This window comes from Priestia sp. JSM ZJ58 (genome assembly GCF_044383985.1).
In the GTDB taxonomy this organism is placed as follows: domain Bacteria; phylum Bacillota; class Bacilli; order Bacillales; family Bacillaceae_H; genus Priestia; species Priestia zanthoxyli.
Genome location: NZ_JBISEM010000001.1, coordinates 3,847,465 through 3,905,135, shown reverse-complemented (window position 1 = coordinate 3,905,135; position 57,671 = coordinate 3,847,465). Strand labels below are relative to the sequence as shown.

General features: G+C 38.9%; 56 protein-coding genes and 1 riboswitch (2 of these 57 only partly in view). Of the genes, 38 read left to right on the top strand and 18 right to left on the bottom strand.

The annotated features are described in order from the left end of the window. Positions 1–247, top strand: partial view of a class I SAM-dependent methyltransferase gene (locus ACH6EI_RS20155; RefSeq protein WP_028412130.1) — the end only. Its footprint begins 527 nt before the window's first position; the window shows 247 of its 774 coding nt (coding positions 528–774); its start codon lies off the left edge, out of view; its stop codon occupies positions 245–247. A gap of 38 nt (positions 248–285) precedes the next feature. Here the strand turns inward: ACH6EI_RS20155 and ACH6EI_RS20150 are convergent, their stop codons facing one another. Genes ACH6EI_RS20150 through ACH6EI_RS20140 form a run of 3 tightly spaced genes read right to left on the bottom strand, consistent with a single transcriptional unit; the run spans position 286 to position 3,228 of the window. Then, positions 286–1,131 carry an ABC transporter permease gene (locus ACH6EI_RS20150; RefSeq protein ID WP_013081885.1) on the bottom strand — a complete coding sequence of 282 codons (846 nt, stop codon included), beginning with the start codon at positions 1,129–1,131 and terminating at the stop codon, positions 286–288. Beyond that, the gene (locus ACH6EI_RS20145) at positions 1,124–2,329 is read right to left on the bottom strand and encodes a quaternary amine ABC transporter ATP-binding protein (protein ID WP_013081886.1); all 1,206 of its coding nucleotides are present in this window, start codon (positions 2,327–2,329) and stop codon (positions 1,124–1,126) included. The genes ACH6EI_RS20150 and ACH6EI_RS20145 overlap by 8 nt, the downstream gene beginning before the upstream one ends. A 35-nt stretch (positions 2,330–2,364) precedes the next feature. Then, the gene (locus tag ACH6EI_RS20140) at positions 2,365–3,228 is read right to left on the bottom strand and encodes a glycine betaine ABC transporter substrate-binding protein (RefSeq protein WP_028412131.1); all 864 of its coding nucleotides are present in this window, start codon (positions 3,226–3,228) and stop codon (positions 2,365–2,367) included. A 595-nt stretch (positions 3,229–3,823) separates the two neighbouring features. Here ACH6EI_RS20140 and ACH6EI_RS20135 point away from each other — a divergent pair. The 13 genes from ACH6EI_RS20135 to ACH6EI_RS20075 all read left to right on the top strand — a co-directional run bounded on the left by ACH6EI_RS20135 (position 3,824) and on the right by ACH6EI_RS20075 (position 19,663). Continuing rightward, on the top strand, positions 3,824–4,408 hold the full coding sequence (locus tag ACH6EI_RS20135) for a TetR/AcrR family transcriptional regulator (protein WP_098113710.1): 585 nt from the start codon (positions 3,824–3,826) through the stop codon (positions 4,406–4,408). 135 nt (positions 4,409–4,543) lie between these two features. Then, positions 4,544–6,031 (top strand): aldehyde dehydrogenase family protein, encoded by a 1,488-nt coding sequence (locus tag ACH6EI_RS20130; RefSeq protein WP_098113711.1) that lies wholly within the window; start codon positions 4,544–4,546, stop codon positions 6,029–6,031. A 25-nt stretch (positions 6,032–6,056) separates the two neighbouring features. Further along, positions 6,057–7,433 (top strand): putrescine aminotransferase, encoded by a 1,377-nt coding sequence (locus ACH6EI_RS20125; RefSeq protein WP_028412134.1) that lies wholly within the window; start codon positions 6,057–6,059, stop codon positions 7,431–7,433. A gap of 122 nt (positions 7,434–7,555) precedes the next feature. After that, positions 7,556–8,512 (top strand): agmatinase, encoded by a 957-nt coding sequence (speB, locus tag ACH6EI_RS20120; protein WP_028412135.1) that lies wholly within the window; start codon positions 7,556–7,558, stop codon positions 8,510–8,512. 301 nt (positions 8,513–8,813) lie between these two features. Beyond that, the gene (locus ACH6EI_RS20115) at positions 8,814–10,193 is read left to right on the top strand and encodes an APC family permease (RefSeq protein ID WP_014461429.1); all 1,380 of its coding nucleotides are present in this window, start codon (positions 8,814–8,816) and stop codon (positions 10,191–10,193) included. 116 nt (positions 10,194–10,309) lie between these two features. Further along, entirely contained in the window at positions 10,310–10,966 is a 657-nt protein-coding gene (locus tag ACH6EI_RS20110; protein WP_028412137.1) for an HAD family hydrolase, read from the top strand. Between the two features lie 306 nt (positions 10,967–11,272). Then, positions 11,273–12,658 (top strand): LLM class flavin-dependent oxidoreductase, encoded by a 1,386-nt coding sequence (locus tag ACH6EI_RS20105; protein ID WP_099330630.1) that lies wholly within the window; start codon positions 11,273–11,275, stop codon positions 12,656–12,658. Further along, a complete protein-coding gene (locus tag ACH6EI_RS20100) occupies positions 12,655–13,836 on the top strand; it encodes an acyl-CoA dehydrogenase family protein (protein WP_099330631.1) in 1,182 nt (393 codons plus the stop codon). The genes ACH6EI_RS20105 and ACH6EI_RS20100 overlap by 4 nt, the downstream gene beginning before the upstream one ends. Positions 13,837–13,942: 106 nt before the next feature. Then, positions 13,943–15,076, top strand: coding sequence for an FMNH2-dependent alkanesulfonate monooxygenase (gene ssuD / locus ACH6EI_RS20095; protein ID WP_099330632.1), 1,134 nt, complete (start codon positions 13,943–13,945; stop codon positions 15,074–15,076). A 15-nt stretch (positions 15,077–15,091) separates the two neighbouring features. Next, the gene (locus ACH6EI_RS20090; protein ID WP_099330633.1) at positions 15,092–16,279 is read left to right on the top strand and encodes an acyl-CoA dehydrogenase family protein; all 1,188 of its coding nucleotides are present in this window, start codon (positions 15,092–15,094) and stop codon (positions 16,277–16,279) included. A 302-nt stretch (positions 16,280–16,581) separates the two neighbouring features. Further along, positions 16,582–17,526, top strand: a complete 945-nt coding sequence (locus ACH6EI_RS20085) for an ABC transporter substrate-binding protein (protein WP_028412138.1) — start codon at positions 16,582–16,584, stop codon at positions 17,524–17,526. A gap of 79 nt (positions 17,527–17,605) precedes the next feature. Next, positions 17,606–18,640 (top strand): FecCD family ABC transporter permease, encoded by a 1,035-nt coding sequence (locus ACH6EI_RS20080; protein ID WP_098999790.1) that lies wholly within the window; start codon positions 17,606–17,608, stop codon positions 18,638–18,640. Between the two features lie 6 nt (positions 18,641–18,646). Continuing rightward, positions 18,647–19,663, top strand: coding sequence for a FecCD family ABC transporter permease (locus tag ACH6EI_RS20075; protein ID WP_028412140.1), 1,017 nt, complete (start codon positions 18,647–18,649; stop codon positions 19,661–19,663). Positions 19,664–19,689: 26 nt separating this feature from the next. On the opposite strand, the gene ACH6EI_RS20070 is transcribed toward ACH6EI_RS20075, so the two are convergent. Then, positions 19,690–20,691: a DUF3231 family protein gene (locus ACH6EI_RS20070; protein ID WP_099330634.1), complete on the bottom strand. Its 1,002-nt coding sequence runs from the start codon at positions 20,689–20,691 to the stop codon at positions 19,690–19,692. 247 nt (positions 20,692–20,938) lie between these two features. Here ACH6EI_RS20070 and nei point away from each other — a divergent pair, with 247 nt between their 5' ends. The 13 genes from nei (at position 20,939) to ACH6EI_RS20005 (ending at position 33,455) form a co-directional block, all read left to right on the top strand. Beyond that, positions 20,939–21,757, top strand: a complete 819-nt coding sequence (nei, locus tag ACH6EI_RS20065; protein WP_028412142.1) for an endonuclease VIII — start codon at positions 20,939–20,941, stop codon at positions 21,755–21,757. A gap of 104 nt (positions 21,758–21,861) precedes the next feature. Next, positions 21,862–22,239, top strand: a complete 378-nt coding sequence (locus ACH6EI_RS20060) for an FAS1-like dehydratase domain-containing protein (protein WP_013055587.1) — start codon at positions 21,862–21,864, stop codon at positions 22,237–22,239. 215 nt (positions 22,240–22,454) lie between these two features. Next, positions 22,455–23,834, top strand: a complete 1,380-nt coding sequence (locus tag ACH6EI_RS20055) for a DUF6612 family protein (protein WP_098999789.1) — start codon at positions 22,455–22,457, stop codon at positions 23,832–23,834. Positions 23,835–23,990: 156 nt separating this feature from the next. Then, entirely contained in the window at positions 23,991–24,896 is a 906-nt protein-coding gene (murQ, locus tag ACH6EI_RS20050) for an N-acetylmuramic acid 6-phosphate etherase (RefSeq protein WP_098999788.1), read from the top strand. A gap of 12 nt (positions 24,897–24,908) precedes the next feature. After that, positions 24,909–25,763, top strand: coding sequence for a MurR/RpiR family transcriptional regulator (locus ACH6EI_RS20045; protein WP_033578150.1), 855 nt, complete (start codon positions 24,909–24,911; stop codon positions 25,761–25,763). A gap of 91 nt (positions 25,764–25,854) precedes the next feature. After that, positions 25,855–27,216, top strand: coding sequence for a PTS transporter subunit EIIC (locus tag ACH6EI_RS20040; RefSeq protein WP_098999787.1), 1,362 nt, complete (start codon positions 25,855–25,857; stop codon positions 27,214–27,216). Continuing rightward, the gene (locus tag ACH6EI_RS20035) at positions 27,213–28,223 is read left to right on the top strand and encodes a MupG family TIM beta-alpha barrel fold protein (RefSeq protein WP_098999786.1); all 1,011 of its coding nucleotides are present in this window, start codon (positions 27,213–27,215) and stop codon (positions 28,221–28,223) included. The genes ACH6EI_RS20040 and ACH6EI_RS20035 overlap by 4 nt, the downstream gene beginning before the upstream one ends. A gap of 223 nt (positions 28,224–28,446) precedes the next feature. Beyond that, positions 28,447–28,549: riboswitch (TPP riboswitch) on the top strand. Positions 28,550–28,664: 115 nt separating this feature from the next. Then, the gene (locus ACH6EI_RS20030; protein ID WP_028412152.1) at positions 28,665–29,942 is read left to right on the top strand and encodes an acetylornithine deacetylase; all 1,278 of its coding nucleotides are present in this window, start codon (positions 28,665–28,667) and stop codon (positions 29,940–29,942) included. 5 nt (positions 29,943–29,947) lie between these two features. Next, positions 29,948–30,619 (top strand): thiaminase II, encoded by a 672-nt coding sequence (tenA, locus tag ACH6EI_RS20025; protein WP_028412153.1) that lies wholly within the window; start codon positions 29,948–29,950, stop codon positions 30,617–30,619. Beyond that, positions 30,612–31,376, top strand: a complete 765-nt coding sequence (locus ACH6EI_RS20020; protein WP_028412154.1) for an ABC transporter ATP-binding protein — start codon at positions 30,612–30,614, stop codon at positions 31,374–31,376. The genes tenA and ACH6EI_RS20020 overlap by 8 nt, the downstream gene beginning before the upstream one ends. After that, positions 31,373–32,116 carry an ABC transporter permease gene (locus ACH6EI_RS20015; protein ID WP_028412155.1) on the top strand — a complete coding sequence of 248 codons (744 nt, stop codon included), beginning with the start codon at positions 31,373–31,375 and terminating at the stop codon, positions 32,114–32,116. The genes ACH6EI_RS20020 and ACH6EI_RS20015 overlap by 4 nt, the downstream gene beginning before the upstream one ends. Next, complete coding sequence (locus ACH6EI_RS20010; RefSeq protein ID WP_397377877.1) at positions 32,113–33,123, top strand: ABC transporter substrate-binding protein; 1,011 nt, start codon at positions 32,113–32,115, stop codon at positions 33,121–33,123. The genes ACH6EI_RS20015 and ACH6EI_RS20010 overlap by 4 nt, the downstream gene beginning before the upstream one ends. A gap of 86 nt (positions 33,124–33,209) precedes the next feature. Next, positions 33,210–33,455: a ferredoxin gene (locus tag ACH6EI_RS20005; protein ID WP_108674397.1), complete on the top strand. Its 246-nt coding sequence runs from the start codon at positions 33,210–33,212 to the stop codon at positions 33,453–33,455. 113 nt (positions 33,456–33,568) lie between these two features. Here the strand turns inward: ACH6EI_RS20005 and hxlB are convergent, their stop codons facing one another. From hxlB to hxlR, 3 genes are all read right to left on the bottom strand, one after another. Beyond that, entirely contained in the window at positions 33,569–34,126 is a 558-nt protein-coding gene (hxlB, locus tag ACH6EI_RS20000; RefSeq protein WP_013055598.1) for a 6-phospho-3-hexuloisomerase, read from the bottom strand. Positions 34,127–34,136: 10 nt separating this feature from the next. Continuing rightward, a complete protein-coding gene (gene hxlA / locus ACH6EI_RS19995; protein WP_013055599.1) occupies positions 34,137–34,766 on the bottom strand; it encodes a 3-hexulose-6-phosphate synthase in 630 nt (209 codons plus the stop codon). Positions 34,767–35,034: 268 nt separating this feature from the next. After that, entirely contained in the window at positions 35,035–35,400 is a 366-nt protein-coding gene (gene hxlR / locus ACH6EI_RS19990) for a transcriptional activator HxlR (RefSeq protein ID WP_028412158.1), read from the bottom strand. Between the two features lie 261 nt (positions 35,401–35,661). Between hxlR and ACH6EI_RS19985 the strand changes: the two genes are divergently transcribed. Both ACH6EI_RS19985 and ACH6EI_RS19980 read left to right on the top strand, forming a co-directional pair. Then, a complete protein-coding gene (locus ACH6EI_RS19985) occupies positions 35,662–36,246 on the top strand; it encodes a hypothetical protein (RefSeq protein WP_108674398.1) in 585 nt (194 codons plus the stop codon). Positions 36,247–36,262: 16 nt separating this feature from the next. Next, positions 36,263–36,586 (top strand): DUF3243 domain-containing protein, encoded by a 324-nt coding sequence (locus ACH6EI_RS19980; protein ID WP_013081917.1) that lies wholly within the window; start codon positions 36,263–36,265, stop codon positions 36,584–36,586. Between the two features lie 43 nt (positions 36,587–36,629). On the opposite strand, the gene ACH6EI_RS19975 is transcribed toward ACH6EI_RS19980, so the two are convergent. Genes ACH6EI_RS19975 through ACH6EI_RS19965 form a run of 3 tightly spaced genes read right to left on the bottom strand, consistent with a single transcriptional unit; the run spans position 36,630 to position 39,025 of the window. Beyond that, positions 36,630–36,815 (bottom strand): FeoB-associated Cys-rich membrane protein, encoded by a 186-nt coding sequence (locus ACH6EI_RS19975; RefSeq protein WP_013081918.1) that lies wholly within the window; start codon positions 36,813–36,815, stop codon positions 36,630–36,632. Positions 36,816–36,830: 15 nt separating this feature from the next. After that, positions 36,831–38,801, bottom strand: coding sequence for a ferrous iron transport protein B (feoB, locus tag ACH6EI_RS19970; protein WP_098113719.1), 1,971 nt, complete (start codon positions 38,799–38,801; stop codon positions 36,831–36,833). Further along, on the bottom strand, positions 38,798–39,025 hold the full coding sequence (locus ACH6EI_RS19965) for a FeoA family protein (protein WP_025749730.1): 228 nt from the start codon (positions 39,023–39,025) through the stop codon (positions 38,798–38,800). The genes feoB and ACH6EI_RS19965 overlap by 4 nt, the downstream gene beginning before the upstream one ends. 178 nt (positions 39,026–39,203) lie before the next feature. Here ACH6EI_RS19965 and ACH6EI_RS19960 point away from each other — a divergent pair, with 178 nt between their 5' ends. From ACH6EI_RS19960 to ACH6EI_RS19950, 3 genes are all read left to right on the top strand, one after another. Further along, the gene (locus ACH6EI_RS19960; RefSeq protein WP_013081920.1) at positions 39,204–39,689 is read left to right on the top strand and encodes a GNAT family N-acetyltransferase; all 486 of its coding nucleotides are present in this window, start codon (positions 39,204–39,206) and stop codon (positions 39,687–39,689) included. 191 nt (positions 39,690–39,880) lie between these two features. Further along, entirely contained in the window at positions 39,881–42,214 is a 2,334-nt protein-coding gene (locus tag ACH6EI_RS19955) for a YhgE/Pip domain-containing protein (RefSeq protein ID WP_108674399.1), read from the top strand. Between the two features lie 97 nt (positions 42,215–42,311). After that, positions 42,312–43,163 (top strand): class I SAM-dependent methyltransferase, encoded by an 852-nt coding sequence (locus ACH6EI_RS19950; RefSeq protein WP_108674400.1) that lies wholly within the window; start codon positions 42,312–42,314, stop codon positions 43,161–43,163. 58 nt (positions 43,164–43,221) lie between these two features. Here the strand turns inward: ACH6EI_RS19950 and rpoN are convergent, their stop codons facing one another. Together rpoN and ACH6EI_RS19940 are read right to left on the bottom strand one after the other, a co-directional pair. Continuing rightward, positions 43,222–44,556: an RNA polymerase factor sigma-54 gene (rpoN, locus tag ACH6EI_RS19945; protein ID WP_108674401.1), complete on the bottom strand. Its 1,335-nt coding sequence runs from the start codon at positions 44,554–44,556 to the stop codon at positions 43,222–43,224. A gap of 213 nt (positions 44,557–44,769) precedes the next feature. After that, complete coding sequence (locus ACH6EI_RS19940; protein WP_014461394.1) at positions 44,770–45,117, bottom strand: winged helix-turn-helix transcriptional regulator; 348 nt, start codon at positions 45,115–45,117, stop codon at positions 44,770–44,772. Positions 45,118–45,280: 163 nt separating this feature from the next. Between ACH6EI_RS19940 and ACH6EI_RS19935 the strand changes: the two genes are divergently transcribed. Next, positions 45,281–46,264 (top strand): zinc-binding dehydrogenase, encoded by a 984-nt coding sequence (locus tag ACH6EI_RS19935; RefSeq protein ID WP_108674402.1) that lies wholly within the window; start codon positions 45,281–45,283, stop codon positions 46,262–46,264. Positions 46,265–46,383: 119 nt separating this feature from the next. Here ACH6EI_RS19935 and ACH6EI_RS19930 read toward each other — a convergent pair whose 3' ends face one another. Both ACH6EI_RS19930 and ACH6EI_RS19925 read right to left on the bottom strand, forming a co-directional pair. Continuing rightward, positions 46,384–48,168: an ABC transporter ATP-binding protein gene (locus tag ACH6EI_RS19930; protein WP_028412166.1), complete on the bottom strand. Its 1,785-nt coding sequence runs from the start codon at positions 48,166–48,168 to the stop codon at positions 46,384–46,386. 16 nt (positions 48,169–48,184) lie between these two features. Beyond that, positions 48,185–49,927: an ABC transporter ATP-binding protein gene (locus ACH6EI_RS19925; RefSeq protein ID WP_098999783.1), complete on the bottom strand. Its 1,743-nt coding sequence runs from the start codon at positions 49,925–49,927 to the stop codon at positions 48,185–48,187. 126 nt (positions 49,928–50,053) lie between these two features. On the opposite strand from ACH6EI_RS19925, the gene ACH6EI_RS19920 reads away from it, so the two are divergent. Then, complete coding sequence (locus ACH6EI_RS19920; protein ID WP_028412168.1) at positions 50,054–50,539, top strand: DUF6985 domain-containing protein; 486 nt, start codon at positions 50,054–50,056, stop codon at positions 50,537–50,539. Positions 50,540–50,579: 40 nt separating this feature from the next. On the opposite strand, the gene ACH6EI_RS19915 is transcribed toward ACH6EI_RS19920, so the two are convergent. Both ACH6EI_RS19915 and ACH6EI_RS19910 read right to left on the bottom strand, forming a co-directional pair. Beyond that, positions 50,580–52,130, bottom strand: a complete 1,551-nt coding sequence (locus tag ACH6EI_RS19915; protein WP_028412169.1) for a solute symporter family protein — start codon at positions 52,128–52,130, stop codon at positions 50,580–50,582. 16 nt (positions 52,131–52,146) lie between these two features. Then, positions 52,147–52,482 (bottom strand): DUF485 domain-containing protein, encoded by a 336-nt coding sequence (locus ACH6EI_RS19910; RefSeq protein WP_033579473.1) that lies wholly within the window; start codon positions 52,480–52,482, stop codon positions 52,147–52,149. A gap of 497 nt (positions 52,483–52,979) precedes the next feature. Here ACH6EI_RS19910 and ACH6EI_RS19905 point away from each other — a divergent pair, with 497 nt between their 5' ends. The 4 genes from ACH6EI_RS19905 (at position 52,980) to ACH6EI_RS19890 (ending at position 56,018) form a co-directional block, all read left to right on the top strand. After that, positions 52,980–53,288, top strand: a complete 309-nt coding sequence (locus tag ACH6EI_RS19905) for a hypothetical protein (protein WP_034269656.1) — start codon at positions 52,980–52,982, stop codon at positions 53,286–53,288. Positions 53,289–53,505: 217 nt separating this feature from the next. Continuing rightward, positions 53,506–54,261 (top strand): IclR family transcriptional regulator, encoded by a 756-nt coding sequence (locus ACH6EI_RS19900; RefSeq protein ID WP_028412172.1) that lies wholly within the window; start codon positions 53,506–53,508, stop codon positions 54,259–54,261. A gap of 31 nt (positions 54,262–54,292) precedes the next feature. Beyond that, positions 54,293–55,120 carry an aldo/keto reductase gene (locus ACH6EI_RS19895; protein ID WP_028412173.1) on the top strand — a complete coding sequence of 276 codons (828 nt, stop codon included), beginning with the start codon at positions 54,293–54,295 and terminating at the stop codon, positions 55,118–55,120. Between the two features lie 121 nt (positions 55,121–55,241). Next, positions 55,242–56,018, top strand: coding sequence for an SDR family oxidoreductase (locus ACH6EI_RS19890; protein WP_108674403.1), 777 nt, complete (start codon positions 55,242–55,244; stop codon positions 56,016–56,018). A 13-nt stretch (positions 56,019–56,031) separates the two neighbouring features. Here ACH6EI_RS19890 and manA read toward each other — a convergent pair whose 3' ends face one another. Beyond that, entirely contained in the window at positions 56,032–56,979 is a 948-nt protein-coding gene (gene manA / locus ACH6EI_RS19885; RefSeq protein WP_189643488.1) for a mannose-6-phosphate isomerase, class I, read from the bottom strand. Positions 56,980–57,041: 62 nt separating this feature from the next. Further along, positions 57,042–57,671 carry the final stretch of a mannosylglycerate hydrolase gene (gene mngB / locus ACH6EI_RS19880; protein WP_394530547.1) on the bottom strand. The gene runs 1,971 nt beyond the window's last position, so 630 of the gene's 2,601 nt are visible here — the last part of the coding sequence; the start codon falls outside the window, past its right edge; it ends in the stop codon at positions 57,042–57,044.

Here is a 57,671-nt window from a genome sequence, read left to right as displayed (position 1 = left end):
GTGGCTTTCTATGCTTGAAATGCAAGGATTCCGTACAGAAGTGCTGACAACTTTTCCAAAGCGCTTTTTATTTGATGACTGGTGTGCGATGATGAATGTTCCCCAAGAGACAAAGCGTGAGCTTACTCAATATATGCTGAATGTACCAAGCGGATTTAAACAGTTTTTCGAAATCAAAACGAATCAACAGGGAATTGAATCGTTTCAAGGAGAAGCAATCTTTGTAGCGTGCTACAAACATAAATAAAAAGAAGCCAACTCCGGTGAGTTGGCTTCTTTTTTTACTTATGCTCGTTGGTTTGAACGATTTCCAAAATATTGCGTAATACGGTCTAAAATAATTGCTAAAATAACGATTGAAATTCCAGCTTCAAAGCCCGTGCCGACTTCAAGTCGAGAAACTGCACGATATACTTCTGCACCAAGTCCCGGAGCACCTACAAGAGAGGCAATAACGACCATTGAAAGAGATAGCATGATGCTTTGGTTAATTCCTGCCATAATTGTTTTTGTAGCTAATGGAAGCTGTACTTTAAATAATTTTTGTTTTGTTGTTGAACCGTAGGCATTTGCTGCTTCTACTAAGTCAGCGGGTACTTCACGAATACCTAGGTTCGTTAAGCGAATCGTTGGAGGCATTGCAAAGATAACAGATGAGATAACACCTGGCACCACACCAATTCCAAAGAAGAAAAGTGCTGGAATCAAATACACAAATGCCGGCATCGTTTGCATAAAGTCTAAGATTGGCGTAATAATCCGAGCTGTCTTTTCGCTTTGAGATGCCCAAATGCCTAGCGGGATTCCTACTATAATTGAAATTAATACGCTTGTTAAAACGAGGGCTAGTGTGTCCATTGTTTCTTGCCAGTAGCCAAGATTAAGAATAAATAATAGACCAATCATCGATAAAATAGTAAATGACCATTTTTTACTTGAAAACCAAGCAATGATTCCGACAATTAAGATTAAAATTAATGCTGGTGGAAAGGTTAGCACTAGTACAATAAAACTTACAATACCATCGACAATAGCTGAAATAACATCAAAAAACCCTTTGATATTATCATTTAAAAACGTGACAAAATGGTCAATCCAATTGCCAACGGGAATTTTAGGAATACTATTCATTTACGTTCACCTCATTACTATCAGTACCGGCAAGTGCTTCAATCACTCGCTCTTTTTTAATGATGCCGCGCAGACGATGGTTTTCATCTACAACCGGTAGCGGGAAACGGCTGATAACCATTTTGTCGTACAAGTTTTCTAGTAGCGTATCTGTCGTAACAGTCGGAATATCCGTATCTAATACGTCTGCTGTCAGTTTATCTTGTTTAATGGCGCGGCTGATATCATCTGCCGTTACAACTCCTAGAAGAGTTTTTTTCTTGTCTACGACGTAGATGCTTGAATAACCAGCTTCTTGCATAATTTTAAGAGCCACGCGCGGACCACGGTCTACGGTAATGGATTCGGCACGATTCATCACGCTTTCAGCTGTGTATACTTTAGCTACATTAACGTCTTCGACAAAGCGCTCTACATAATCATTGGCAGGGTTTGTCATAATTTCTTCAGGTGTTCCTACTTGAACAACACTGCCGTCTTTCATTAAAACGATGCGATCTCCGATTCGAAGAGCTTCATCAAGATCATGGGTAATAAAAATGATTGTTCGCTCCATTTTTTCTTGAAGCTCCAGCAAAAAATCTTGCATGTCTTTACGAATAAGCGGATCTAGTGCACTGAATGCCTCATCCATTAATAAAATGTCAGGGTCATTGGCAAGTGCTCGAGCTAGTCCGACGCGCTGCTGCATACCGCCGCTCAGTTCACCGGGATATTGATTTTCGTATCCTTTTAAACCTACTAATTCAAGCGCTTCTTTTGCTTTCTTTTCGCGTTCGGCTTTTGGTGTACCTTGAACTTCTAATCCGTATTCTGTGTTATCAAGAACCGTACGGTGAGGGAATAAAGCAAAGTTTTGGAAAACCATGCTCATTTTTTTTCGGCGCATGTCGCGAAGTTCCTCTTTGTTCATTTTTACTACATCGTCACCGTCTAAAATAAGAGATCCAGATGTTGGTTCAACAAGGCGGTTAAACATGCGAACTAAAGTGGATTTACCGCTTCCAGACAGGCCCATAATGACGAAGATTTCACCGGATTTGATTTCGAAGTTTGCTTGATTAACTCCAATTGTCATTCCTGTTTCTTCTAGAATTTCTTTTTTTGTTTTTCCTTTTTGAAGTAAATCAATCGCTTTTGACGGATTCTTACCAAACACTTTGGTTATATTTTGTACTTTTAATTTTACGTGTTCCATATGTCCACCTCAATTGTTGTTTTCTTTTACGTTCATTACTTTTTCGTCCAACTATCGATTAACTTTTTATGTTTTTTTACCCATTTCTGTGCTGCTTCTTCAGGGTTTGAAGATTTTTCAACTTGTGACAGAAGAGGACTGATTAATTTATCGTTCATCTGTGCATTATTCATCCATTTTATGACTTGAGGATTTGTCTTTTTAAATTCCTTGCTTGTCATTGTGTAAATGTTGTCAGGGTCTCCAAACGAGTTTTTAGGATCTTCTAAATATTTGATGTCAAAGTCTGCAAAAGCCCAGTGAGGATTCCACATAGTAACAACAATTGGTTTTTTTGCCTCATAGGCTTTGCGCAGTTCACTTAGCATAGCTGCCTCAGACGATTTTACAAGCGTATAGCTTTTAAGGTTATAATCTTTTAACGCTTGTTCGGCTAATCCGTTAATGCTGGAGCCTGGGTCAATTCCAATAACTTTGTTATCGACATCAGAAGCAACCTTAGCAAGGTCTTCTGTTGTGTTCACGTCTTTCATATAGGCGGGAACCGCAAATCCTAAGCGCGCATTTTTAAGCCAAGGGTCTTCAATGTTTACTTGATCTTTATACTTTTTGTAAAAAGGCGCATCTGTTGTAGGAAGCCATGGTGCAAACGAAATATCAATGTCGTTATTAGCTGTTCCTACCCAAACACCGGCTTTCTCTAAGAAAACAGTTCTAACCTTATAACCTCGATCTTCTAAAATCTGTTTCCATACGTACGTGTAGGCAATGTTTTCAGTATAGTTATTCATGCCGATGGTAATGGTTTTTTTATCTTTAAAGGCGCCATTACCGTTGCCGCAAGCTGAAGTAATAACTAGAAGAAAACAAATCATGCTGATTAAAAATAGTTTCTTCATGCAATGTAACTCCTTTATAAAGTTTTAAATCAATATGACTGATATGTAGAACGGATGCTAAACACAACGAAGTGTATACCCGGTTTTTTTAGGTGGTAAACATAAAAAATATAAAATGTGAAATAGAGTGGGTGATTTTTCGGCGTTATAAAGTTATTTTTAGCTAAAAATGTACATCGTAGTTAAGAGAAAATATGGGAAATAAATGGATAAAATAAGTGACTGTAGAATCAGTCTTACATGTTATCACTCTTTTTTTTACTCCGTCAACTTCAAGTCAAGAGTAATTCGGCAATTGAGCCGTATAAACCGATACGAAAAAATATCTTTTTAATAAAGTTATTTTTTAGGAAGAATAGGTGATTAAAGAGCTTTGCATCAGCTTTTACCTTGAATTGTAAAAGGAAGAAAGATAACAGTGAGACATATAAGAAACGTGAGAGGAAATTGATAAAATAAAAAAATATTTTTGAAGCCAGCATACGGATAAATTTTTGATTGAATTTAAAGATTCAGAAAATTTTATCTTGCATAATTTCAACTTCTTATAGTAAAATGAATGAAAGTCATTCATTTTATAGGTGGAGGGAAAAAGTTGGTTACAAGCACAAGTGAAAAATACGATAAGATTTTACAGGCAGCGATTGAAGTTATATCTGAAAAAGGACTTGATAAAACATCAATTTCAGACATTGTAAAGCGTGCAGGCGTAGCTCAAGGAACTTTTTATCTTTATTTCAGATCCAAAAATGCCCTTGTTCCTGCTATTGCAGAAAACTTACTTTCTTTGTCGCTTGAAAAAATTAAAGAAAGAGCTAAAACAGCAACAAATTTTTTAAGTACATTAGAGGTGATGATTGACGAAACGTATAAAACAACGGATGAATATAGAGATGTTCTTGTTTTATGCTATTCGGGGCTCGCTTTTGACTATTCATTAGAAACATGGGAAGCTATTTATTTACCTTATTACAACTGGTTTGAAGAGGTATTAAATGAGGCAGTGAAAAAAGAAGAAGTCATCAAGCATCTTAACGTTAAATGGACAGCTAAAACGATGATCAATTTGATTGAAAACGCTGCTGAACTTTTTTATATCGGGCGAGAGCAAGATGTCACACTTGAACAATCGAAGGAAGAACTTTTTCAATTCTTAAAGCGTTCTCTTGTGCCATTGTAATATTAGCGATGCTAATATTACATCCATTAAAATGACTGACATTCATTCAAAATATACAATTAGTTATCAGAATTATAAGTTTTTAAAGGTTTAAAATGACTGACAATCAGTCGTTATTCGACAAGGAGGTATTGTATGGATCGTACAGCCGTTAAAACTTTAGCTTTGAATATGTACATAAACGGAGAGTGGAGAAAAGCAGAGAAGCAGCGTCCAACTGTTAACCCAGCGACAGGTGAAGTAATTGGATATGCTGCAGAAGGCAGCGCAGAAGATATGAAAGCAGCAATTGAAGCTGCACGGGAAGCCTTTGACAGCGGAATTTGGTCTGAGACTTCTGCATCTGAAAGAGCAGCTATCTTATTTAAAATTGCCGATAAGCTTGAAGAAGCGAAAGAGGAATTAGCAGCGCTAGAAACAATAGATAATGGAAAGCCCTATCGCGAAGCTGAGGCTGATGTGGAAGATGCAGCTGCTTGTTTTAGATATTACGCTGGATTAATTACAAAGCCAGACGGTCAAACGTACAGTGTTCCTGCACCTATGCAAGCAATGGTTATAAAAGAACCAATGGGGGTGTGCGGACTGATTGTACCTTGGAATTATCCGCTCTTGATGAGCGTGTGGAAAATTGCACCTGCTTTAGCTGCAGGAAATACGATTGTATTTAAACCTTCTGAAGTGACACCAGTTACTCCTACAAAACTTTTTGAGATTTTAGAAAGCGTAGGATTGCCAAAAGGAGTAGCAAACCTTGTTATGGGAGCCGGAGATACTGTGGGAAATACGCTTATTCAAGATAAGCGTGTTGATAAGATTTCTTTTACAGGCGGAACGGTAACTGGAAAACACATTATGCGTCAAGCAGCAGAAAATGTAACGAAAGTCTCTTTAGAACTTGGAGGAAAGTCACCGAACATTATATTTGCTGACGCTGATTTTGAAACAGCTGTAGATTATGCCTTGTTTGGAATTTTTGCAGGGAGCGGCCAAATTTGCGCTGCAGGTTCTCGTATTTTAGTAGAAGAAAGCATTGCTGAGCGATTTATCGAACGTTTTGCAGAGCGTGCTCAAAAAATTAAAGTAGGAAATGGAATGGATCAAGAGATTGAAATGGGCCCTCTTGTAAGTGAAGAACATATGAAAAAAGTATTAAAGTACATCGAAATTGGAAAGCAAGAAGGCGCTCGCCTTGTATGCGGAGGCAATCGAATCACCAGCAGTGGGTTGGAAAAAGGTTTTTTTGTAGAACCTACGGTTTTTAGTAACGTTACGTCAAATATGAAAATTGTGCAAGATGAAATCTTTGGGCCTGTTGTCGTTATTCAAACGTTTAAAGATGAAAAAGAAGCTATTAAGCTTGCAAATGATACGGAATATGGTTTAGCAGGCAGCGTGTTTACAAACGACGGTGCAAAAGCTCTTCGAGTGATTAAAAAGCTGCGTGCGGGTATCACTTGGGTAAACACGTATCATTTTACGTTTAATGAAGCGCCTTGGGGCGGATATAAGCAGAGCGGAATTGGCCGAGGGCTAGGAACGTTTGGTTTGGAAGAATTTCAAGAAGTAAAACAAATTAATATTAATTTACAAGTAGAGCCAATCGGCTGGTTTAAAAATTAAAAAGTAGAGAAGGAGCGATATTAAAATGAATACAGTGACGAAAAATCAAGAGGTAAACAAAGCATACGGTGAAGTAAACGAATATATCAACAAAGTGCTGGGACTTATTGAAAAAAGTGAAGTATCAGCTGAAGAAGCACAGTGGATTACGAAAGAAACAGTAGACGGATTTCGCGAGCATGTCAACCCAGGCTTTTTAGAATATCGTAAAACGGTAACGGTGGATACGCAGTTTGCAGCTGTTGAATGGTCAGATGAAGGTTCTTGTTTTACTGATGTAAACGGTAAAAAATACATTGATTGTTTGGGCGGATTTGGAATTTATAACGTGGGGCACCGTCATCCTAAAGTAGTCAAAGCTGTTCAAGATCAGCTTCAGCGTCAAGCGCTCCATAGCCAAGACTTATTAGATCCACTTCGTGCGATGCTTGCGAAAATTTTAGCAGATATTACACCGGGGGATTTGAAGTATTCCTTTTTCACAAACAGCGGAACAGAAAGCGTAGAAGCCGCTTTAAAACTAGCGAAAATGTATAGTGATCGAACAACGTTTATTTCCACAACACGTTCTTTTCATGGAAAAAGTCTAGGTTCTTTATCAGGTACGGCAAAAGGAATGTTCCGTAAACCATTTCTGCCGTTAATTCCAGGTTTCCGTCACGTGCCGTTTGGTGATATTGACATGATGCGCAAAACATTTGAAACGTGCGCGCTTGTAGGGGAAGATGTGGCAGCTGTTTTATTAGAACCAATTCAAGGAGAGGGCGGCATTATTCTTCCTCCTGAAAATTATTTAAAAGAAGTGCGTGCACTGTGTGATGAGTACGACGCTATCTTAATTTTTGATGAAGTTCAAACAGGTATGGGACGTACCGGTGAAATGTTTGCATCAGAACTATATGATGTTGTACCCGATATTTTATGTCTTGCTAAAGCGTTTGGAGGAGGAGTTATGCCTGCTGGGGCAGTCGTAGCAAAAGAAAAAGTGTTTTCAAGCTTCTTTGATAATCCGTTTATGCACACAACAACGTTTGGAGGCAACCCGCTTGCCTGCGCAGCGGCTATTGCAACTATTAACGTGTTGATTGAAGAACAGCTGCCAAACCGCGCGAAAGAGCTAGGGGAATACTTCCTTGCTGGTTTAAAGAAAGCTGCTGAAAAACATGGAGATAAAGTACTTGAAATCAGAGGGCAAGGTTTAATGATTGGAATTGAATTTCACCAAGATGAAATTGGCTACGCGCTTTCTAAAGGTATGTTTGATGAAGGAATTCTAGTAGCTGGGACGCTTGTAAACTCTAAAACAATTCGTATTGAGCCACCGTTGACTATTTCAGCGGAAGAAGTAGATCAAGTCATTTCTACATTTGAAAAAGTATTAAATGAGCTAAGTAACCAATAAATGTAACAAGGAGCAATGAATATGAATCGTCAAACGTTTCTTATTCCCGTATTGCTTTCGATGATTTTAGTAGTACAAATGCCTAGCGACTAACTGAAATTATCGAAACGGAGGAGTAAATCATGAAATATCCATTGTCCCCAGATGTCAAACCAGAATTTTGTACAACAGGCTCATTTATGAGGCTTCCAGCGGAAAGAGGAAATGCAAAAGTAGGGCTAGTAGGGATGCCGTTTGATACGGCGGCATCTTTCAGAGTAGGTGCGCGTTTTGCACCTCAAGCCATTCGGCAAGCTTCCATGACGCTGTTTCCTTATCACCCGGTACACGACGTATACCCATTTGATGATACAAATGCCATTGATATTGGTGATGTGCCGGTTATTCCGCACAATATTCACAGAAGCTATGAATTGATGGAAGAAGCGGTAGGAGCTCTTATGGATAGAGGAATCGTTCCTATTGGAATCGGAGGAGATCATTCCGTTACTTTAGCAAGCCTTCGTGCTGCTGCTAAAAGATATGGCCCAGTGGCTATGATTCATTTTGATTCTCATACAGATACGTGGGATACGTATTATGATGAAAAATATTGGCACGGATCTCCTTTTATACGCGCATATGAAGAAGGGCTAGTAGATCCGAACAAAGTTTTTCAAATTGGTATTCGCGGAACATTAAATCATCCGGGAGATGTTCAAGAAAGCAAAGATCTCGGTTACCATGTAGTAACGGCAGGAGAGCTTGAACATCAAGGGTTTTCATTGATTTTGGAGCAAATGAAGACAGCGATTGGAGATACCCCGTGCTTTTTAACATTTGATATTGATTTTGTTGACCCTTCGTGTGCACCGGGAACGGGAACGCTTGAAGTAGGCGGATTCAGCAGCAGAGAAACGCTGCAAATGATCCGTTCTCTAACCGGATTTAACTATGTTGGATTCGACTTGGTAGAAGTGCTGCCTTCTTATGATCCAACGCAGATAACCTCTTTGCTTGCAGCTACAATCATTCATGATTTTGCTAGTTTAGTTGCAGTGAAAACGAAAAGAAAGTCATTGGATACGACGATTGAATAATGGCTTGTAAGCAGAAATCCCTCTCATTCAGAGGGTATTTCTGCGTTGATATAGCAGGAGATTAGGAACATATAGCTATTTAAAATAAAGCGCTTTCATAATATGATAAAAGAAAAAGATAGTTTGTTAGCAACCCTTACCAACTTAAAGAAATAAATCATATATTTGCTTATAGTAAATGTAACAACTCTTTATATAAAAATGAATGAAAGTCATTCATTTTTATATAAAGAAATTAAACCATATGCATTTATGGATTAAATTGTCAGAATGTTCTTAATAAAGTGAAGGGGGAAGATAAATGAAACATGAAACAGTAACATTAAAAAGGTCGTTGAAATTATGGCAGATTGTATTAATGGGGATCGGATATATGACTCCGATGGTAGTGTTTGATACGTTTGGGATTGCGTCTGATATGACGAATGGACACGTTCCCACATCTTATATCATAGCCCTTGTCGGGATGCTTCTCACGGCAGTAAGCTACAAAAAGATGATTCAAGTGTTTCCAAATGCAGGCTCAGCCTATACATATACGCAAAAGACAATCAATCCACATTTAGGGTTCCTAGTTGGCTGGTCTGCACTAATGGATTATCTCTTTTTACCGATGGTTAACGCACTTATTTTTCAAATTTATTTATCATCTATTTTTCCTTCGGTACCATCGTGGATTTGGGTTGTCAGTTTCGTCATTATCGTTACGCTGCTAAATTTACGAAGCGTTAATTTCACCGCCAATTTCAATACGTTTCTTGTTGTATTTCAAATGACGATTTTAGTATTGTTTGTTGCTGTTTCAATCAAAGCCTTGCTAGGCGGAATGGGGGAAGGAACACTTTTTTCTATGAAGCCCTTCTTTAATCAGAACATGACGTCATCAGGGCTAATAGCAGGAGCTACACTTATGTGTTTTTCCTATTTAGGGTTTGATGCAGTGGCTATGTTATCAGAAGAAACGCCCAATCCTAAAAAAACGATTCCGCGAGCTATTTTTTTAGTTGCGTTAATCGGAGGAGTCATGTTTACCGTGACATCTTATTTTATTCAAGCGGTTTTTCCGACGTTAGAAGGATTCAAGCATCCAGACGCTGCGGCTCCTGAAATTGCTATGTATGTGAGCGGTACGCTGTTTCAAATTGTCTTTTTAGCTGGAGGAATTGCAGGAACATTATCATCAGGCATGTCATCGCATGCAAGCGTTTCGCGTTTATTATACGTAATGGGACGCGACCGAATTTTACCTCAGTCATTTTTTGGTTATGTTCATCCTAAGCTGCGTACACCTTCGCGAAATATTGTATTAGTCGGAGTGGTATCAGCAACTGCCATTTTCTTTAGTCTGGCAACGGCTACGTCATTTATTAATTTTGGAGCACTCATTGCGTTTTCTTTTGTTAATATTTCGGTTATTGCGCACTATGCTGTTCATCAAAAGCAGCACCGGTCGGCTAAGGGTTTTTGGTCATACATTATTATGCCACTATTAGGAGCAGCAGCGATTGGCGTTTTATGGCTCAACTTGGAGCGCAATTCATTTTTACTTGGGATTGGCTGGGCGATTGCTGGTTTAGTTTATTTGGTGTATGCAACGAAAGGTTTTAGAAGGCAGCTGTCTTCCATTGAGTTTAAGGAAACAGAAGAAATGTCACCTTTGATGAAAGTCGGAGAAAAGTAAGGATAGAAACTACCTGTTTAAGCCTATCTTATTAAGGAAGCCACATTTATGGATTACGTATTTTGAACGTGTTACTATGTAAGAACGATAAGATAGAAAAAGGTAGGTAAATTATGATTAAAGCAGTTGTGTTTGATTTTGATGGATTAATTATTGATACAGAATCAGTGTGGTACGAGGTTTACCGCGAAATGTTAGAAGACAGGGGAGTAGATCTACCGATTGCAACGTTTGCTTCTTATGTGGGAACGGATGCTACGGCACTTTACGATTATTTGCTTGAGCAGTTTAACAATGAGTTCACGAAAGAGGAACTGGCTCAAGAATCGTTAAGACGTCATCAAGAAAAAATGAAATCGTTAGTAGCACGAGAAGGTGTAGCAGAGTACTTGGCAGAAGCAAAAGAACTTGGATTAAAAATTGGTTTAGCAAGCAGCTCATATCGCGACTGGGTAACGGCATTTTTAAAAGAGCTAGATTTGCTGCACTATTTTGAAGTCATTCAAACGCGCGATGATGTAGAAAAAGTGAAGCCAGATCCGGCTCTTTACCGAAATGCAATTGAAAAGCTAGGAGTAGAACCCTCTGAAGCTTTAGCATTTGAAGATTCTTCTAATGGAGCAAAAGCTGCCATGGCAGCAGGTTTGCGCTGTGTGATTGTACCAAATCCGTTAACTAAACATCTGTCATTCGAAAGATATCACTTACATATCGAATCGATGAAAGAGAAAAGTTTAAAAGAAGTGATTCAGTATCTTTGTATTGAAGACTAAAGCGAAAAGCGGCACATTTTCCAAAAGAAAATGTGCCGCTTTTTTTATTGTTTTACTGCTTCTTCAGTCAAATCAAAAGGATTATCTACAGGGTTATAGACGCCGTCGTAATGTTTTTTAGTTATTAGAATAATAAGTCAATAACCTTTAAAGAAATCCTAATTCAGTATTAGTAATAGCTTCATTTATGTTTCGTTATAAGGGAAGAAGTTTCATTGACACTCTGGAAGAATATGTTTTAAGATTACTTCCAAACAGTCTTAATTCTTAGTTAATTTATGTATTTAATTAGTTTTGGAGGTTTCTATGGGTAAACATATTTATTTAAATGCGTTTGATATGAATTGTGTTGTACATCAGACACCTGGTTTATGGACGTACCCAAGTGATCAAGCGTCCGAATATAAAACGTTAGATTACTGGGTAGAGTTAGCTAAGCTATTGGAAAAAGGAAAGTTTGACGGTTTGTTTTTAGCTGATGTATTAGGCATTTATGACGTTTATAGGCAAAGTAACGAAGGAGCTCTTAAACAAGCTGCTCAGCTTCCGGTGAATGAACCAACTGCACTTATTTCCGCTATGGCGTATGCTACAAAGCATTTAGGGTTTGGGGTAACGGTATCTACTACTTATGAGAAGCCTTATGCGTTTGCGCGAAAATTTTCGACATTGGATCATTTAACAAATGGCCGTATTGCATGGAATATTGTGACTTCATACCTTGAAAGTGGATCAATCAATCTAGGATTAGAAGAACACTTTACGCATGAAACCCGCTATGATATTGCCGATGAATTTTTAGAAGTCTGCTATAAGTTGTGGGAAGGAAGTTGGGAGGAAGGAGCTGTTGTAAAAGATAAAGAAAAAGGAATTTTTACACTTCCAGACCGGGTTCATCCGATTAATCATAAAGGGAAGTGGTTTAGTGTTCCAGGCGTACATTTATCAGAACCTTCACCGCAGCGGACTCCAGTTTTATTCCAAGCAGGAGCTTCTGCACCAGGAAGAGAATTTGCTGCCAAACACGCTGAATGTATCTTTACAAGTTTTCCTACTAAAAAAGTAGCCGCAGATTACGTGAAAAAAATGCGCGCTCAAATTGCTGCAGAAGGCAGAGACCCAGATAGCGTATTAATTTTTAATTTATTTACCCCAATTGTTGGACGAACAGAAAAAGAGGCTGAAGAGAAGCTTGCCCAGTTTGAGAGCTATGTCAATTTCGAAGGAGCAGCCACGCTGTTTAGCGGCTGGACGGGAATTGATGTTTCTGCCTATGAGCCAGAACAGCTCATTGAATTTATTGCAAAGAATTCGGTTCGTTCTGCTTTAGAGAAATTTACAATAAGTGATCCCGATAGAAAGTGGACGATAGAAGAAGTAGTGAAATTTGTCAGTATCGGAGGGATGGGCCCAGTTACTGTGGGTAGTCCAGAACAAGTAGCTGATTTTATGGAAGAATGGGTAAACGATACGGGCATGGATGGGTTTAATATGGCTTATGTGACCACACCGGGAACGTTTGCTGATTTTATTGATTTAGTGATTCCTGTTTTGCAGGAAAGAGATTTATTCAAAATGGATTACAGTGAAGGAACTTATAGAGAAAAGCTATTTAAAAAATCACATTTCTTGCCTGATGAACACTATGGCGCTCGATATCGAAAGACGAGCCAAAAGGAGAGTTTAACATGACCGCGACCACTGTAAAGGAAGAAATTTATCTTGATCAAGCAAAAAAGCTGTCCGTTTCTTTTGCAAAGGATGCAGCGCAAAGAGATAAAGAAGGCGGAACACCCAAGCAGCAAAAAGATGCTATTCGCCAAAGCGGGCTGTTAAATTTATTAATTCCTCAAAAATATGGCGGAGAAGGCGGGAAATGGTCAACAGCTTTGGCTATTGTTCGAGAGTTGGCCAAAGGCGATGCAGCATTAGGCCACTTATACGGCTATCACTCCTTGTTTGTCTCAGATATTCGAATCAAAGGTACAGAAGAACAGCAGGCTTATTTTTATCCTTTATCTGTTCAGCAGCAAGCTTTTTGGGGAAATGCCTCTAATCCTTTAGTAGAAAGTCTAAAAGGCGATAAGCAATCACAAGGTTATCTATTAAATGGAACAAAAGCTTTCGGTTCTGGTTCACCTGATTCTCAGTACTTATGGCTATCGTTTAATGATAGAGAAACGGGGCAATATTTAAACGGAGTCGTGCCTACTGCGAGAACAGGCATTACCGTCAAGGATAACTGGAATGCGATGGGACAAAGACAGACGGGAAGTGGAAATGTAGATTTTAAAAATGTACGAATAGAAGAATATGAAGTGGTTCAAGATTTTGTTGAAAATCCTACTCCTTTTTCAACTATTGGAGCCTCGCTGTCGCAAATTATTTTAACGAATGTCTTTATAGGAAGCGCTTTTGGAGCAATTGAAGAAGCACAAAACTACACGGCTTCTAAAACACGGCCTTGGTTAACATCAGGGGTAGAAAAAGCTTCGGATGATCCAGGTATACTGCGAAAATACGGTGAACTTTGGATTCAAGCGAAAGCAGCCAGTGCACTTGCAGATGAAGCAGCTCTCATATTGGATGAAGCGTGGGAAAAAGGCAGAAAATTAACGGAAGAAGAACGTGGAAATCTAGCAGTTCACGTAGCGGCTGCCAATGTTTTCGCTGGTAATGCTGCACTGGATATCACAAGTAAGATATTCGAAGTTATGGGAGCGCGTTCGGTTCATGCTGAATACGGATACGACCGATTCTGGCGTAATGTAAGAACTCATACTCTTCATAATCCAGCTGAATACAAGCTTCGAACGGTTGGGAACTGGGTGTTGAATCATCAGTACCCTACACCTAATCCGTATGCTTGATTTAAAAATAGTAAAAAATGAAGCTATCAGACAACTGAGGCTCCTTATTGCAGTTTATTTGTAATAACGGAGTTTTTTTTGTAGCTTTCAAAAGGGGCGAATAGAAGTGGAGTTATTTTGGTTTATTCCAACGTACGGAGATGGACGTTATTTAGGAAGCCATGAAGGAGCCAGGGCTGCAAGCTATTCTTATTGCAAACAAGTTGCACAAGCTGCGGATGAGCTAGGATATAGCGGGGTTTTGCTTCCGACGGGAAAGTCATGCGAGGATGCGTGGATTGCTGCATCTACTTTAGTGCCAGTCACTGAAAATCTGAAGTTTTTAGTGGCGGTACGCCCCGGTTTAATGTCCCCTACACAAGCCGCAAGAATGGCGGCAACATTTGACCGCTTTTCTAAAGGAAGGCTTCTTATTAATGTCGTAGCAGGAGGAGATCCTGTGGAGCTAGAAGGAGACGGGGTGTTTTTGAACCATCACGACCGCTATGAGCTGACAGATGAATTTTTAACGATATGGAGAAGGGTATTAAATGAATCCGATGTTCACTTCGACGGAGACTACTTGAGTGTTAAAGGTGGAGACGTGCTTTATCCGCCGATCCAAAAACCGTATCCTCCGCTTTATTTTGGAGGTTCTTCTCCTGTAGCGATGGACGTTGCCTCAAGGCATATAGACGTCTATTTAACTTGGGGAGAGCCACCTGCGCAAGTAAAAGAAAAAATTGAACGAATGAAAGAAAAAGCTAGGCAGACAGGAAGAGAAATTCGATTTGGCATCAGGCTTCATGTCATTGTTCGTGAAACTGAAGAACAAGCCTGGAAAGCGGCAGATGAACTGATTCAACATGTAGATGAAGAAGCCGTTAAATCAGCCCAAAAAGTATTTTCTCGAATGGATTCAGAAGGTCAAAAACGTATGAGCGCCTTGCATCAAGGCGACCGTTCAAATTTAGAGGTAAGCCCTAATCTATGGGCTGGTGTAGGGTTAGTTCGAGGAGGCGCAGGGACTGCTTTAGTAGGGGCTGCTGATACGGTGGCACAGCGAATCAAAGAATATGCTGAGTTAGGTATCGAAACATTTATTTTATCTGGATATCCTCATTTAGAAGAAGCATATCGAACAGCAGAGCTTTTGTTTCCAAGACTTCCAGTTCAGCGTAAGCAAGATGAGAACGAGCGCACATTTATCAGTCCATTTGGTGAAGTGAAAGTGAATGATAAAGCACCCGCTAAAAGGTGAGAAAGGAGGGGGATCATGAACAACACACAAACGGTTGCAGCGTCTCAAGAGAAAATCCTTGAATTGGCTAATCAGTTGGCTAAAGAGTTTTTCAAAACAGCCGCAAAAAGAGATAGAGAAGGTGGAACGCCTCTATATGAGCGTAATCTACTTAGAAAAAGCGGTCTTTTAGCACTCCCCATTCCTAAAGAATACGGAGGTTATGGAGCCGGCTGGCCGATTGTTTTTAAAGTCGTGAATATCATTGCGAAAGCAGATAGTTCACTTGCACACTTGTTGGGGTATCATTATTTGACGGTTTGTTCGACGTTTCTGTTCGGAAGTACTCAGCAGTACAAAACTTTTTACGAAGAAACAGCAGCTCAGCAGCTTTTTTGGGGCAATGCCTTTAATCCTAGAGATTCAGGGTTGAAAGCAGTTCGAGAAAATGGACGATTAATGCTCAGCGGAAGCAAGAGTTTTTGTTCGGGGGCAACGGATTCCGATCGTTTGTTAGTATCGGCTCAAGAAGAAAACGGTGAGGTATTGCTATGTGTACTTCCTACTCATAGAGCAGGAATCGTTACTGAAGATAATTGGGACGGATTTGGGCAGCGTCAAACGGACAGCGGAAGTGTAAAGTTTGAAGGTGTTATCGTTTATGAAGAAGAAATATTGCATAAAGCAGATGGAGAGCAAAAGGTTTTTCCTACGGTACGAACACATTTAGCTCAGCTTATGCTCACTCACTTATTGTACGGTATTGCTCAAGGCGCTTTGGAAGAATCAAAAGCTTATCTGAAGGCTCATACAAAACCGTGGCTAAGTTCAGGTGTTGAAGCAGCGGAGCAAGATCCTTATATTATTCAGCAATACGGTGAAATGAGTTTAAACCTTCATGCTTGTTCAGCACTTATAGAAAAAGCTGTTACAGAATTTGATCGTGCATGGGCAAAAGAAGATGCGCTAACGGAACAGCAGCGTGGCGAGTGTGGAGTCGCCATTGCGATGGCTAAAACGTTTACTGCCAAAACGGCCTTACATATTACTTCCACTATATTTGATGGGATGGGTGCTAGGGCCACGTCTGATCAGTACAAATTTGATCGCTACTGGCGCAACGCACGAACAATTAGCTTACACGATCCTGTTGCTTACAAGCTTCGTGACATAGGTAAATGGTATCTTAGCAGTGAACTGCCGCCGATTACCCCATATTCATAGAAGTCTACTAAAAAAAGAGGTTGGGACAAAAGTATTTTAATTGTAGGAAAATCCGAACGATGAATCGTTCGGATTTTTTATGGTTAAGGTGAACGTAGGTTTCATATGTTGAGTTGCTTCTAGCTGTTGATTGGATGGGTTTCATTATGTAGCAATTTCTTTTTTAATAGAATGGGTATAACTTTTTTAATTAAAAAATAACGAATCAGCTTGTTTAAATAGATAAAACTGATATAATGATAACGATTATCAGTTTCAAGAGTCAATTATCTACATAAAGATACAAGCAGGAGGAATGACATTTGAATAAGAAAAAAATAGGACTGCTGGCTTTTATTACAATGCTGGCAATCGGAATGCTTATCGGCTGCAGCAGTACGAACAAGGAAAATTCAGCCGATGAAAAAAATGAAAAAACAAGAGTGGTTAAACATGAGCTTGGAGAGACAAAAGTAAAAGAAAATCCAAAGCGAGTAGTTGTATTAGAGTTAGGTTTTATTGATGCATTGTTAGATGCTGGTATTAAACCTGTAGGAGTAGCTGATGATGATAAAGCAGAACAGCTTATTGATAAAGATGTACTAAAAGAAATCAAAGGATACAAATCAGTTGGCACGCGAGCACAGCCTAGCTTGGAGTCGATTAAACTGTTGAAGCCAGATTTGATTATCGCTGATTCAGAACGTCATAAAAATGTATATAAAGAATTATCGAAAATTGCGCCAACAATTGAATTAAAAAATTTAAATGCTAATTACGATGATTTACTAAATACGGAGTTAAAAGTAGGAGAAGCGGTTGGCAAGAAGGCAAAAGTTGAAAAAGTTGTAGAAGAGCATAAGCAAAAAATGAAAGATTTAAAAGCAAAAGCGCCAAAAAATCCGGGCAATGTACTTGTTATCGCTGATGCAAATGGTAATATTAATGCTAGAACTTCAAATTTCTTTACAACGGGTGTTCTTGAGCAATTAGGCTTCAAAAATGCATTAACAGATCCTACAAAAGAGTACAGTGTAAAAATGACAATGGAACAGCTCGTAAAAGCAGATCCAGACAAACTCATTGTTATGCGAAATGAAAAAGGTCATACGCCTTTAGCAAAACAGCCATTATGGAAAGAGCTAAAAGCGGTTAAAAATAATCAAGTGTATGAAGTTGATGTATTTAAATGGTCTCTTCGCCGAAGTGTACAAGGTGCAAATGGTATTGCAGACGAAGCAGAAAAGTTATTATTTGAAGGCAAATAATAACGAAGAAAAGAACAATCCAGCGGGGTTGTTTTTTTCTTTTTATTGAACTTTCAAATGGAAGGAGGCGCAGTCTACTATGAAAGCTGTTCACGGTTTATCCAAAAGAAACAAATCTCCACTTCGCATAATAGCTATTTTTCTTGCTGTTATCATTCTTTTACTGATTTCTATGTTTTTATCTATTTCCATCGGTTCTATACATATTTCTTTTGGGACGATTAAGCAAGCTTTACTAGATTTTGACGGATCAAAAGAACAATCAATTATTCAAACTGTCCGCATGCCTCGCTTATTGGTCACGGCATTTGTTGGTGCTAATTTGGCTGTCGCCGGAGCGTTGATGCAAGCATTAACTAGAAACCCATTAGCTTCTCCTGGTATTTTTGGTATTAATGCCGGGGCATCAGCGGCAATGGTATTTTTAACGGTTTTAGTGCCAGGTGTAAGCATGATTGGCGGGGTGTTTGGAGCATTTTTAGGAGGCGCCTTTGCTGCTGTTATTGTCTACGTCATGAGTTCGTTGATTAAAGGAGGAGACAGCGATGTAAAGCTTGCTTTAACGGGTGTCGCTATACAAGGTATGCTTATGTCTCTTACACAAACGCTGCTAATTTTTAATGAAAGCAAAACAGAAGGCGTTATGTTCTGGCTCACCGGCTCAGTTATTGGGCGGGACTGGGGACATGTTCACGTGTTGCTTCCTTTTAGCATTGTAGGTCTGCTTGTTGCGTTTGGTCTGGGAAGAGCGTCTTCTTTGTTATCTTTAGGAGATGATGTAGCTAGAGGACTCGGGCAGCGAGTCTTTGCCATTAGAGCGTTCACTGCAGTTGTTGTGATTGTATTAGCAGGTGTTTCAGTGGCGATTGCGGGTCCCATTGGCTTTGTAGGGCTTGTTGTTCCCCATATGGTGCGTTATTTAATAGGTGTAGATTACCGAGTTGTTTTGCCAATGAGCGCGCTGCTTGGTGCATCTTTATTACTATTAGCAGACGTATTGTCGCGATTTATTACATACCCGTATGAGACCCCTGTAGGTGCAGTAACAGCATTGCTTGGAACACCGTACTTTATTTACTTAGCGAGACGCAAAAAAACAGAAAGGAAGGCATGAGTATATATGCAGACTGTCAATAAAACAAAAAAGCAGCCATCTCGATTCAAGTCTGTCGGCCTGTTTATCATTCTTTCTGTCTTAATTATAGCGCTGAGCGTGATAAGCCTTAGCTTAGGAGACATTAACATACCTCCTTTAGATATTATTACGTCTTTTATTGGCATTGGCGATCCTGACTTGACGTCTATTTTGGTAGAATTTCGCCTGCCTCGTATTTTGCTGGCTATTTTAACCGGGATCGGCCTAGCTGTGTCCGGAGTCGTCGTACAGTCTATTATGAGAAATCCGCTCGCTAGTCCCGATACATTAGGTCTTTCAAGCGGATCAGGGTTAGCTGCTGTCGCAGTCACTATTTTACTGCCTTTAGCAAGTCCGTCTGTTTTATCAGTCGCTGCGTTTGCAGGAGGCTCCTTTGTCTTCGTAATCGTCTATTTGCTTGCTTATAAAAAAGGAGTAGAACCTATTCGATTTGCGTTAATAGGTGTAGCGGTCAGCGCTTTTTGTTCATCCGGTATTCACTTGTTAATTTCAAAAGCAAATCCAAACGTAAACGCAGCACTCATTTGGCTGAGCGGCAGCTTATGGGGAAGAACATGGGATCAATTGATTGGTTTACTTCCGTGGGTCGTTATACTAGTACCGCTGATTTGGCTGTTAGCTGCTCGGTTAGATTTAATTCATTTAGGCGATGAAGTGGCTAGGGGGCTAGGGGCTAGAGTAGAGTTAATTCGTCTAGTATTACTAGCAAGCGCAGTGGCAATGACGGCTGCTGTTGTATCGGTTGTTGGCACCATTGGCTTTGTAGGGCTTATTATTCCTCATGTGGCCAAACGGTTAGTGGGACCGAGACATAAACAACTGATTCCTACAGCCGCTTTACTTGGAGCTTTGTTTGTACTAGCAGCAGATTTGATTGGGAGAGGAATTGCTCCTCCGATTGAAATTCCGGCCGGATTAATCATTGGCATTATCGGCGCTCCGTATTTTCTTTATTTACTGTGGAGAGAATCTAAAAAATAAGCTCGCGCTTTAGCGCGAGCTTATTTTTATTCCAAGTGAATTTTGGGAAATGGAATATGCGGAGGCTCTTCTAGCCATCCTTGTTCAATACTTATTCTTGATACTTCTTTGGCATACTCCAAAATTTCAGTCGTGAAGTTTGTATAGTTTAAAGCGAGATCTAAACGGGGGCTTGTTGACATCGCAAGCCCGTAGCCACGTACATTTTCAGTAATCATCGCAGCTAGGTGAAACATCATGAGTTTTTCTGAAAATGGAGGAACAGAAGACTTTTCTACTCCGTAATCCCACTTCATTGTGACCGGTATGTTTTCTACCATTAGCGGTTGTGACAGGGATTCAATATGCTGCTGCACAAGCTCTCTACCCTTTAATAAAAAAGCATGAATGTCCTGAGAAGGAGCTGTTTGAGCAAACCCTAAAATTAAATCCTTTGCAATTAAGTTCGTCTGTATGCTTGACACGATATGAGAAATTTCAATGACGGTTAACGGCCGCTTTTCATCAAAATAGCTTCCTAAGAAGAGTTCTTTATCGTTCATATCAGACGCATCTGCAATAGGAATGGGAGGCAGTTCTATAAAAATTTGTTTTTCTAACAACAAATCTGTAATCGTTTGGTTAAGCTTTTCTGCTTTTAACAGCAAGCTGCGAAAAAAAGATCGTACATCATTTCTTGCGGCAACATCGACGCCCGTAGTTGCTGACAGCAGAAGGACATTTGAAATATGCTTTAAATAAAGCAAATAAAAAGAATCCGAAAATAATTTTGGAGCTTCAGCGTCAAGGTCTTCTTCTCCGAAACCAAGCGGGATTGGCATATTTTCTTTTAAAAAGATAGCAGTGAGCGCATCACTGTTTTTTGTTGTGATATGCAGTGTACCTTGAATCGCTTTTTGAATCTCTAAATCGTCTACATGACAAAGAAATTGTTTGAGCATACAAGAAATCGCTTTATCGTTCATATATTGCTTCCAAATAACAGCCATCTCAGCGGCTGATAGTGGAGAAAATGATTGATTATTCATAATAAACTCCTCATGCTAAGTAATTAACAAGTTTCTAAAAGGTTACCAACTAGTATAAGTCAAAGGAAGTAAGATAAACACTATAGAAAGTAAAAAAGTTATCAACATTTTACTATAAGAGTAAACGTCATGCATAATTTAAAGGTTCTTTTAGCAAAAGAAGGGCGCAGCCGCTTCTTTCTTGCAAAGCAGAAATAAAACCGAAATAATAAATGAAGAAAGTTAGGCAAGAAAGGAGTTTCATTATATGCCAGAAGGTCCAGAAATTAGACGAGCAGCCGACGAAGTGGAAAAAGCGATTATCGGTCTTCCTGTTCGCGAGATATGGTTTGCTTTTCCATCTTTGCAACATTATGAAGAAGTATTAACAGGAGCTCGTATTGAGAGAGTAGATACAAAAGGAAAAGCTATGCTTATTCGTTTTGACAACGGCTATACCATTTACTCACATAATCAGCTTTATGGAAAATGGTATGTTCGTTCATCTTACAATTATCCATCTACAAACAGACAGCTGCGCCTTGCAATTCATAATGAAAAAAAATCAGCGCTGCTTTATAGCGCTTCTGATATTGAAGTATTGCGTGATGAAGAAGTTCCAGCTCATCCTTTTGTATCAAGGGTTGGTCCTGATATCTTAAGTGAAGAAGTAACGGCAGGTGAGCTTTTAGACCGTTTTTATTCTAAACCATTTTATCGTAGAAAGTGGGCATCGCTGCTGCTAGACCAAAGCTTTATAGCTGGGATTGGCAATTACTTGCGCAGTGAAATCCTATTTGTAGCGGGAATTAACCCTGCAGCTCGTCCCATAGACTGCACGGAAGAACAGCTTAAAAAGGCAGCTGAAGCAACCATTTCTCTTGTAAAACAGTCCTATAAAACAGGTGGCATTACAAATGATGTAAAGCTTGCTGAATCGTTAAAAAAGAAAGGGCAAAAGCGCTCTGCATACCGCCACTGGGTTTTTAACCGTGAAGGAGAAGCTTGTCGAATTGACGGCACGCCTATTCTAAAAGTCCAAGCTGCTTCTAGAAGGCTTTATTACTGTCCTACTTGTCAGAAATAGCAGGATATATTTATTCTGCTATTTTTTTGATGTGAAAATGAATGACCGTTCATTTTTGTGATATAGTTAAAAAGTAAAGTCATAATCTTAAGGGGAGGGATAAGATGGAATGTAAAGCAGGAGATACATTTACGTGGCAAAGAACGTTTCAAGAGGAAGAAATCATGCAGTTTGCGGAGATGACTGGAGACCGGGGCAAACATCATATAGAACGTGACGAAAAAGGGCGGCTAATGGTACATGGGCTTATGACTGCTAGTATTGGGACAAAGATAGGGGGAGACTTAAACTACATTGCAAGAGAAATGGTGAGTGAATTTCTTCGTCCAGTTTTTGCAGGAGATACAGTTACCTGTGAATGTATATTAACTGAAGTAGAAAAAGCAGATGGTTTTCAAAAAGTGAAAATCAAATCAGTGTATCGAAATCAACAAGGTAAAGAAGTACTGATAGGGACAAGTAATGGAATTATAAGAGATTGAAATAAAAGCGCTAACAAAAAATAAGTTATGAAGGTTGTTAAAAAAGTCACAGATTCGTGGCTTTTTTATTGTTCAATTTCCTTCTTTTGTTGGTTACCATTTAAATGTAAATATGGTAATTTAGTAAAGTTGAGTTTCATAAATGGTAAAAATGTGTATTTACTAAGTACATAGATTCTTATTTTTGGAAAAATATTTAAAAAGGAGTTTCTTAGATGAAAAAAATAATGAATACCGGCTTAGCACTATCATTCGCTCTATTGCTTTCGGCATGTGGGATGCCGTCTTCAGAGGAATTAACGGGTGACGTGAAAGAAGCACAAGAAAAGGTGAAAAATGTTCAAGTGAAAGTCAACGGGAAAGAAGAAGGGTCGTCTAATTACAAAGTCAACGGAGTACAAGAGTTTGATTTTAAAAGTAAAGCAGGTTACATTAACACAAAAATGAACGGCGAAGAATTGAAGATGTATCATGACGGTGATGAAACGTTAGCTGTGGCTGGAGAAGAAAGCACAAAAGTACAGGGAGAAGAAAAAAAGTACGTTAAGGCTTTAATTAATAACGCTAGGGAGCTTCAACAAAATCCAATACGCTACTACCAAAAATATGATAAAAATCTTCCAAATGAATTTGACGTCACCGAAAAAGACAAAGAGTATGTATTAACATTTAACGGAGACAAAGACAAAAAGCAAAAAATTGTAGCAGGTGATGCTAAAGCTTATTATAAAATAACAAATCAAGGCAGCGATACTGCTGTAGACCTTGACCAAATTAAAGGAAAAGATTTTTCGCTTATTGTGACAATTGATAAAGAAACGAAGCAAATAAAGAAAGTAGTAAAAAATCAGTCGTATTCAGTTAAAGTAGACGGAAAAACAGAAAACTCAAAGTCTAAGCAAACGTATACGTATACATATAACCAATTAGACAATGTAACAAAACCAAAAGTGGAAGCAAAAGCCGCTGCTGCTTCTAATGGTAGCAGCACCGAAACGCCAAGTAAAGAAAAGCAGGCTGCCTATGCCAAGGAAGCGGGACAATACGTGGATGCTTTAATTCAAGCCACTGTTTATCAAAATACAGATCAATTTGTTGCTAAACATCCGAATCAGCAAGATAAGAAACAGGTAAAAGAAAAAGGGGAGTTCCAAAAGAGTTCGTTTGTAGAGTTTTTTGAAACGAATTTTAAAGGGGCTTTATCATCATTGAGCTCAAATATAACCGATGAGCAGTTAAACGAAGTAAGCAGCGCTTTTCTAAAAGCTCTTTCATCTACAAAATATACCATTAAAGATGCAGCGTATAGTGCTGAAGATGGTGCGTACGTCGTACAAGTCGAAATTCAAGGATTTAACGATGCAAGTGTATTAGCGGAAGTCATGACACCACTTGCAGAAAAATATCAGGCGGGTGAGCTGAGTAACGAGCAGTTAGTAAACGAACTTATTGACGGAGTAGCAAAACGCTATCGTGAGCCAGTTGAATTACTTCCGGCAAAAACAGTCCCTGTACACGTCGTAAGAAATGGTGAAAAAGATTACGAAGTTTTAATGCAAGATGAGTATCTGTTAACATTTGCTCAACAATCATAAATAGACATAAAAAAGGATTTCAGCTATATGCCTGAAATCTTTTTTTATGTTGTTTTAAAATATAATTTTAAAAAATAAAATAAATAATTGAAATTATATTTTAAACGAATTATAATAACCATAACTTCACTACATGATGAAAAAGGAGCCGAAAAGATGAATGAACAGCTTACGTTATTAACAACAGAGTCTCAAAACGAGCAGACCATGAAGATAGATACGGCTAGTACAAAAGAAATTTTAAACGTAATGAATAAAGAAGATCAAAAAGTGGCGCTGGCTGTGCAAGAGGTACTTCCAGACGTAGAGGTAGCAGTTGAGTTTGTAAGCGAATCGTTTCAAAAGGAAGGGCGGCTTATTTATGTCGGAGCAGGAACAAGCGGACGGCTGGGAGTATTGGATGCTGTTGAATGCCCGCCTACTTTCAGTACCAATCCCAATCAGGTACAGGGACTGATGGCTGGAGGAGAAAAAGCATTTGTGAAAGCAGTTGAAGGTGCAGAAGATAAAGAAGAATTGGGAGCAGCAGATTTACAAAAAATACATTTAAATGAACGAGACACAGTCATTGGAATTGCTGCAAGCGGACGTACGCCTTATGTGATTGGTGCATTGAAATATGCAAAATCTGTAAAAGCTAAAACAGTGGCGCTGTCTTGCAATGGTAATTCACTTATTGGAAAAGAAGCAGATCATAGCATCGAGGTAGTAGTAGGTCCAGAAGTGCTAACAGGTTCCACAAGGTTAAAAGCAGCAAGCGCTCATAAAATGATTCTCAACATGATTTCTACCGCGGCTATGATCAAAGTAGGAAAAGCGTATGAAAACTTAATGATAGATGTTCATGTGAGTAATGAAAAGCTTAAGGAACGAGCGATAGGTATTATTTGTAAAATTACAGGTGTTTCTTATGAGCAAGCAAGTCAAACGCTTGAAGAAGCAAATAATGAGGTAAAAACAGCAGTGGTTATGATCAAAACAAATGAAAATTACGATACCGCAAAGACGTTACTGAATAATGCGGGGGGTTATGTGAGAAAAGCGATTGAACATTACGTATAAAGGAGAGAAACGATGTCAACAGGCGGATTAACAATGATTAAAAACACGGTGGCTAAGCTTCCGGATTCGGAGAGGAAAATTGCTGAATATATTTTAAACAACCCGCATACTGTGGTAAACAGTACGGCTGGGGAACTAGGAAGACTAGCGAATGCGAGCAGTGCCGCTGTTATTCGTTTGTGTAAATCTATCGGGGTTAGCGGCTTTCAAGAATTAAAGGTAAGAGTAGCAGGTGATTTAGCTAAAGATACAGAACAAGGATACCGCGATATTGAAACAAACGAAACGATTCAATCTATTGTCAAAAAAACAGCAAGCAACAGCATTCAAAGTCTAAGTGATACGGCTGAGCTTGTGAATTATAAAGAAGTAGAGCGAGCTGTTTTGGCGCTGATTGGAGCAAAAAACATTCATTTTTTCGGAATTGGTGCTTCACATATTATTGCTATAGATGCGCAGCAAAAATTTCTTCGAATTAATAAAAATGCGACGGCTTTTGCGGATAGCCATTTAGCAGCTACACTCATCGCAAATGCAAGTAAAGACGATGTAGTTGTGGGTATTTCTTTTTCAGGAGAGACTCCTGAAGTAAGCAACGTCTTATCTTTAGCTAAAAATCGCGGAGTAAAGACGATTAGCTTAACTAAGTACGGACAGTCTACCGTTTCGTCTTTAGCAGATATTTGTTTGTATACGTCTTATTCTCAAGAAGCGCCGTTTCGAAGCGCAGCAACATCGTCTCGTTTAGCCCAGCTTTATGTGATTGATGTTTTATTTTTAAGTATTGCAGCGCAGCAGTACGACCAGACGATTGAGTATATTGACAAAACAAGAGATGCCATTCAGTTTTTGAAAGATAAGAAATAAAAAAAAGAAAACGATTACAAAAAAGGGGATTTTGTGGTCTGTTTCCTCAGTGGCGTATCCATCTAAGAGGAAAATACAAAGGGGGATTAACATGTCTTTAGATAATCATCAATTAGCAAAGGCTGTTTTGGAGATGCTTGGGGGAGCATCCAATATTGAAGCGTATACGCATTGTATGACGCGGCTGCGTGTGACTATAAAAGATGATTCAATTGTTAAAAAGGCAGATATACGAAAACTTGAAGGCGTGCTCGGATTAGTGGAAGAAGAAACGCTGCAAATCATTATTGGGCCGGGCAAAGTGAACAAAGTAACAGAAGAATTTGGAAAGTTAATTGATGAATCCGGCGGTATTAACTTAGAAGATCGTGCAGCACAGCGGAAATCGGAGCTGAAAGAAAAAAATGCAACTCCGTTTAAGCTGTTGCTTCGCCGAATTGCAAGTATTTTTATTCCGTTGATACCTGCTCTTGTAGCATCTGGACTTATTACCGGAGTGACAAAAGCAGCTGTGCAGGCGAAGTGGCTTCCGGCAGATTCACAGATTGCTATTCTTTTAACCGTTATCGGAAGCGGTTTATTTGCCTATCTGGGTATTTTAGTAGGTATTAATGCAGCAAAAGAATTTGGTGGTTCGCCAGCTCTAGGAGGCTTAGCAGGCATTTTAGTCATTAATCCTGCCGTAGCTGATATTAAACTTTTTAGTGAAGCACTTTTGCCGGGGCGTGGGGGCTTAATAGGAGTGCTGCTTGCAGCAATCTTTATGGCCGTGTTAGAAAAACGAGTACGTAAATTTGTCCCACAGTCACTGGATATTATTATTACACCAACCGTTACGGTGTTAATTACAGGAATTATTACGTATGTGGTATTCATGCCAATCGGCGGCTTCATTTCAGATGGAATCACAAAAGGTCTTTTAGGAGTTTTAGAGGTTGGAGGAGTTGTAGCAGGCTTTGTTTTAGGGGCAACGTTTTTGCCGCTCGTTATTACAGGACTGCATCAAGGTCTTACTCCGGTCCATTTAGAGCTTATTAATTCGATTGGAGATGATCCGCTTCTTCCTATACTAGCAATGGGCGGAGCCGGTCAGGTTGGTGCAGCTTTTGCTATTTATATCAAAACAAAGAAAAAACGCTTAAAGCGAGCAATTGGAGGCGCACTTCCTTCAGGGCTGCTGGGAATCGGAGAGCCGCTTATTTTTGGAGTCACACTTCCTTTAGGGCGTCCATTTTTAACCGCTTGTCTTGGAGCTGGAATCGGCGGAGCGTTTCAGGCGCACTTCCATATTGCAACTGTAGCAGTGGGAGTATCGGGTTTGCCGCTTACGTTTTTAGTTCATGCGCATCAAATTCTTCTTTATTTACTTGGATTAGTTATTGCTTACGCAGCAGGCTTTATTTGTACCTATTTCTTTGGATTTAACGATGAAATGGCGAGGGAGTTTGAATGATTGGCATTTCGTTTTATTTGAACGATAGAGATGCCAAACAAAGATTAGTAGAAGCGAGTGAATGCGGCGTTACACGCGCATTCACTTCACTTCACATTCCAGAGGAAAAAGGAGATTTGGCTGAACGGGCAAAAGAATTGCTTCATGTGGCTAGAGATTGTGGAATAAGCGTGTATGCAGATGTATCTAAGCATACACCGGTTCATTTAGGTATCGAAAGCCTTATGACTCTATCTTCACTTGGCGTATCTGGTATTAGACTAGACGATGGCTTTAGCGTAGAAGAAACGATTTTACTTGCGGATGAGTTTTATATTGCCCTTAATGCAAGTACAGTGTCAAAACTAGAAATAGAAGCGCTGTTATCTGCAGGCCTTCATCATCATCAGCTGCTTGCTTGGCATAATTTTTATCCGCGGCCTGAAACAGGGCTTGAAGAAACGTTTTTTCAACAGCAGACAGATTTATTCAATGAACTTCGTGTTCCAGTGTGTGCTTATATTCCTGGAGAAGGCGAAAAAAGAGGTCCTATTTATCAAGGTCTTCCTACTAGAGAAAAAGACCGTAATAAATGTCCTTTTACCTCTGCAGTAGATTTATACGGATGCGGAGTAACGGAGGTTTATATTGGAGATCCATACGCCAGTTCAAGTTTATTAAAACGTTTAGTTCAATATCAAGAAAACCGCATTATTCCGCTACGCATTCGTTCACCTCATATACAGGGAACGTACAGCGTGCGTCCGGATATATCAAGAGACGTTCTGCGTTTGGTGGATACACGATCTGTAGAACCAGTGCCGCCATATCATACAGTCGAGCGCGGAATCGGAGCAATTACAATGGACAATGATGGCTACGGACGTTACAGAGGAGAGGTTCAAATAGCTAAAAGGAATTTGCCTGCAAATGCTAATGTGAATGTGATTGGGTATGTAATAGAAGAAGATCATGAGCTGCTTTCATTAGTGAGACCTGGGCAAAAGCTTGAGCTTATTACTGTCTGAATGAAAAAAACGGTATATTTTTAAAGAAGCCAATAGCTAACTAGTAATGTCACAAAAACAAAGAGCACACACTGCATGAAAAAGGTGTGTGCTTTTTCTTTTACTACTAAAAAGGAAACTATTTTCATTACCATATCATGAACCTTTCTATTGAATAAAACGCTTTACTATGATAAAACTATTACAGGTAAACATATGATAATAGATTAATTTCATAGAGATACAACACCACTAGGGGTGCTTTCGAAGCTGAGAGAGACGATAAGTCTTAACCCTTATAACCTGAACTAGGTAATACTAGCGTAGGAAAGAGGTATTGTAATGGATGTTTTGTATGGGATTTCCTTACGAACTCGTTATAATAATTTTGTGTACATAAACAAAAACACTTCTTTCCTGCGAAAGAAGTGTTTTTTTTATGCGTAAAGGAAGGTGTCATACATGAAAGAAACAATTGATTTGCTTGTCAAACAGGTAGAGGAGCGCAAAGGAGAGTTAATCCAGTTATTAACAACGCTTGTTTCGTATAAAACGCCAGCGCCTCCTGCACGAAATTCTCATGAAGCGCAGCTGTACGTAGCGGATTTTCTTAAAAACTGCGGTTTTTCCATTGATATGTGGGACTTATATTCTAACGACCCTATCGTAGTGGGAACGTTAAAAGGACAAAAATCGGCTGACTATCAAAGCTTGATTATTAACGGCCATATGGATGTTGCTGAGGTACAAGAAAATGAAAATTGGGAAACCAATCCGTTTGAAGCTGTTGTGAAAGACAATATGATAATTGGACGCGGAGTTGCTGATATGAAAGGCGGTTTGGCGGGAGCATTATTTGCTGTGCAGCTTTTAACAGAAGCAGGAATCGAGCTGCCAGGAGACTTGATTTTTGAATCCGTTGTAGGAGAAGAAGTAGGAGAGGCAGGTACGCTGCAATGCTGTCAGAAAGGGTATACAGCTGATTTTGCGCTTGTAGTCGATACAAGTGATTTACATATTCAAGGTCAAGGCGGAGTGATCACGGGATGGATTACGATAAAAAGCAGTAAAACCTATCATGACGGTACACGCCGAAGTATGATTCATGCTGGAGGAGGGCTGTTAGCCGCAAGCGCTATTGAAAAGATGGCAAAAGTGATCGGAGGGCTACAAGAATTGGAGCGTCACTGGGCTGTTACAAAGAGCTATCCAGGATTTTTGCCAGGGACAAATACGATTAATCCAGCAGTAATCGAAGGCGGAAGACATGCTGCTTTTATTGCAGATGAATGCAGGCTGTGGATCACCGTTCACTATTATCCTAATGAATCGTACGACCAAGTATCAAAAGAAGTGGAAGAATATATTATAGCTATTGCAAAAGCAGATCCATGGTTAAAAGATAATCTGCCAACCTTTGAATGGGGAGGCACATCAATGATTGAAGACAGAGGAGAAATCTTTCCGTCATTAGAAATTGATGAAAATCATGCAGGAGTGCAGCTGCTTGCAAATACTCATGAACAAATGGAAGGGAAAAAGCCTCCAATTGATGTGTCAACTAGCGTAACAGACGGGGGATGGCTAGCTGATGCGGGAATTCCCGCCGCTATTTACGGTCCGGGAAATTTAGCAAATGCACATGCTGTGAACGAACAATTAGATATTAATCAGCTTGTTCAATATACAAAAGTGATAGTGCAGTTCATTTATACGTGGCTGCATACGCATAAGGAGTGATCATCATGAAATTTAGTGAACGATTATACGAAAAGCTGCAGCCTATTTGGCGTCAAAATCATAATCATCCCTTCGTACAGGGGATGGGAGATGGAACGCTTGAAAAGGAGAAGTTTCGCTTCTACATGATTCAAGATTACCTTTACCTAATTGATTATGCCAAATTATTTGCGATTGGAGCCATGAAAGCTACCGATCTTCAAACGATGGGGAAATTTGCAGCTCTTTTAGATTCTACATTAAACGAAGAAATGAGTCTGCACCGTGAGTATGCCAAGAAATTTGAAATCAGCGAAAAAGAATTAGAAAAAGCGCAGCCATCTCCTACAACGCTTGCATACACGCACTATATGCTGCACGTTGGTCAAAGTGGAACATTAGCTGAATTAGTAGCCGCTCTTTTGCCTTGTATGTGGAGCTACTGGGAAATAGGAAAAGAACTTAGTGAAAAGCCTGGAGCTAACAATGAGTTTTACCGTGAGTGGATTGAAATGTACAGCTCAGAAGAATTTGGAGAACTGGCGACATGGTGTATCAATTTATTTGACTCACTTACTGAAGATAAATCAGAAGTGGAATTAGAAAAGCTTGAAGAAATTTTCTTGAATACGACGCGTTTTGAGTATATGTTCTGGGATATGGCTTATAACGAAGCGATGTGGCCAATTCATGAATAGGTCTGTGTTATCTTTTCAAAACGTCAGTTTTACGTACAAGAACGGTGATCAAGCGATTTTAAAATCATTAAACTTAGACGTGAAAGAAGGCGAGTTTGTCAGTATCGTTGGAGCGAGCGGCTCTGGGAAAAGTACGTTGTTTCGTCTCATTACAGGTCTTGAACAGCAGAGTGAAGGCGATATCGTGATTAACGGAAAGTCTTATGAAAAGCGACTAGGAAAAGTAGGCTATATGCCGCAGCAAGATTTGCTGCTTCCGTGGCGTACGATTCTAGACAATGCAGCACTGCCTCTTGAGCTTCACAATGTATCAAAAGCAAGTGCTCATAAGCAAGTGTCTCAGCTGCTTGAAGAGTTTGGCCTAAAAGGGTATGAAAACCGTTTTCCAAGTGATTTATCCGGAGGGATGAAGCAGCGCGTTTCTTTTCTTCGGACGGTATTAAGCGGTTCTAACGTACTGCTTTTAGATGAGCCTTTTAGTGCACTTGATGCAATCACACGTTTATCGATGCAGGAATGGCTGCTTGACCAATGGCAAAAGCGTAAGCATAGCATCTTATTTATCACTCATGACGTCAATGAAGCGCTTTTTTTATCAGATCGCATTTTTATCTTTTCAGACAAGCCAGTAAGTTGTCTTGAAGAAATTCAAGTGCCGCTTAGCAGACCTCGAACGCAAAAAGATCTGAATCAACAGCGAGTGCTTGATGTGAAAGATTATTTAATTGAACAGCTAAGATCGAAGGTGAACACATGAAAAAGTACGGGGCTTCAGTGATTTTAGTAGTCATTTTGCTGGCTGCTTGGGAAATTGGAGCACGCATTGTAAACTATCCGTTTATTTTACCAACGCCCAGCGGTATTTTAACGAAGCTTTGGGAGCTGCGAATGGATTTATTGTTTAAGCATTTACCAGCTACGTTATCTATTGTCGTAATTGGGCTTGTAATATCCGTTGTGCTAGGGGTTCTGCTGGCTGTGTGGATGAATTGGAGTCCGCTTATTGAGCGTGCTTTTTATCCGCTTATTATTGCGTCACAAATGATTCCGACCATTGCCATTGCTCCTGTATTTGTGCTGTGGTTTGGCTACTCCATTTGGAGCAAAGTGATTGTGACCGTATTAATTACGTTTTTTCCCATTACCGTTAGCACATTTGACGGTCTTCGTTCTACAAACAAAGAGTTAAAAGAACTCATGTTAACGATGGGAGCAACAAAAAAAGATATTTTCTTTAAGTTGAACATTCCTTCTGCACTGCCTCATTTTTATTCGGGACTCAAAGTAGCGGTTACCTTTAGTATAATAGGTGCTGCCATTGGGGAATGGTTGGGTGCGCAAGCAGGCTTAGGATATTTCAGTCGTCGCATGATGACACAGTTTGATGCAGCTGGTGTATTTGCACCAATTGTGATTTTATCCGCGCTTGGTATTTTATTTTTTATTATTGTAGTAGGTTTCGAAAAACGTTCATTAAAGTGGAGGAAAACAGAATGAAAAAATGGTTTGCGATTAGCTTAAGCCTGCTGCTTGTTTTGATGCTCGCTGCTTGCGGTCAGGACAAGGAAAATAAAGCTGGTGACAGTAAAAAATTAAAAGACGTTACAATTATGCTTGATTGGTATCCAAATGCAGTGCACAGCTTCATTTACGCTGCACAAGAAAAAGGATATTTCAAAAAAGAAGGGCTGAATGTAAAAGTACAATTTCCTGCTAATCCAACAGACTCGCTTAATTTAGCAGCTGCAAGGAAAGTCACGCTTGGCCTTTACTATCAGCCTGATGTAGCAATGGCACGAGCAAATGAAGATGTGCCGGTAAAGTCGGTAGGAGCGATTGTAAGATCTCCGCTAAACCGGGTTGTGGCATTGAAAGATAGCGGTATTAAGCGTCCTAAAGATTTAGAAGGAAAAGTAGTAGGATACAGCGGAACACCATTAAGTGAATCTGTTCTAAAGAAAATGGTGAAAAGCGATGGAGGAGATCCGAATAAAGTAAAACTAGTAGACGTAGGGTTTGAGTTAAATTCATCACTGATTAGCAAAAAAGTAGATGCTGTAATAGGTGCGTATATTAACCACGAAGTACCATTGCTTCACAAAAAAGGATACAAAACGGTTGACATTGATCCGTCAGATTACGGCGTGCCATCTTATTACGAGCTAGTGGCCGTTACAGGGGATCAAACGTGGGCAAAAGATTCTGATACGATTAAAGCGTTTTGGCGTGCCGCGACAAAAGGGTATGAATACACGGAGAAACATCCAAAAGAATCACTTCAAATTTTGTTAGATAATCAAGATAAATCAAACTTCCCGCTTGAAAAAGATGTGGAAACAAAAAGTTTGAATATCTTACTTCCAAAAATGAAGTCTGAACAAGGATTCGGCAGTCAAACGAAAGAATCATGGCAATCAAATGTTAACTGGTTAAAAGAGTCAGGGTTAATTAAGAAAAAGCCAAATGTAGATGAGATGTTTGAGAATATTGGGGAATCTCAGTAAATAATTTAAGACGAATTTAAAAAAACCTCCTTATACTGAACGTAACTTTCTGAAAGAGAAAGTGAAAAGGTCAAGGAGGTTTTTTTATGGCTTTTACGATAGTAGAGAAGGAAACATGTATTGCTTGCGGAGCATGTGGAGGGAGTGCGCCAGATCTTTATGATTATGATTCAGAAGGTCTTGCTTATGCCGTATTAGATAACAACGAAGGAACAAAAGAAGTTCCTGAACATCAGCAAGATGATATGATGGAAGCGTACGAAGGGTGTCCAACAGACTCGATTAAAGTTGCAGAGCAGCCGTTTTATGGAGATGCAGCAAAATTCGAATAGGGCTTTTGAAAAAATAAATAATGATAAAGTACATTTAGTTATCTGATAAGTGAATATTTGGTTATATAGAAAGTTCCAAAACAAAAAAGGTCTTGCCTAGGCAAGACCTTTTTCTACTCTAAATTTGCATGCTTTCCGTACATCGTATGAGTATCAAGTTCTTTCTTCTCCATGAAGCGAAGAATCAGCGCATCGTAAAAAAGAAGAAGCGTTTGTTCAAACAGTGACGCCATAGGCTGTACGGTTTGATAACTGCTTTGTTCTTGGTCCTTCGGAGCGCCGGGCAGCTTCACGATGAAGTCAGCCAGCTTGCCAAGCGTGGAATCGGGGGAAATCGTGACTACTCCAACTTTTCCTCCAAGTTCTTTTGCTTTTTGAGCAATAGGAATCAAGCTCTTCGTTTCGCCAGAACCTGATCCGATGATTAATAAATCATCCTGCGTGAAAGTGGACGTCACGGTTTCTCCAATGACATAAGCATCAATGCCCATATGCATCATACGCATAGCAAACGACTTGCCCATAAGACCTGAACGGCCTGCTCCTGTGACAAACACTTTTTTAGATGAGATGATGCCATTTACAAGCTGTTCAGCTTCATCGTCAGCGATTAGAGCTGTTGTTTGTAAAAGCTCATTCATAACCGTTTTTAAATGTTCGCTCGTCTGCATAGAAAGCTCCTTAATTTGTAATAAGCTCTTTCATTTGAGAAGCAACTGATTTTTTATCATCTTGGCTCGTGATGCCTCCGCCAACGATAACAAGATCAGGCTGTGCTTTTACTACTTCAGGTAAAGATTCTAATTTAATGCCGCCAGCAACGGCTGTTTTTGCATTTTTTACAACGCTTTTGATTGTTACTAAATCTTCAAAAGAGTTTTGACCAACTGCTTGAAGATCGTATCCTGTGTGTACGCAGATATAGTCAACGCCAAATTCGTCTAGCTCTTTTGCGCGTCCTTTAATATCTTTTACACCAATCATATCGACTAGAATTTTTTTACCTTGTTTTTTCGCTTCTTCAACTGCACCTTTAATTGACATATCTTCAGCCACACCTAAGATGGTAATGATGTCTGCTCCAGCTTGAGAAGCTTGCTGTACTTCATAACCAGCTGCATCCATGATTTTTAGGTCAGCTAATACTTTTAAATTAGGAAATGCTTCTTTAATTTCTTTAACGGCGCGAAGCCCTTCATTGATTACAACAGGTGTACCGATTTCCACGATATCAATATGTTCTTCAACTTCTTTTACTACCTCTTTTGCTTGAGAAATATTAACAAGATCTAATGCTAATTGTAATTCCATTCTACTCCACTCCTTACAGAAATCTATAGATACCTTTTGTGCCTTTTTACATAAAAAGCAGCTGGTGTAGTTATTGTACCCGCAGTTTGAGGTTCTTAAAAGTACGCACTTTTCCCACAAATAGTGTGGGGAATGATAGTATACAGAAGTATACTAATGGACATATCAGTCTTGTAACCGCTTAATTTTCATTAAAAATGCGGATGATATTGAGTAATATCATCCGCATAAAAAAATAAAAACTATGGAATAGAAGGATTCGTTTCCATCATTTAATTAACGTTTCTGCCTTTTGTTCTTGATTGACCAGCACTGTATCACGGTAATTTTTACCCCAATCGTACATGGCTGTTAAAATAGGCATTAAACTTTCTCCTTCTTTTGTAAGTGAGTATTCGACTTTAGGTGGTACGACAGGATAAACTTTACGGTTAACAATTAGATCTTCTTCCAGTTCCCGCAGCTGGTTAACCAGCATGCGCGGCGTAATATCAGGAATAAGCGATTTTAGTTCCCCGAACCGTTTTGTTCCTTCACGTCCTAAGTGCCATAGTATCAGCATCTTCCATTTTCCGCCGATAATAGCAAGCGTTAATTCTTTTTCACAGTTAAATTCCTTATTAAGCTGGCTCAATTGTTTCACCCCTATGACCAATAGTATAAAATTTCTTTTACAGTACTTCTTATTATACCGGTGCTGACAATCCTTTTACAAAAATCCGGCTTGTATCTTTCCATTAAAAAATTTAGCTTTTTTTACTATATAGTTATTCTTGACTAGTGAGATATAAAAGGTGGCCTTTAGTCATGTTTTTTATTTTTAACGAATTCAATTGTTTAAATATAAAAAAAGATGGGAAATCACTCAATAACGATGCTAAAGGAGGCAGTAAAAATGGAAAGAAACCGATCTGAATTACAAAACCCTGCTTTAAGCAACAGCGCAGGCATCAACAACGATGTAGGAATTAATAACAATCCACAGACAGCTAATAGCACTGCTGCTGTTAGCACCACGGGGAAAAGCTACAGCAGCAAGCTAGTAAAAGGTGTTGTTGTCGGGGCAGTTGTAGGTGGATGTATAACATTACTTGATAATAAAACTCGCTCATCTGTTAAAAGAAGAGCCGTTACATTAAAGGACTCTTCTGCAAACATGATTAATCAAGTAAAAGAGAACCCTCAAGAAACAAAAGAAAAAATGGTGCAGCAAATGAAAAATGCATCGAATCTTTTAAAAGATGCAATTAATGATGCCAAACATTTGTACGAGCGTGTAAATGAAGATTTCTTTAAGCAAGCAGAAGATGTGAAAAGCGTTACGCATGATGCAAAATCAACGGTAGAAGATGCTAAAAGTGATTTACAGCAAATTGGTGAAAAAGTGAAAGATGCAACTTCTGAAATAAGTAAGGAAAAGATGACGCCGGACGAAAAACCAGAATTTGAGCGTGAAAGAACATATCAGTCTATTCACTAAGAAGGAGATGTTAACTGTGAGTCAAATGAATGAAGGAACTACAAAAGACATGAATAAAATTGAAGAAACGGTAGATAATTTAGGGACGGAGAAAAAAGAAGCAATTTTGCAGAATTTTGATACGTTTACTGATTATTTAACTCAAAAAGTTCATGTCGGTAAAAAGCTCGGGTTAAATGAGGAACAATTAGCAGCTGCTACAAAAAAAGTGGCTAGCTATTTAGCCAAAAATGAGGAGCCTCGAAACCGAGAAGAAAAAGTCCTTCATGAGTTATGGAAAGTCAGCAGTGAAGAGGAAAAGGAAGTCCTTTCTCATCTCATTTTAAAACTAGTTGCGTAACATTAAAAAAGCATCCCGTCTATCAGGATGCTTTTTTAATGTATTAAGATGATTGATTTTGAGCCTCTTGAATCGTTTTATCCCAGTCAATACCGCAATCATCCGTTGCACAAGAAGATTGCTGTGCGCAGCTTGCACATTTTCCCTGAGTACTCTTGCGGAAGAATTTTGTCATATGATAAAGGGCATACCCAAAAATCAAAACCCCAATTAAAATGTTAATAATCAATGTTATTCACTCCTTTTAAGAAAAACCAAGTACTTTTCCAATAGTGTGTACAAGCAAAGCTACGAGATAAGCGACAACCAAAGGGTAGGCCACAGCAAATGCTGTCCATTTTAATGAGCCGGTTTCTCGTCGAATAACAGCGACGGTTGCTAGACACGGAACATAAAGAAGAACAAACACCATAAACGTATAGGCTGTTAGCGGTGTAAAGAATGTCTTCATTGTGTCGCCAAGCTGTCCTTCTTGTACTTTATAAATGATGCTCATAGTTGAAACAACCACTTCTTTCGCTAGGAAGCCTGTAATCAGTGATGCTACAGCTTGCCATGTCGCAAAACCTAAAGGGATAAATAGAGGAGCGATAGCACCTCCAATAATAGCCATAAAGCTATTTTCCATATCTACTCCAAAACCGCCAGGGCCAGCGTAAGATGATAGCCAGATAAATACAGAGCCAGCTAAAATAACCGTACCTGCTTTTCGGACGAAATTTCGGCCTTTTTCCCACGTGCTTCTCCAAAGAGTCTTGGCTTGAGGTACGCGGTAAGGAGGAAGTTCAACAATAAAAGTTGATTGTTCGTCTTTAAGAAGCGTTACTGATAAAATTTTCGTTACAACAAGTGCTAAAATAATGCCAAGCAAGTACATAGAAAACACCACAGCTGCTCCGTTTTGCACAAAAAAAGCACCTACAAACAAAGCGTATACAGGAAGACGTGCTGAGCAGCTCATAAATGGATTGACTAAAATGGTCATAAGGCGCTCTTTTCGCTGTTCAATTGTACGCGCGGCCATAATCCCCGGTACGTTACATCCAAAGCTAATAATCATCGGAATAAATGCTTTTCCGTTCAAACCGAAAAATTCCATTATACGATCCATTACTACAGCGATTCTAGCCATGTATCCTGAATCTTCAAGCAGTGAAATGAAAAAGAACAGGACAAAAATTTGTGGTACAAATACTAGTACGCCGCCTACTCCTGCAATAATGCCATCCACAATTAAATCGTGAATAAATGGAGCAGCACCAGCTGCATTTAAAAGAGAATCAGCGCCTTCACTAAGCGTTCCGCCAAAGAAGCCGTCCAGTTTATCAGAAAGCGGAACGCCAATCCACGTAAACGTAATATTAAAAATCAAATACATTAAGCCAAGAAAAATAGGGAGACCAAGCCACTTATGCGTCACAATTCGATCGATTCGATCCGTGAAAGTTAAAGGTGTTTCGCTGCCCTTTATGATACACTCGCTCGAAATGCGTTCAATAAATGCTGTACGCACGTCGAAGAAATGCTCACTAAGCGGCTTGTTTATTTTTTGTGCAGCGGCTTTTCGAAGCTCAAGCAGCTCTGAGTAACTCGTTTTTTCTTTTAATGTTGATTCGATTACGCTATTTTCCGCTAAGAATTGAATGGCAATCCATCTGCTGACGTCCGCTTTTGTTTGAATCATATGAATTGCTTGTTCAGCGGTTTCCCCATAATTTAATTGAAATGAAGGGGCTTTTAAATCTTGCTTCAAAGTAGAGAGCAGCTCATTAATTCCTTTTCCATTACGGGCAATAATCGCTGAAACCGGAATATGTAATGATTTGCTAAGCTTCTCCAAATTAAAAGTCAATCCGCGTTTTTCCGCTACATCAATCATATTTAAGCCGATTACTAATGGCTTTCCATATTCCAATGCTTGAATAGTGAGATGCATGCTTCTTTCAAACTGAGAAGCGTCTACAATATTCAGCATACTGTTAAATTCTCCGGTTAACAAAAAGTTAGTTACCACTGCTTCATCTGAAGAAAGAGGAGTAAAGTCATACACACCCGGCAAATCAACCAGCTGGCTGTTTTGCTTTTTAATAGATCCAACTTTCTTTTCAACGGTTACACCGCTCCAGTTTCCTACGTATTCATAGGAATCTGTTAATATATTGAATAAAGAAGTTTTTCCTGTGTTTGGATTTCCTAAAAGTGCAATTGTACTCATGCTGTCTCAACCTCAATTTTGGCCGCATCGCGTTTTCGGATGCTAATCATTTGACCTTGACATTCAATAATACAAGGTCCTCCTAAGATGGTTTTTTGCTTCATGCATAGTTCGCAGCCTTTTTTTACTCCAAAAGAAAGAAGGCGGCGTTCTAATGATCTATCTAAAAATTCAATGTTTTTAACTTTTACTTTGTCGCCAATACTCACGGTAGTTAAATTCATCATTCAGCACTCCTGTTAATGATAATCATTTTCAATTTGTATCTATCTCGATTATACATAAGGTTCTAAAATCAATCAATGCTTCTAGAGCGTTACAATTAAAAATATATATTTATAACTATATTTTTCAGGTGAAATTATGTACGATTTTAGCAGTAAATTGTCAGGAGGGATGTGAGTGGAGGTAATCATTCGCAAAATGAGAAAAGAAGATATTACGTCTGTTCAATACGTCGCAAAGATGAGTTGGTATGATACATATGAAGGAATTATTCCTAGAAGCGTTCAGAATCGGTTTCTTTCAGAAGCATACTCCAATAAAAGGCTGCTGTGGCGCTTGCGTAATTCGTTCATTTATGTAGCAACGATTGATGAGAAAATCGTAGGATACGCTAACTTTTTCCGACTACAAAACAGAGGGGAAATAGAACTAGGATCTATCTATATACTGCCTGCTTATCAAGGAAAAGGAATCGGTTCGCAATTGTTAGAAAAAGGAATGAAGCGCTCGAAGGAATTAAAAATCGTTTACATTAACGTAGAAAGGGAAAACGGAATAGGCCGTGCATTTTATCAATCAAAAGGTTTCCAGCTTGTGGATGAATTTGATGATGAATTTGACGGGCATTTATTAAGAACGATGCGAATGAAACTCATGATTTAAGCCTGATATTTAGTGTGAACGTTATCTTAAAAAGCTGATTTTAAACTTTCTGCTAAAATCAGCTTTTAATTACAGAATAACGATTGACCTTATTCTTGTGAATATGGTAACATTAATCAGAACTTCATGACCGAAAATGTTTTTCGGTCAAACAGTCAGGCGGAAGTAAGGATTATTGGAGGCTAAAAAACATGAATATGATTAAAGGAGAATGGAAAAAAATCTTTTCCAAACCAATGACTATTGTTGTGATTTGCGGATTGTTATTTGTTCCATTACTTTATAATGTCATCTTTTTATCTGCTTACTGGGATCCATATGGAAAAACAGATCAAATTCCAGTTGCAGTGGTAAATGAAGATAAAGGTGCTACATTAGATGGAAAGAAATTGAATGTTGGTCGTGATTTTGTTGATGATTTAAAGAAAAACGATAAATTTGACTGGAAATTTACGAACAAAGAAAAAGCGTTAGAAGGCTTAAAAAATGAGGACTACTACTTAGTTTTGGAAATTCCAAAGAATTTCTCCAAAAATGCAACAACATTAATGGATGAGAATCCTAAAAAAATGAAATTTATCTACCATACAAATGCCGGAAAGAACTATTCAGGCGCTCAAATTAGCTCAAATGCAGTAGCTAAAATCAATGATCAGATTAAAGAAGCAGTCACAAAGCAGTATGCTGAAACGGTATTTGACAGCTTTAAGCAAGTAGCGGACGGTCTTCAAAAAGCAAGTGACGGTGCAGGAGAGCTAGAAGATGGCTCGAAAACGCTGCGAGATAACATGAAGAAACTAGCAGACAGCACGGTTACGTTTGAAGACGGTACAGCTAAATTAGCAAGCGGGTTAACGGATGCACGAAAAGGAGCAACAGATTTAAATGCTGGTGCAGCTAAGCTACTAAACGGTGCGGACACAATTAATGAAAACTTAGGCAGTCTAAACAGCGGTTTAGGGAAGCTAGAGAATGGAAGCAGTCAATTATATAGTGCTTCTAGTCAATTAGAAACTGGAGCTGTTGGTGTTCGAGATGGGTTGTCAAAGCTACAAAGTGCAACCAAACAACTTAATGATGGAACACAGACACTTCAAGGAAAGCTTCCGCAGTTCACGAGCGGCTTAAACCAAGTGGATGCTGAAGTGAGCAGCGTTACGCAGCAAATTAATCAAGCGGAACAGGAAATTACGCAGATTAAACAGCAGGTAGATTCAAAAAAAGCGGAGTTTGAACAGCAGCAGCAAGCTCTCATTGACAGCATTAACAGCAACGAATCCATTCCCGATGAGCAAAAACAAACGCTGATTGCAGGAATTAAAAAGCTGACGTCTCAGCAGTTTATGGATGAACAGCAGCAAAAAGCAGAGCAGCTAAAAGCAAAAGTAGATAAAGTGCAAGAGTTATCTGCGGCGCTGCAAAAGCTTTCTAAAGGCGGAGAAGATATCCAAAGCGCAATTAATAAAATTGCTGACGGACAAAGTCAGCTGTACGATGGACAAACGAAAGTATATAACGGTGCTGTTAAACTAGCAGACGGAGAAAAGCAGTTCAACAGTAAATTTGCAGAGCTAAACAGCGGTATAGCTGACGCTCATACAGGGGCTGGAAAGCTTGCTGACGGGCAGCAGCAACTTGTGGATGGGCTTAAGAAGTCTGAACAAGGAAGTGCAGCGCTAGCAAATGGTTTAACGCAGCTAGAAAACGGGGCAACCAAATTAGCAAATGGTTCTAAAGAGTTAACAAATGGTTCATCCAAACTATATGACGGTTCATCTAAATTATCAGATGGAACAAGCGAGCTTCATTCATCTTTAGCGGACGGTGCAAAAGATGCAAAAGATGTTAAAGCAGATGATAAAACATACAGCATGTTTTCAAATCCAACGGATTTAAAATCAGATAAACAAAACAACGTAGATAAGTACGGTGTCGGATTAGCTCCATACATCTTATGTATTGGCTTGTTTGCGGGAACATTAATGTTTTCAGCGGTGTACCCAATGAAAGAGCCATCAATTCGACCGACATCAGGTATTTCGTGGTTCTTAAGTAAGTTTAGTGTCATCACTATTGTAGGTATGCTGCAAGCAGCGATTGCTGTTACAGCTCTTCTTTGGGGCTTGCATTTAAACGTAACAAGCATTTGGCACTTCTATATCTTTACCATGATTACAGGTGTAACGTTCTTTACACTGATCTTGTTCTTAACAACAGGGTTAGGAAAAGTAGGGCAGTATTTAGCCTTTATTATTCTGCTGCTTCAAATTGGCGGCAGTGCAGGTACATTCCCTAAAGCACTTGTGCCGGAATTCTTCCAGGCAATCAATCCATACTTGCCTATGACCTATGCAATTCGCGGTTTCCGTGAAATTATTTCAATTGGTGATGATTTCGGCTATGTATGGCATCAGGCTGGCGTACTTGGAATTTTTGCAGCAATCTTCATCACTCTTTCATTGATAATGTTTTATATCAATGCCAGAAAAGAGAAGCATCACACAGAGGAAGAGGCAGCAGCCTAATTTAACTAATAGAAAAAGAGAGTTCCAGTTTAAAAAGGAACTCTCTTTTTCTTTATGTTAGTATAGGTTTACGTATAAAAGAGGGGAATGTGAATGCATGCAGCTTACAAAATTTGCGGTGTATGAAAGTGATCGTGTGAAAAAGTGGCAGGAAGGGCTGAAAGAATGGGACGGTTCAATATCGGAACGGATGATAAATGACAAAGCTGAAGATGAATTTTGGCAGCAATATCTAGAAAAAATGTCTTTTGATTCAGAAAATGATCCTGTAGTGAAACAGCTTCAGCAAGAACTTCTTGCTTTTTTGAATCCAAGTGACTCTGTCATGGAAATTGGCCCTGGGTGGGGAAATTATACGTTTTCAATTGCGGATTATGTAAAAGAACTTACGTGTATGGATTGTTCGCCAAGCATCATCGGCTACTTACAAAAACAATCAAATGCCCGCTCTAATCTAAAGTTTATAGGAGGTAAATGGGAGTATGAGCGTCTAACAGATAACTATGACGTGGTAGTAGGAATAAACTGTTTTTACCGTATGCATAACATTGTCGATGGTCTCTTAAATATGAATGATTCGGCTAATCGTTTGGCGGTTATTGGCATGTCAACGGGTCCAGAAAAGCCTCATTACGTAGAGTTACATAGAAAACTTGGGTACGAGATTAAATGGCGTCGTAAGGAATATATTGACTTACTAAATATTTTATATGAACTGGGTATTTACGCAGATTGTAAGCTGGTTCCTATAACCAAAACGATAACCTATGAGACGTACGAAGATCTCATCAAGAAGAACTCGACCAAGGTACTTTCTAAAGATATTGACAAGTTAGAAACTGAGAAGATTATTTTACAGCATGTAAAGAAAATAAATGACACATATGAATATACGTATCAATATCATATGGCTTTTATTTATTGGAAACCGATAAAAAGAACCCGTTGATTTTTATTCAACGGGTTCTTTTTAGTAGTGATAAAGCTGTGGTTTAGGATAAGTAATATTAAAATCGTCGCCGCTTAGAAGAACTTTCAATTCCTGCTTCTTCACGGTATTTAGCTACTGTTCTTCTTGAAATTTGAATTCCTTCGCTGGAAAGAAGAGACATGAGCTTTTGATCTGAAAGAGGCTTTAATTTATTTTCTTCGGCAATTAATGTTTTAATTTTCTCTTTTATAAAGGCGGTAGAATTGCTTTGTTCTCCATCGGTTCTCTCTAAAGAATTAGTGAAAAAGTATTTTAGTTCAAACAGTCCGCGCGGCGTTTGAATATACTTTCCGTTAGTCGCACGGCTTACCGTTGATTCATGACAGTCTACTTTTTGAGCAATATCTTTTAAGGTAAGCGGCTTTAGCCCCGAAATACCCATTTCAAAAAAAGCTTGCTGATGTTCCACAATGGCTTTAGACACGTTGTAAATCGTCGCATTACGCTGCTCAATACTATTGATTAGCCAAGTAGCTTCATGGATTTTTTCCTGTACGTATCGATCGGTTGTTACGCATGCAGAGTGATGAACCAGTTTTTGGTAGGTGCTGTTAATTTCGATGGGCGGAAGCAGCTCGCTATGAAGAATAACATGATAGCGGCCGTCAATTTTTTGTACCGTTACATCAGGCGAAATGTACTTCGTAAGCGGGACGTGGAAATCTCCTGCTGGACGAGGATTCAATGTCCGCAAGCAGTCAACAATTTCTTGTACTTCGCGCATCGAAATAGAGTATTTTTTTGAAATGTTCCGATATTTTTTGTTAGCAATATCTTCAATATCGTGTTTCACCACCTCGTATAAAAGAGGAGGCTTTGACTTTTTGGCCTTAATTTGAATAAGCAGTGAATCGACAAAGTTTTGAGCGCCCACTCCGATTGGATCAAAGCTTTGTAAAACGTGAATCATATCGTTGACTTCGTCAATTGAAACGTTAAGCAGTTCGGCTGCCAATTTTGGTTCAATTGCTAAAAAGCCGTTTTTATTTAAGTTTCCAATTAGAAATTGAACGATGTGTTTTTGGTGTGAGTGTAAATGATTTAGCATAGAAAGCTGCTCTAATAAATGGCTCTCTAATGTCACAGTTTGATCGGATATATAATTAAACGGATTATACTCGTCATCGGTGTGACCTTTTGAATATGAACGCTGTTCTCGAGTGTTAAATGAATTTTTTTGCTGAGAATCGCCAGCAGACAGTTTAATTACAGGATTTTCATTGACTTGCTCATGAAGATAATGAACTAAATCGGCCGTAGAATAATTTAAAATGTTGATAGACTGACGTAATTCAGGTGTCATGGCCAATTTTAATAGTTGTTTTTGAGATAAATCTAAACCTAATTGCATCATTGAATCACCTATCATTCTTGAGTTTTATTTCGACAATTCTGGCTGCATCGTTCGACATCATCATATATGAAAATGCGAAAGAATTCTATAGTGTTGTCAGATGTTCTTACACAAGGGCGACTCATAAGAAAGAGTAGGGAAATAGATAAAACAACCGAATAGCTCTTCCCAGCAGCTATTCGGTTATTTTAACAAAGCTGCTAGGAGAACTTAGCTGCAATTTGGGGTGTTTCCCATTCTTCTATCTCCCCATGCGCACATCATATTTAAAATTTCTCGTAAGGTTTCGCCTTCTTCACTGAGTGAGTACTCTACTTTAGGAGGAACTTCATTGTATACTTTTCTATTAACTACACCGTCTTTTTCTAATTCTTTTAGCTGTTGAGACAGCATTTTTTTAGTAATAGCAGGCATAGCTCGCTGAAGTTCGCTAAAACGTTTTTCGCCTTCTTTTAAGAGGCATAAAATAACGACTTTCCATTTCCCGCCGATTACTTCAAGTGTTGCTTCAACAGGTACATTATAGTGGGGTGCTTTCACCGCTAATCCTCCATTCATAAACAGATATGAAATATGGATATAATAATTTAATATCCATAGACCTAGGTTACCGGGAAGGTACCTGGTTACATGAAAGTGCCGTCTTTTGTAAACAACATGTATTTATTATACTGAAAAAGAACTTTTAATTGAAGGAAGAAATGTAGAAGGGGAGATCTTGATGAAAGCTTTACTGCTAGAAGGCAAAGGGAAAGTAAGTGAGATGAAAGTCGGAAATATCCAAAAGCCGCATCCAGCTAAAGGTGAAATTTTAGTTAAAATTAAAGCTACTGCCTTGAACCCTGTAGATTATAAAACAGGAAACGGCGGTAATCCCAGTTGGACATACCCTCACGTATTAGGACTTGATTCAGCTGGCGTTGTCGAGGAAGTGGGAGAAGAAGTCACAACTGTCAAAATCGGAGACCGCGTTGTATATCATAGCGATTTATCAAAAAAAGGCGGGTTTGCACAGTACGGAGTGACAACAGCTCATACGGTTTCCCTTATTCCACAAGGAGTTTCATTTGAAGACGCTGCAGCTATTCCATGTGCGGGGTATACAGCATATCAAGCATTGTTTCACAAAATGAACGCTTCAAAAGGACAAACGATTTTAATTCACGCAGGTGCTGGAGGGGTTGGAGGGTTTGCCATTCAGCTTGCTAAAAATGCAGGTCTTACAGTGCTTACAACCGCATCTTCTGCCAATCATGAGTTTGTAAAAAGTTTAGGTGCTGACTATGCAATCGACTACCGTAAAGAAGATTTTGTGAAAAAAGTGCTGGAGCTTACCGATGGACTCGGTGTAGATTTAGTCTTGGATACAGTTGGGCGTGACAATGCAGACGAGTCGGTAAAGGCTCTTGCTTTTAATGGTCAAATTGCATTTATCGCAGGACCTCCTAATGTAAATGATGCGATTTCGTTTGCGCATCCACTATCGTTTCATCAAGTTGCATTAGGAAGCGTACATCAGTCTAATAACGTAAAAGAACAGCAAAAACTTGCGGAGATGGGAAATAAAATGCTTTTGCTTTTACAAGAAAATAAGCTGAATGCTCTTGTGGAAAAAGTCATTTCACTAGACGAAGTGCCGGCAGCTTTAGATGAACTGGCGACTCGTCGAGTAAAAGGGAAAATTGTAGCTGTGATAGATAAATGATAGAGCGAAAAAGAGCTTGAGACAAAAGTATTTTAGTTGAAGTAAAAAACGAACTATTGATCAATAGTTCGTTTTCTCGTCTTTAGATTGGATTGGGTTAAGTTATGTTCCAGCCTCTTTTAAATCGTAAACTGCTGCGTATAGAGCTTGTGGTAAAAACCTTGTTTCTCTAATAGCTCGTGATGATTTCCTTTTTCAATAATCTGTCCGTCTTTTAAGACAAGAATTTGATTTGCATTTTCAATCGTTTTGAGACGGTGGGCAATTACAAAGCTTGTTTTTCCTTTTAATAGATTACTCATTCCTTTTTGAATATCAATTTCTGTTTTTGTATCAATATTGGAAGTAGCTTCGTCTAAAATTAAAATATCACAGTCAGAGAGCATGGCTCGGGCAATCGATAAGAGCTGCTTTTGACCTTCACTTAAATTTCCTCCACCGGCTGAAATCACGGTATCGTATTGCTGCGGCAGGTGCTTGATAAAAGAATGAGCATTTGCCATTTTTGCTGCGCTTTTCACTTCTTCATCGCTGGCATCTAACCGGCCGAATCGAATGTTATCCGCAATCGTACCGGAAAATAAATAGGTATCCTGAAGAACAATGCCAATTCGATTTCGTAAATCATGGATGTTATAGTCACTGATGGAACGGCCGTCAATTTTAATGTCTCCGTTTGCGATGTCATAAAATCGTGTGAGCAAGTTAATGATTGTTGTTTTACCAGAACCTGTAGGACCGACCAAAGCAACCATTTCACCTTTTTTTGCTGTAAGTGTAACATTTTTTAAAATCATTTTTTCGTCAGTATAGCCAAATGATACGTTCTCAAAAGCAACGTCTCCTGCAAATTTTGTAACAGAAAGAGCGTTTGGCTTGTTTGTGACGTCCGGCTGCTCATCCATAATCGCAAACACGCGCTCTGCGCCGGCAATAGCCGAAAGAATAGTGTTTACTAAGTTTGCCATTTGACTGATTGGGCGAGAGAACTGACGTGAGTAGTTAACAAATGAAGCGATCATCCCAACTGTAACGCTACCTTGAACAGCCATAAATGCTCCTGCTCCAATCACTAGTGCTAAGCCTAAGTTGTTAATAAAGTTTGTGACAGGACCTAAAAAGCCTGAAAATGTTTCTGCTTTTGTTGCTGAACTTCTCAGCTGTTCATTTCGTTCATTAAAAACAGTTAAAAAATCTTTTTCCTTACTAAAAAGCGTAACAACTTCTCCTCCAGAGATTGCTTCTTCTACAAAGCCGTTTAGCTCACCTAAGTCTTTTTGGCGTTTGACAAAATTTTCACTGCTTCGTTTTAATATTTGTCGAACGATTATAACCATTAATGGAATAACAATCAGTGTGATAATGGCAAGAATCCAGTTGAGCGAGAACATCGCAATGGTAATACCGACTAGAGATAAAATAGAGGACAGAGCCTGAATAACGCTTTGACTCAGAGCGTTATTCAGGTTATCAATATCATTCGTAACCCGGCTCATTAACTCTCCGTGAGCTCGCTTATCAAAAAAGCGAAGAGAGAGAGTTTGAAGCTTTGCAAATAAATCTTGGCGGAGCATTCCGATGGTCGTAAACGAAACGTTTACCATTAAATAGGTTTGCAGCCATGTTAACAAAGATGTCGTAATGTAAATTCCTGCAAGAGTGAGTGACATTCGTATCGTTCCGCTGATATCTTTGGGAATAATATGCTCGTCAATAATAACCCCAATTAAATAAGGGCCTAATAAATTAAGCAGGGAAGTCACAATAACTAAGATGATCGCAGCCACAAGCGGAGGCTTTCGTTTCCCCATATATGACCAGATTCTATATAGTGTTTTTTTCGCATTCTTTGGCTTCACTACAGGACCCTTCATCATGCCTCTAGGGCCGCGAATAGAGCTCATTTGATTTTTACCTTGATTATTCACTAGGCAACACCTCTTTTCCGCCTTGTGCTAGATAAATGTCGTAATAAAGAGAGTGGTGACGAAGCAATTCTTCATGAGTCCCTTGTTCAGCAATTTTGCCTTCATCCATGACGATAATATGATCAGCGTGAAGAAGAGACGAAATTTTAGACGCAATAATAATGACGGTCGCATCGGAAAACTCTTCTTTTAAATGTGTTAGTACCTGCGCTTCTGAGACAGCATCCAACGCGGAAGTTGCATCATCAATGACCAATATAGCAGGCTTTCTAACAAATGCACGCGCGATTGAAAGACGCTGCTTTTGCCCTCCTGATAAGTTGGTTGCTCCTCGCGTTAAAGGATACTCATATTTTTCTGGGAGTTTTTCAATAAACTCCGTTGCGCATGCGAAAGCTGCAGCATCTTCAATTTCTGAGGAAGAAGCATGATTGTTTCCCATTCGAATATTCATATCAATCGTTCCGGTAAACAGTGTAGCTTTTTGAGGAATAAACCCAATGGATGAGCGAAGCTCTTTTACGTCATAGTTTGTCAGATTTTTTCCATCTACAAAAATTCCGCCGCCATCAGGATCATATAAGCGCGAAATAAGTTTTGCAAGCGTCGATTTTCCGCTTCCAGTAGAGCCGATAATGCCAATAGTTTCCCCGTGTTTAGCAGTAAATGAAATATCTTTTAATACGTTTTCGCCATTTTTACTGTAGCTGTATGTAACGTTTTGAAACGATAGATCACCTTTAAGTCTGTTGATTTGAGCAGCAGAGTTTGCTGGAGGAATGTCTATTTTTGTTTTTAAAACAGAATCGATTCGTTCAGCTGAAGGGAATGCACGTGTAATTTGCATCAGCACCATGCTGCTTGACATAAGTCCGTTTAAAATAATCGTTAAGTAATTAATAAAAGCTAAAATCACACCTGCTTCAATTTTTCCTGCTTCAACTTGAAGTCCACCCAGCCATAGAGTAGCTACCATGCCGATATTTACTACAAATAAAATAACGGGCATTAAAAGCGAAATAAGCTGAACAGCACTCATATTAGCTTGCGTCAAGGAGCTGTTTGCTTCTTTAAACTGATTGATTTCATATGATTCTCTTACATACGCTTTTACTACGCGCATCCCTGATAAATTTTCTTGGACTTTTGTGTTTACACGATCAACGCTTCGCTGAACTTTTTTGAAAAGTTTTCCGGCTTTCGTGATCACAAACCAAATGCATAAAAATAAAATAGGGACGACCACGACGATAATAGGAAACAAAGAACGAGCGGTTAATAACACGATCACAATACTTCCTGCAAAAAGTAAAGGTCCTCTAACTAATACTTTTAGCGTCATATTCAATGCGTTTTGAACACTCGTTACATCATTTGTCATGACAGTGATTAAGTGACCAGTCCCTAGTTTATCTCTGTTGCTGTTTGAGAGGTTTTCAATCTTTTCAAAAAGCGATTTTCGAATATCGGTAGAAAAATTTACTGCTGCTTTTGTGCTAAGGATGGCGCAGACGATACCAGCAGCTAAGCCAATGATTGCTAACATAAGCATAAGGATACTTCGGGTGATAACATATGTTTGATTGTTGTTTGCAATGCCATAATCAATGATATGCTGCATAATAGTAGGCTGAAGAAGGTCAGCTAACACTTCAATGACCATCAATAGCGGGGCAAACAGCGCGAGCCATTTGTAAGGTTTTAAGTAAGGGTATAAAGATTTAATTGTATTCACACATTGTGGCACTCCTTTCTGTAAAAAATATGGTAACATAGAATAAGTTTAGAAGTTTGTTTCAAGCACCATTTATTATACGCCAATGCAAGCAGAAATCCACTTTTTGAGAGGGTCAGGTATGCAATGAATCAAACATTACGAGTACATCATCCACTTTTTGGATCTTTGTTATATGACTCGGCCTGGGTTGGAGAAAAACAGGTCACTTTCTTTGGACAACAACAACATGTGTTGCTGACAATTGATGGAGATAAAGAGAAGCCATTTCAAAAACGGCAAGAAGAGGCTTTTCAAGCATTTTGGCTTCAAAGCGAATTATTGTTAAAGAGGACGGAAAAAGCTCTTTTTGATTATTATCAACAGGTGCGAGATGAATACAGAACTCAAGTTGAAAAAGACGTGGTAGACTTATTAGTTCCGAATGTAAAAAAGCGAAAAGACATCGGTTTTTTAGTTGAGTGTATTCAAATCTTTGTTCCTGAAGCACCCCATGATACAAGAGAAGTTGGTTTGTTTTTTGAATGTACGTGGGAAGAAGAGCATATGTTAGCTGTAAAGTTTAGAAATGAACAAATTGCCGCTATTGGCTTACAAGAAGATTTATTCTAGTAAAAAGCCTTGAAGCAACCTGCTTCAAGGCTTTTTGGCATTAATGTTTGACAGGCTCTTCGATTCCCATACCTGTATTTGCTTTTACTAAAATCTCATCAAATTTCTTTTCGTCTGCTTTTTTAGACGAAAGAAGTGTTCCTATAAAAGCAGCTAAGAAGCCTAGAGGAATGGAGATAATACCAGGGTTTGTTAATGTGATGAGCGGCTCACCTACAAAGATAGCAGCTCCAGGCTCAGGTGCCCACACGTTTGGACTAATGGCAACTAAAAACAGTGAGCTGAATAGTCCAACCAGCATGCCAGTGACTGCTCCTGCTGTATTAAAACGTTTCCAAAAAATAGTAAGAAGAATAATTGGCAAGTTAGCACTCGCTGCTACGGCAAATGCAAGTGCAACTAAAAATGCTACGTTCATGTTTTGAGCAAATAATGCAAGAATAATAGATAGAATGGATACCCCAATAGAAGCCCATCGTGCAGCCACTACCTGTTCTTTTTCAGTTGCAGCCCCTTTACGGAGAATATGACTATAAAAGTCGTGAGCGAATGCTGAAGCTGCTGAGAGCACCAGCCCAGCTACAACAGCTAAAATCGTAGCAAAAGCTACAGCTGAGACAAACGCAAAGAGAAAGTCTCCGCCAAGAACTTGAGCGAGCAGGGGAGCTGCCATGTTTCCTGCTGCATTTGCTTTGATAATATCATCGTACCCTACGAATGCAGCAGCACCGAACCCTAAAAAGATTGTCATAATGTAAAAAACGCCAATGATCCACGTTGCATAAATAACAGACTTTCGTGCGGTGATGGCATCTTTTACTGTAAAGAAACGAATAAGGATATGAGGAAGGCCTGCTGTACCAAGAACAAGAGCTAAATTCAACGAAATCATGTCCAGCGGATTTTTGAATTTATTTCCTGGATTTAAAAATCCGTCGCCAAGAGGAGTTGCGGTTTTCATCTCAGAAAACATTTTAGCAAAGCTAAAATCAAATTTTGAAAATACAATAATGGAAATAATGAACGTACCAATCATGAGAAGCAAGGCTTTGACAATCTGCACCCAGCTGGTCGCCGTCATGCCTCCAAATACAACGTAAACCGTCATCAACACGCCGACAATCAAGACAGAATACACGTAATCTAGACCAAGTAATAAATGAATTAATGCTCCTGCTCCAACAAGCTGAGCAATCATATAAAAAATGGAAATGGTGATCGTGTTTAATGCGGCAACTCCCCGCACTTTCTTTTCGTTAAAACGAGCTGCTATCATATCTGCCATCGTGTACTTTCCTAAGTTGCGAAGTGGTTCAGCTACAATGTATAACACGACGAGATAGGCAACTAAAAAGCCGATGCTGTAAAAAAAACCGTCAAATCCAGAAAGCGCTACCATTCCAGCTATGCCTAAAAATGACGCAGCAGACATATAATCTCCGGCAATCGCCATGCCGTTTTGCCAGCCGGTTAAACTTCCATCTGCTGTATAAAAGTCACTGGTCGTTTTTGTTCGCTTGGATGCCGCATACGTAATGATTAGCGTAAGACCTACAATAGCTAAAAAAAGTGAGAAAGCTAGTACGTTCATTCATTTAACCCCCTATTCAATTTGCAGCTTCTTTTTTTATCGTGTCAACAAGTTCATCAAATTTCGAGGCTCTTTTTGTGTATAAAATGCATAGGGCCCAAGTCATAACAAACTGTGCAAAAGCAAATACCCACGCCCAAGTCATAGAAGCAAAAGCTGGTTTGTTTAAGACGGTTGTGTAAGCCGTTAAGATGGGCAAGGTAAAATAAAAAGCAAGAAAAAACAGAGAGAGCGGTAAAATAAAATTGCGTTTTTGTTTCAAAAGTTTTTGAAATGAAGCAGACTGTACAATTTCTGTGTAATCAGGAGAGGAAGAAGCATTGTTTACCTTCTTTAAAGAATTTTCATTCATCGCCAAGCGGAATTCCCCCTTTGATAATAAATAGATGAAGCAAAAAGCTCCATATCACTTGAATTATATTATTTTCGGAATAAAAAGTAAATTCTGTCTTTTTGTGAGAATGGTAACTTTGGAAGTTTTTTAATATACTAAAGCTTCAAACTAAATGCATACTGCCATAATAAAAAACGAACAACATTCAATATAAAGGAGAAATCGTTCACAATAGAAATGTTGAAATTAACCCTTAGTTTCTTTTACATATAAGGCTTTTCTTTATTATCTAAACGTTATTTTTTTGTTTGATCTTTTGAAAAATAAAAGAAGATGATGATAAAATCATAAGCACACAATAATGTTAGATAGGAAACAGGTGAAGAAAGTACGCTATTATTTAGAGATGGTTATAAATAGACAAGATATTATGAAAGATTTCTATATGAATGATATTTTTTCTTTATAGTTAACAAACAATGTGACTACTTATATAAAAGAGAAAAGGTGAAATAATGGCATTTGGAATCAAACGCCCGGAACTAAACGCATGGAAAGCAGCTGTTAAGCGAGGAGAGATCGCATTTTTAACTCATTACTGGCTCGATGAGCGTTTTCCACACGCAACTACCGTAACAAAAGTAGGTTGCAGTGACTTAAATAAGCTGATTAAGTGGGGAGAAAAGTATGGTATTCCCGCTAAGTATATTGATAATCGATCCGGCTATCCTCATTTCGATTTACTAGGCGAGCGTCAGAAAGAAATTATGAAAAAGGAAAATCAGCTGGAGCAGCTGAAGCGATTTGAAGAAGTTAACGAATGAAAAGCAAAGTTAATTTTAAAAAACTGTAAAAAAATTCTATTGTTACGGCTTTTTTTATGTTTAAATAGAAAAAACAGTGGAATAGATTAAGAAGAACAATTACGTTATGTATTCTCTCATATAGGGAAAATAAGTTGATTTAGTTTCCTTATTTGATACGATAAAGAGCTTTGTTTTATAATAAAATTGTTGTTCGGATAAAAGGAGGAAGAAGGGCATGTCCGAGGTTGGAACTTTAAAAAAAGGATTAGATATCTTCTCTTTGCTTTTAAACCGTCCGAATATGACTATTCCGGAAATGATGGAAGCGCTCGGTTTTAATAAGAGTACGATGTATCGTCTTGTGAGCACGCTTGAACAAAACGGATTTATTGTAAGAAACCCGTCTAACCGCTATACGGTTTCACCACAACTGGTGCTGGCACTCGTACAAAATACGATGCATACGAACTATGAAATGAATTGGCTCTCAGTTCCTGCTATGCAGAAGCTGAGTGAAGAGACCAATGAGACCATTTACGCGGGAATTCTCCATCATAAACAGATGGTTACAACTCAGGTGGTGAACGGGCAATATAGCACTCGTACGCATTCCGAAGTAGGAAATAAAAAGCCGCTTCATGCAAATGCTATTGGAAAGTGTATTCTTGCTTATCAAGAGGACAGCGTGCAAAAATCTATTCTTCACGAACTTTCGCTTGAAGCTTATACAGATCGAACGATCACCGAGCTGGACGAGCTGGAAGCTGACTTAGCTTTAAGTAAGGAAAGAGGATATGCTGTCGATGATGAAGAACGGGAGCCTGGCGTTCGCTGTATTGCAGCCCCTATTTTCAGAAAAGGAAAAATAATGGCAGCTATTGCTTTATCAGGTCCATCCGTTCGTATTTCAGAAGAGAAAGACGAAGAACATGCTGCACTTGTTAAACAGTGCGCAGAACAAATTTCACAAGCAATTACTCTTTACGAATAATTCAACAGTAAAAAAGGGGATGAACAGCAACATGGAAAACTTACAGTCAACGACGACCTTAGCAAACGGCGTGAAAATGCCTTGGTTAGGTTTAGGTGTTTATAAAGTAGAAGATGGTCAAGAAGTTGTAGATTCAGTTAAATATGCAATCAAAGCTGGATACAAAAGCATTGATACGGCTAAAATTTATGAAAATGAAGAAGGCGTGGGACAAGCGATCAAAGAATCAGGTGTTTCTCGCGAAGAACTATTTGTTACATCAAAAGTGTGGAATGCAGATCAAGGATATGACACAACTCTTCAAGCGTTTGAAACAAGCTTAAACAAGCTAGGTCTTGAATATTTAGATTTATACTTAATTCACTGGCCGGTTGAAGGTAAGTATAAAGATACGTGGAAAGCACTTGAAAAGCTTTATAAAGACGGGAAGATTCGTGCAATCGGCGTATCGAATTTCCAAGTGCATCATCTAGAAGACTTAATTGCAGATGCAGAAGTTAAGCCGATGGTAAACCAAATCGAATTTCATCCACTTTTAACACAAACAGAAGTGCGTGAATACTGCAAAAAACAAGGAATCCAAGTGGAAGCATGGTCACCGCTTGCACAAGGTGAGCTGCTTGATAACGAAGTGTTAACTCAAATTGCTGAAAAGCACGGAAAATCAACTGCTCAAGTTATCTTACGTTGGGACTTGCAAAACGAAGTAGTAACGATTCCTAAGTCAACAAAAGAACATCGTATTATCCAAAATGCAGACGTATTTGATTTTGAATTAAATGCAGAAGAAGTTGAAAAAATTAACGCATTAAATCAAAATCATCGCGTAGGTCCAGATCCAGATAACTTTGACTTTTAATGTTAAATTAAGACTAAAACGTCTTGTAAGATAAATAATAAACAAAGCGCTATTGTCATTCATGCAGTAGCGCTTTGTTTATTAATTAGGAAATGTGATGGTTGAACGAGGAGGAAAAGTAATGAAAATGTCAGGAAACACTATTTTAATTACGGGCGGAGCGTCTGGAATTGGATTGGCGCTTGCAGAACGTTTTTTAAAGGAAGGAAATGAAGTTATTATTTGTGGAAGAAGGGAATCAAAGCTGCAAGAAGCAAAAGAAAGATTCCCTTCGTTACATACAAAAGTGTGCGACGTATCAATAGAAGAAAGCAGAGTAGAGCTGGTAAAGTGGGCGACTGAAAGGTTCCCAAAATTAAATGTTATTGTGAATAATGCAGGCATTCAGCAGCGCGTAAATCTTTTACACATGCACGAAGAGTGGCAGTATTACGAAAAAGAACTAATGAGTAATGTAAGTGCTCCTATTCATTTAACTTCGCTATTGATTCCTCATTTCGTTCAACAAGAACGTGCTGCGGTTATTAACGTAACGTCGGGGCTGTCTTTAACACCTGGAGCATGGGTGCCAGTTTACAGCGCAACAAAAGCGGCGTTAAGGTCGTTTACGATTAGTTTAAGACATCAAGTAGAAGAAACAAATACCGAAGTGATAGAAATTCTTCCTCCAGCCGTGAACACGGATTTAGGAGGACCGGGACTTCATACATTTGGAGCACCGCTTGATGACTTTGCTGATTCAATATTTGAAGAACTGAAAAAAGGCAAAATCGAAATTGGCTATGGAGACAGCGCTAAAAGGCTTCATGCTTCTAAAGAAGAAATTGAGAAAGCTACAGCACAGGCTTGGAGGGGATTTTTGAAAAATAATCCTGAATTTTTAAAACCCAAGGCGTGAAACGCCTTGGGTTTTAAAGGTAAGAGACCATAAGATCAAGCCCTCCTTCTAATTGAAATATATCGTTAGCAGCAGGTAATAAAAAATGGTCACCTTTTTGCAGATGAAAAGATTGGTTGTTAAATTTAAGCAAGCCATTTCCTTCAATTACACTGCATAATAGAAACGGATAGATGTGTTCAAAGGAAGCGTGTCCTGAAATTTCCCATTTTTCGACTGTAAAATAAGGGCTTCTCACGAAGGTCGTAACCATATAATTTTTACCTTCTGTGATTTCTGCCTCTACTTGATAGTTTTGATGCGGAATTGTAATGACATCTTTTGATTGCTTTAAATGAAGTTCACGTTTCTTTCCATCATTGCTGATTCTATTGTAGTCATACAAGCGATACGTTGTATCCGAGTTTTGCTGTGTTTCTAGTACTAAGGTTCCCTTACATAAAGCGTGAACAGTTCCGCTTGGTACATAGAAAAAATCACCTTTTTTTATAGGAATGCGCTGAAGAAATTGGTTCCAGTTTCCTTGATCAATCATGGAAACTAGCTCTTCTTTTGATTGAGCGTGATGCCCGAAGACTAGTTCTGCTTTCTCATCGCAGTCGATAATATACCAGCACTCTGTTTTCCCCAACTCTCCGTTTGCATGGTTGGAAGCATAGGCATCATTGGGATGTACTTGAACAGATAAATCATGATTCGCATCCAAAATTTTAACAAGAAGAGGGAATTTTTCTCCTTCTATATCTCCGAATAATTCACGATTTGCTTTCCAAAGTTCCCCTAGAGCTTTTCCCTTATGGACGCCATTTGACACCACTGACTGACCATTAGGATGTGCAGAAATTGCCCAGCATTCACCAACTGAATTCGATTCAATATTATAGTGGAAATCTGTTCTTAGTTTTTGACCGCCCCAAACGCGATCCTGAAATACGGGAGTGAAAAAAAGTGGTTCTATCATTATTATTCACCTCTATAAGTAAGTAACATGAGTGCCGGCATACTCATCTAAGGAACTAACAATTATGCAAAAAGAATTGATTTGACTTGATTGCTCTTGACAGGTAAAGAAATTGAAGAGTCGTTTACTTGTAAAGTTTGAATAGGCTTTTCATTTAAATTGATTTCGTATACTTCCTCTGCTTTAAGTTTAAACAGGGCTATTTTTTCTTTACTTGCTGCATTGTAGAATCGTAAAATAAGTGCGGAATCTTTCTCAGCTTTTTTTAAGGTACTAATAACCATATCGCTGTTTTCTTCTGTCAAAAGACTAAAGCTCATTGGAGTAGAAATATTTTCTTTATTTAGCTTCATGGCGTTGAACGGTATTTTATTATAAAAATGAACAGGTGTTGTGTAATGTTTAGCAATTCGAGCAATATTAGCAGAGTTAGAATGAGTGACAAGTGCAAATTCAAGACGCAGCTTACCAATCATTTGGGAATCAGGCGTTGGAAGTTTGATTCCAGATGGTCGACCTGGTCTTCTAATTAATTCTTCTTTACCTAATGTGCCTACGCTGCGGAATAACGTAAGAGCGATAGTTTCATAGTTTTCGCCTATAATTTCGTATTCACGAATACTATTAGTCAGAACACTTACACCCTTATTATAATCAGCAAGGCTTACAAAACTTAGCATTGGATAAATTGA

What these genes read in the sequence shown, in the direction of transcription:
- ACH6EI_RS20055 (WP_098999789.1), top strand. Translation starts at nt 22,455, where the DNA reads ATGAAAAAAATAATGAATACCGGCTTAGCACTATCATTCGCTCTATTG.
- ACH6EI_RS20145 (WP_013081886.1), bottom strand. Translation starts at nt 2,329, where the DNA reads ATGGAACACGTAAAATTAAAAGTACAAAATATAACCAAAGTGTTTGGT.
- ACH6EI_RS20080 (WP_098999790.1), top strand. Translation starts at nt 17,606, where the DNA reads ATGAAAGCTGTTCACGGTTTATCCAAAAGAAACAAATCTCCACTTCGC.
- manA (WP_189643488.1), bottom strand. Translation starts at nt 56,979, where the DNA reads ATGATAGAACCACTTTTTTTCACTCCCGTATTTCAGGATCGCGTTTGG.
- ACH6EI_RS19940 (WP_014461394.1), bottom strand. Translation starts at nt 45,117, where the DNA reads ATGAATGGAGGATTAGCGGTGAAAGCACCCCACTATAATGTACCTGTT.
- ACH6EI_RS20100 (WP_099330631.1), top strand. Translation starts at nt 12,655, where the DNA reads ATGACCGCGACCACTGTAAAGGAAGAAATTTATCTTGATCAAGCAAAA.
- ACH6EI_RS20030 (WP_028412152.1), top strand. Translation starts at nt 28,665, where the DNA reads ATGAAAGAAACAATTGATTTGCTTGTCAAACAGGTAGAGGAGCGCAAA.
- ACH6EI_RS19935 (WP_108674402.1), top strand. Translation starts at nt 45,281, where the DNA reads ATGAAAGCTTTACTGCTAGAAGGCAAAGGGAAAGTAAGTGAGATGAAA.
- ACH6EI_RS20010 (WP_397377877.1), top strand. Translation starts at nt 32,113, where the DNA reads ATGAAAAAATGGTTTGCGATTAGCTTAAGCCTGCTGCTTGTTTTGATG.
- ACH6EI_RS20070 (WP_099330634.1), bottom strand. Translation starts at nt 20,691, where the DNA reads ATGAATAATCAATCATTTTCTCCACTATCAGCCGCTGAGATGGCTGTT.
- ACH6EI_RS19905 (WP_034269656.1), top strand. Translation starts at nt 52,980, where the DNA reads ATGGCATTTGGAATCAAACGCCCGGAACTAAACGCATGGAAAGCAGCT.
- ACH6EI_RS19915 (WP_028412169.1), bottom strand. Translation starts at nt 52,130, where the DNA reads ATGAACGTACTAGCTTTCTCACTTTTTTTAGCTATTGTAGGTCTTACG.
- ACH6EI_RS20115 (WP_014461429.1), top strand. Translation starts at nt 8,814, where the DNA reads ATGAAACATGAAACAGTAACATTAAAAAGGTCGTTGAAATTATGGCAG.
- nei (WP_028412142.1), top strand. Translation starts at nt 20,939, where the DNA reads ATGCCAGAAGGTCCAGAAATTAGACGAGCAGCCGACGAAGTGGAAAAA.
- ACH6EI_RS20140 (WP_028412131.1), bottom strand. Translation starts at nt 3,228, where the DNA reads ATGAAGAAACTATTTTTAATCAGCATGATTTGTTTTCTTCTAGTTATT.
- ACH6EI_RS19920 (WP_028412168.1), top strand. Translation starts at nt 50,054, where the DNA reads ATGAATCAAACATTACGAGTACATCATCCACTTTTTGGATCTTTGTTA.
- ACH6EI_RS20040 (WP_098999787.1), top strand. Translation starts at nt 25,855, where the DNA reads ATGTCTTTAGATAATCATCAATTAGCAAAGGCTGTTTTGGAGATGCTT.
- ACH6EI_RS20045 (WP_033578150.1), top strand. Translation starts at nt 24,909, where the DNA reads ATGTCAACAGGCGGATTAACAATGATTAAAAACACGGTGGCTAAGCTT.
- ACH6EI_RS20015 (WP_028412155.1), top strand. Translation starts at nt 31,373, where the DNA reads ATGAAAAAGTACGGGGCTTCAGTGATTTTAGTAGTCATTTTGCTGGCT.
- ACH6EI_RS20075 (WP_028412140.1), top strand. Translation starts at nt 18,647, where the DNA reads ATGCAGACTGTCAATAAAACAAAAAAGCAGCCATCTCGATTCAAGTCT.
- ACH6EI_RS19955 (WP_108674399.1), top strand. Translation starts at nt 39,881, where the DNA reads ATGAATATGATTAAAGGAGAATGGAAAAAAATCTTTTCCAAACCAATG.
- ACH6EI_RS20060 (WP_013055587.1), top strand. Translation starts at nt 21,862, where the DNA reads ATGGAATGTAAAGCAGGAGATACATTTACGTGGCAAAGAACGTTTCAA.
- ACH6EI_RS19930 (WP_028412166.1), bottom strand. Translation starts at nt 48,168, where the DNA reads ATGAGCTCTATTCGCGGCCCTAGAGGCATGATGAAGGGTCCTGTAGTG.
- ACH6EI_RS20130 (WP_098113711.1), top strand. Translation starts at nt 4,544, where the DNA reads ATGGATCGTACAGCCGTTAAAACTTTAGCTTTGAATATGTACATAAAC.
- speB (WP_028412135.1), top strand. Translation starts at nt 7,556, where the DNA reads ATGAAATATCCATTGTCCCCAGATGTCAAACCAGAATTTTGTACAACA.
- ACH6EI_RS20020 (WP_028412154.1), top strand. Translation starts at nt 30,612, where the DNA reads ATGAATAGGTCTGTGTTATCTTTTCAAAACGTCAGTTTTACGTACAAG.
- ACH6EI_RS20035 (WP_098999786.1), top strand. Translation starts at nt 27,213, where the DNA reads ATGATTGGCATTTCGTTTTATTTGAACGATAGAGATGCCAAACAAAGA.
- ACH6EI_RS20105 (WP_099330630.1), top strand. Translation starts at nt 11,273, where the DNA reads ATGGGTAAACATATTTATTTAAATGCGTTTGATATGAATTGTGTTGTA.
- ACH6EI_RS19900 (WP_028412172.1), top strand. Translation starts at nt 53,506, where the DNA reads ATGTCCGAGGTTGGAACTTTAAAAAAAGGATTAGATATCTTCTCTTTG.
- feoB (WP_098113719.1), bottom strand. Translation starts at nt 38,801, where the DNA reads ATGAGTACAATTGCACTTTTAGGAAATCCAAACACAGGAAAAACTTCT.
- hxlB (WP_013055598.1), bottom strand. Translation starts at nt 34,126, where the DNA reads ATGCAGACGAGCGAACATTTAAAAACGGTTATGAATGAGCTTTTACAA.
- ACH6EI_RS19965 (WP_025749730.1), bottom strand. Translation starts at nt 39,025, where the DNA reads ATGAATTTAACTACCGTGAGTATTGGCGACAAAGTAAAAGTTAAAAAC.
- hxlA (WP_013055599.1), bottom strand. Translation starts at nt 34,766, where the DNA reads ATGGAATTACAATTAGCATTAGATCTTGTTAATATTTCTCAAGCAAAA.
- tenA (WP_028412153.1), top strand. Translation starts at nt 29,948, where the DNA reads ATGAAATTTAGTGAACGATTATACGAAAAGCTGCAGCCTATTTGGCGT.
- ACH6EI_RS20005 (WP_108674397.1), top strand. Translation starts at nt 33,210, where the DNA reads ATGGCTTTTACGATAGTAGAGAAGGAAACATGTATTGCTTGCGGAGCA.
- ACH6EI_RS20125 (WP_028412134.1), top strand. Translation starts at nt 6,057, where the DNA reads ATGAATACAGTGACGAAAAATCAAGAGGTAAACAAAGCATACGGTGAA.
- ACH6EI_RS19910 (WP_033579473.1), bottom strand. Translation starts at nt 52,482, where the DNA reads ATGAATGAAAATTCTTTAAAGAAGGTAAACAATGCTTCTTCCTCTCCT.
- ACH6EI_RS19985 (WP_108674398.1), top strand. Translation starts at nt 35,662, where the DNA reads ATGGAAAGAAACCGATCTGAATTACAAAACCCTGCTTTAAGCAACAGC.
- rpoN (WP_108674401.1), bottom strand. Translation starts at nt 44,556, where the DNA reads ATGCAATTAGGTTTAGATTTATCTCAAAAACAACTATTAAAATTGGCC.
- ACH6EI_RS20090 (WP_099330633.1), top strand. Translation starts at nt 15,092, where the DNA reads ATGAACAACACACAAACGGTTGCAGCGTCTCAAGAGAAAATCCTTGAA.
- ACH6EI_RS20150 (WP_013081885.1), bottom strand. Translation starts at nt 1,131, where the DNA reads ATGAATAGTATTCCTAAAATTCCCGTTGGCAATTGGATTGACCATTTT.
- murQ (WP_098999788.1), top strand. Translation starts at nt 23,991, where the DNA reads ATGAATGAACAGCTTACGTTATTAACAACAGAGTCTCAAAACGAGCAG.
- ACH6EI_RS19890 (WP_108674403.1), top strand. Translation starts at nt 55,242, where the DNA reads ATGAAAATGTCAGGAAACACTATTTTAATTACGGGCGGAGCGTCTGGA.
- ACH6EI_RS19950 (WP_108674400.1), top strand. Translation starts at nt 42,312, where the DNA reads ATGCAGCTTACAAAATTTGCGGTGTATGAAAGTGATCGTGTGAAAAAG.
- ACH6EI_RS19895 (WP_028412173.1), top strand. Translation starts at nt 54,293, where the DNA reads ATGGAAAACTTACAGTCAACGACGACCTTAGCAAACGGCGTGAAAATG.